This is a genomic window from Pseudomonas sp. B21-017 (assembly GCF_024749245.1).
GTDB lineage: Bacteria > Pseudomonadota > Gammaproteobacteria > Pseudomonadales > Pseudomonadaceae > Aquipseudomonas.
Genome location: NZ_CP087194.1, coordinates 516,325 through 573,224 on the forward strand (window position 1 = coordinate 516,325; position 56,900 = coordinate 573,224).

The window sequence follows — 56,900 nt, forward strand, 5'->3', positions numbered from 1 at the left end:
GCCTGGCCTCGTTCGAAAACGGCGAACTGGTGATCAACACCGACTACGCCAACGTCATCGGCCTGCGTCGTTATAAAGAGAAGGGCAAGGGTTTCTACTTCTCGCCGAAGCTGATCGAGTGGCTGGGTCCGAAACGTGAAGGCGACATCGCCGACGAACCCTACATTCACTACGCCGCGAGCATGCAAGCGCTGTTCGAGAAACTGGCGCTGCAGATGATCGACCACTACCTGGGCGATGTGCTCATGGAAACCGGCAAGCTGGCCTTCGCCGGTGGTTGTGCGTTGAACGTCAAGCTGAACCAGAAAATCATCGCCCGCGATGACATCAAAGAACTGTTCGTCCAGCCTGCGTCCGGCGATGCCGGTACCGCGGTGGGTGCGGCGGCTTATGTGTCTCATGCCCGTGGTGTACCGGTCGAGAAGATGGAACACGTCTACCTCGGCCCGTCCTACAGCAATGAAGACGTGATCGCGGCCTGCGCCCGTCACGCCGACAAGCCCAAGTGGCGCAAGCTCGACAATATGCCGGAGCAGATCGCCAAAATCATGGTCGATGGCAACCCGGTGGCCTGGTTCCAGGGTCGCATGGAGTTCGGTCCGCGTGCCTTGGGCGGTCGTTCGATCATTGGCTGCCCGAGCGTGGCCGGCGTGGCGGACCGTATCAACCATCAGATCAAGTTCCGCGAGCGCTGGAGGCCTTTCTGCCCGTCGATGCTCGACACCGTTGCGCCGCAAATGATCAAGATCGATCACCCTGCACCGTTCATGACCTTCACCTTCGAAGTGGCTGAAGAGTGGAAAACCCGCGTGCCGGAAGTCGTCCATGAAGACGGCACGTCCCGGGCCCAGGTGCTCAAGCGCGAATACAACCCGCGCTACTACGACATGATGAAGGCGTTGGAAGTACTGACCGGCAACGGTGTGTCGCTGAATACTTCGCTCAACCGTCGTGGCGAGCCGATGATCTGCTCGCCGACCGACGCCTTGAACATGTTCTTCGGTTCCGACCTGCAGTACCTGATCATGGAAGACATTCTGGTGGTCAAAGAAGGCGCGGACGCTTATGACTCGCTCGGCTGAACGCCATGTGCTGCAGTTCTGTCACGGCTATGACGGGCCGTTTCTGGACTGCGCCCGGCAGTACGCCAGCCTGTTCGCGGGGACCGGTTATCGCGTGACCACGGTGTTCCTGACCGGGGCTGCCGATAGCCAAGTCGCCGCGAACTGTGCGTCCGACGAGGTGCTGTTCATGGAGTACAGCTCCAAGGCCATTCGTGGCCTGAAGCTGGGCGCCATCGGCGATCTGCGCAAGATCGCCGCATCGCGCAACTTCAGTTTCTGCATCGCTCATCGTTTCAAACCGATCTACATCGCCCTGCTCGGCACTTCGTTGCCGGTGATTGGCGTGCATCACGCGTTTGGTGATTACCAGCGCCGCACCCGCAAACTGTTCGCGCATATTTTCCGCAAACGCCTGAGCCTGCTCGGCGTCTCCGATGCGGTGCGTGACGACATGCGCCGTTGCTTGCCGAAATGGCCGCAGGCGCGGATTCAGACGCTCTATAACCGGATTGATGTACAGGCGTTACAGGCCAGTCAGGTGTCGGTTCGCGAGGCCCGGGAAACCCTCGGTCTGTCGATGGATGCCTGGATTGTCGGCAACGTCGGGCGCCTGCATCCGGACAAGGATCAGACTACGTTGTTGCATGGTTTTGCCACGGCATTGCCGGGGTTGCCGGCCAACAGTCAGCTGGTGATTCTGGGCAGCGGTCGGCTGGAGCAGGACCTCAAGGCCCTGGCGCGTGAACTGGGTATCGGCGATCGCGTGCTGTTCCTCGGTCAGGTGCCCGAGGCGCGTCGCTATTTCCGCGCTTTCGATGTGTTTGCCTTGAGTTCCGATCATGAACCGTTCGGCATGGTATTGCTGGAGGCCATGGCCGCCGGTGTGCCGTTGCTCGCCACCGCGTGTGGTGGCGCCAGGGAAGTGGTCGAAGGTGTGGGCATTCTATTTCCGCTGGGCGATGCCGGGCACCTGGCTCAAGGGCTGCAACATCTGGCCGCGATGGACGAGCAGCAACGCCGCCAGTGCGCCGAGCTGATGTTCGACCGCTTGCGTGAGCGCTTCTCCGATCGCGCGGTGCGCGATGCTTTCTGGCATTTGCCGCACGTTACCGAACTGGCACCGAGGGGCTGATGCTCAACCGATTTCAAGGCTGGCGCGAGCGTGGCTGGGTGCAGGTCGACGCCTCGACTTATGCACAAACCTGGCAGCGTTTTGGCGGCAGCGTCGCGACCCATCCCCTGGTAGTCGAACGTCTGGCACAGTTGGCCGACATTCCGGTGCGCTACCTGGCTTGGGAGCAGGACGGCGAAGTGAAAGCCGCCATCCCAACCTGGGGGCGCGACTTGGCGCTGTCCAAGGACGTGCTCAAGCGCACAGGTAAAAAGGGCCTGTTCGACCTCGGCAATGCCGAACTGATCCTCCCGGCCGCCGCCGATGCCCAGGCACCGCTGCGCCATCGGGGGCGTTACCTGTCGGCGCTGAGCGAAGGTCGTTTTACCGGTATCAAGCTGCAGACAGAACAACTGGCGCTGGCCCGCACGCCTGAAGAATTGTCGAAAAAGTTTCGCTACAACCAGCGCCGCGAGTTGCGTCTGCTGGAAGAGGCGGGCGGCGTGGTGCGGCCGGTTACCGAGTTTTCCAGCAGTGAACTGGCTGCGATCTATTGCGACCTGTTCCAGCGTCGCTGGGGCTTTCCGGCCACCGGTGCCGAGCGCATGGGCGAGGTGATCGAGTTGTTGCGCGAGTTGCTGATCGGCTCGGTGATTTTCCTCAACGACGCACCGATAGCGACTCAACTGGTGTACCGCGTCGAGGCGCCGGAATGGATCAGCGTCGAATACGTCAACGGTGGTGTCGATCCCGAGACCCGTGAATTCAGCCCCGGCAGCGTGCTGAGCTTCCTCAACACCCAAAGCGCCTGGGAACATGCTCGTGCGTTGGATAAGCCCCTGCGGTTTTCCTTTGGTCGAACCGACCGTGAGTACAAGGACCGTTGGTGCAATTCTGTGCCGGTCTTCACGGTATGAGCCAACCCATGAGCCGCAAACAGCAACTGCTCAAGCGCCATCGGCGCAACAAACGCATCGGCCTGTTGATTGCGTTGATGTTGCTGATCGCGATCGGCGGGCTGGTGGCCTGGTGGCTGCCGCTGGTGCTTGCGGTGCTGGGCTGGATCGCCCATGAGGCGTGGTTTGCCGACCATCTGTTTTATTCCCCCCAAGACGATTACCAATACAGCTTCCCGCCGTATACCCCGCAACCCAAGATTCATCTGGACGGTGAACGGCTACGGCTGGATGAGGGCGTCATGCTGGTCGATGACGCCACGCTGATACTGGCGCTGCGGGTGAAAAGTACTTGGCTGGGGCGCTTTATCGATCCGGTGGTCGAGTTGCTGGGGGGCGATAATCCCGACCGGCAAACTTTCGAGCGCGGTGTAAACGGGCTGCGTTATCTCAATCTCAGTGGTCAGGCAAGCGTGTTGTCGCAAGGTGAGTTGCGTCTACGTGGGCGTTTCTGCCGATTGCTCGGCGAGCCCGTGCTATGGGCGTTCGAGCAGCCGGACTACCGCCGTCAGCGAGTGATGGTGATTGCTCCCCATGCCGACGATGCAGAGCTGGCCGCCTACGGTCTGTACAGCCAGGCCGACGAAGCCTGGATCGTCACCCTGACCGCCGGTGAAATCGAAGCCGAACATTATCGACAGATGGGTCTGAGCACGGTCGAGGCAGCTCGTCTCAAAGGCCGTTTGCGAGCCTGGGATAGCATCGCCGTACCGCGTTGGGCCGGGGTGCCTGAAGCCCATTGCGTGCAGTTGGGGTATTTTTGCCTGCAACTGGCGGCGATGCAGGCGGCGCCGGCCACGCCGGTGGGTTCGCGCGAAGCGGATTTGAGTGACACCCGGTTGTTTCGTCAGTTGAATCCATTTGCCCTGCCGGGCGATGTCGACGGCGCGCCGACCTGGAACAATTTGCTGGCCGATCTGCGTGAACTGTTGCTGAGGGCGCGTCCGCAAGTGATCGTATTGCCGCACCCGACCCTCGACCCGCACCCGGATCACATCTGTGCCCAGGCAGCGGTTCTCGAAGCGTTGAGCGGGCTGGAGTGGCAGCCGACCACCGTGCTTGGCTATGCCAACCATCTGCATGACAATGATCGTTGGCCGATGGGTGATGCGGGTCATGGCATCGCCCTGCCGCCGACGTTCGATTTGGCAACGGCGATGCAGCCCTGTTGCCTGCCGATGCCTTTGGCGCGTCAGCGTGATAAAGCGATGGCGTTGGGCATGATGCACGACCTGCAACCGCCCATGCCGTTCAAGCGACGTTTGCGGCGGTTGATACAGTGGCTGCTGGCCAGTAGAGTGCCACCCGTCTATGGCGAGAACGAGTTCTTTCGCAAGGCGGTCAGGCGGCATGAGTTGTTCTGGGTTCTGAAGCATGGTGAAACATCTGTGAGGCAGAAATGAAGTATCGCGGCCCCTAGCATGGCGGCGTATCCAAGCAGTAGTGAGTATTTCTGTGATCAATCCATGCCCGCGTATCCTGTTCCTGATTCCGTATTTCGGTCATTGGCCGTTCTGGATGCCGTTTTTCCTCGAGAGTTGCCGACGCAACGCCGATATCGACTGGCTGCTGTTCAGTGATTGCGGCACTCCCGAGAACCTGCCGCCCAACGTGACTGTTGAAGCCATGAGTTTCAGCGAGTACTGCGCGCTGGTGTCACGGCGGTTGAATATCGACTTTGTGCCGGACGCGCCTTACAAGCTCTGCGACATCAAGCCGGCCCTGGGGCATATCCATGTCGACCGCCTGCAAGGCTATGATTTCTGGGCGTTCGGCGATATTGATCTGGTATTTGGTGATCTGCGACGTTATTTCACCGCTGATCGGTTGGCCAGTTATGACTTGTTCTCCACCCACGAGCGGCGGGTGGCAGGCCATCTCTGTTTGATGCGCAACACTGCCCGCAAACGTGAGTTGTTCATGCAGATCAAGGACTGGCAAACACGCTTTACCGATCAGGTGCATCACGCGCTGGATGAAGGCGCATTCAGTCGGATCTTCCTCTGGCGCAAGAATTTCCCCGAGCCACTGTTCTCCCTGGTGGGCAAGCTCAATCCGTGGCGTCGCCGCAGCGAATTCACCGAGGCGTTCAGTACCCCGGGCGGTTGCATCAAGTGGCACGACGGCACGGATGATTTTCCGCATCGCTGGTATTGGCGCGATGGTTGTTTGAGTAACGATCGTGATGGCGATCGTCGGTTTCCGTATTTCCACTTTGTCTGCTGGAAACGCAACGAGTGGTCACGGTTGTCCCCACCCGATCCGGCCGAGATCAGGCGCCTTGCCGCCGAGCCGGCCTGGGTCATCGATGCGACTGGTTTTCACCGGGGAGAGTTATGAGTCAACGGTCAAAGGTTCTGCAGTTGCAGCCTGACTACAACGTCAAAGCCCATGATTTTGCCGACCTCGCGGAGCAGATCGTCAAGGCCCTGCCGAGTGATCGCTATGAAGTGACCGCGGCGTTCCTGCGCGGCAAGCCAGGGCCTGGCGAGGCAGTGAGTCGCGCCGATCGTTCGGTATATTTCGAGTTTTCCGACAAGTCCCTCAAGGGCATGCGCCTGCGCGCCATGTGGCAGCTGTACAAGTTCTGCCGCACAGAAAAATTCGACGTGGTGATTTGCAATCGCTTCAAACCGGTGAACATGATGCTGGCGCTCAACCGTTGGTTGAAAGTACCGCTGTGCATCGGCATCTCCCACGGTTTTGGCGAGTACGACCGGTTTTACCGGCGCCGCCAGACCCAGCGCCTGATCGATCGCCATTGGCGCTTTGTCGGTGTGTCGCCAGCGGTCAAACAGTACCTGCTCGATTGCGACTGCGGCTTTACCGACCAGAATACCTACGCAATCACCAACGCCATCGACATCGAGCAGGCTGAAGGTTTGCAGCACCGCCGCGAGCGTGCCCGCGAGTTGTTGGGCATCGATCCCTCGGTGCGCTTGATCGGCGCATTGGGCCGACTGGTGCCGGTCAAGGGCCACACCTATCTGCTGCAGGCCTTTGCCACCCTCAAGGACAAATACCCGAACACCCAACTGGCAATCATTGGTGCGGGGCGTGAAGAGTCGCGCCTGGCCGCCGAGATCGAGCGCCTTGGGCTGACCGGTCGCGCGCACTTGCTGGGTTTCAAGGAAAACGCCTTGCAGTATGTTCGGGCGTTCGACATCTGGACCATGCCGTCCTTGGCTGAAGGCCTGGGGCTGGCATTGCTCGAGGGCATGAGCGGGCACCTGCCGGTGATTGCCTCGAACGTGCCGGCCATGTTGCCGCTGATTCAGGGCGCGGGCGGTCTGGCAATTACCCCGGCGGACGTGCCGACGCTGGTCGCAGCGCTGGAGAACTACCTGGGGCTGTCGGATGACGAGCTCAAGGCCAAGGGTGAACAGGCCTACCGCTATCTCCTGGAGCAACACGACATCGAGGTATTCCGCCAGGAGTACCTGAACCTGATCGACTCCGGCTTGAGTCAAGCCCGCAGGGAGCAACCATGAACGACGTGCAACCTCTCGTCACGGTCATCATCGCGTCGTACAACCACGGTCGCTATATCGAGGAAAGCATCCTCAGCGTCCTCACCCAGACCTACAAGAATATCGAGTTGCTGGTCATCGATGACGGCTCCAGCGATGACAGCGTCGAGCGCATCAATGCCTTGCAGGCGCAGCACGATTTCGATTTCCGGGTCCAGCAGAACCAGGGGCTGACCAACACCCTCAACGGCGCCATTGCGCGCTCAAAGGGCAGTTTGATCGTGCCGTTCGGGTCCGATGACATCATGTTGCCGGAGCGCATCGCCACCCAGGTGGCGTATATGGATGGCAAGCCCGAGGTCGGGATCTGCGCCGGCAACATCGAACTGATCGACGCCGACGGCAATCTCTATCCGGAGAAACGTCAGCGTCGAGATGTGCCGTTCCGTCGTCTGGACTTCGATGACATGTTCCTGGAGCGCAAGCCTTATCCGCCGGCGCCGACCCTGATGATCCGCCGTGAAGCGCTGGACAAGGTAGGCGGCTTCGATCCGAACATTCGCCTGGAGGACTTGCTAATCGAGTTGAAGGTGACCCGCGCCGGCTACTTCATCGATGGCCTGAATGTGCTGATGGCGCGCTATCGTAAGCACGCCACCAACTCCTACAAGAATAACCGCTTCATGATCGACAACATCCTGCGCTCCTACGCACTGTTCAGCGATCATCCGCTGTACGACGAGGTGCGCTACAAATTCCTCAGCTCGATGTTCCTGAAAACCTCCAATCGCGACCGCAAGCTGGCGCGCGAACTGCTGGCGCAGATACCGTTCAAGGCCTGGAACAAGAAGACCTGGCGCGGCCTGGGGCGGCTGTATTTCTCACCGCTGGAAAAAGACTGAGCCCACCCTGAGACGCGCAGCCATCGATGCCGGTATAGCGGCCCTCACCGGCATGCCTGAGGTGTCGGGAACAGGGCGGCGGTCACGATGGCCAGCAGGTAGGCCGCCAGCGCAATGAACGGGTTGGTTTCGACTATTAATGAGCCCGGGCGGGATGACTCCCGGTCAGTACTTGCCTGTGTAGGTTATCCACTGCAGATTTCGACGCCATCACGGCGTAGCCCTGAAGTAGCGCGCCAAAGTGGTCTTCGAACAGCCAGCGTCGATCCACGGCGTAACGCTGCATATGGCGCAGATTGCGCTTGCGCAGGGACAGGCTCAGCGATGACGGATAGATGCGCATGTCCGCCAGATCGATCAGGCCGAACTCACCGTCATCCAGTACCAGTACATTGCCCAGGTGCAGTGACCGGAAATAGACACCTTGTTCATGCAGTTGCGCCATGAACTTGCCGAAACGCTCAACCAGCGCCTGACGCACCGCGGGCGCGGTGATGCCTTGAAGAACCTGACGCAAAGTGCTGCCCGGCAGCGGTGAATAGTGTACGGCACTGCTACCGTCCTTGAGTCGATACAGGTCCAGAATTTGCGGGGTCGGGATACCCAGGTTGCGCAATTGCTCGCTGTTGGCGGCAAACCGTTCGGAATAGGGGTTGAAGCTACCCGAGGTGTACCAGCGACGGCGGCGGAACAACTTGAGGAAGCTGCCATCGACCAGGCGCAGGACTTTTGGCCCCAGCCCGTCTTCCTCGATCACCAGGGCACTGGCGGTCAACTGTTGCAGGGCGGCCGGCGTCAAGGTCCTGATCGGCATTGCCAATAGGCGCCTGGCCCGTTGGTTGATGCTTAATGCGGCGATCAGCGCCAGCGGAATCCACAGCAAAAACCAGTGCTCCTTGGGCCGGGAAATGATACCGCCGCCTTCGGTCAGGCCGGCGCCGATGCCGAATACCAGCCAGGTCGAGGCGATGATGAACAACGGCTGCAGGCGATACCGCCAGCTATTCAGCAAGCACCGGACCTGGAAGAACAGCCACGGCATCAAGCCGAAAATACCAACGTAATAGAGCACCCCCAAGGCGAAGCTATGAGGCTCCTGCAAGGTGTAGCCGATACCGGGGTCGAGAGTCAGGGTGGCGTTGTAGCCATGACCGATCCACGGGTGCTCGGCAATTTTTTGCAGGGCCAGCTGCCAGATTTCAAAGCGATAGGAGTCGCCGCGCTCGACGATCATCTGCGAAAACAGTACGGCAACCGCTGCGCCACCGATCAACAGGGTACCCAGCAATATGAAAGAACGACGGTTCCAGCTGATGAAACTCAGCCATAACGCAGCCAGTGTCAAAGCAACCAGCGGGGTTCTGGAGCCGGTGGCGATCACCGTGGCGAACATGATCGCCATCGCCGGGATGCTCAGCCAGAGCATCTGGCGACGCTTGCAGGTCATGCTTACGCTCAGCCAGTAGGTACAAAAAAAGCCGAATACGTGGGAGCTGAGCAGTGGGTTGTCGAATGCGCCGCTCCCGATCAGGCGCATGCCCGGCTCGTAGTGGCGGGTAAACATGAACAGGTTGTAGGCCGACGCGATCAGCCCGACCATTGCGGCACTGAACAGCAGGGGCTGGATGATCTCGCTTCGGTAGCGCACCAGCAGGTAGCAGCCAGCGAACAACAGCAGGGTGTGCAAAGCGGGTTTGAACTGACCGGTGACGCTTTGATCCATCGGCGGCCCCCAGCTCAGGCTGAGCAAGGCCCAGGCGGCGAACAACAGCACCGCGACGAAGATCGGTTCGCGCAGCAACTCTTTGAGTTCGCGGGGGCGCAGGCACAGGACAATAAACGATGGGATGCTGAACAGGCCATAAAACATCTTGTGATGCAGGCTGCGACCAGGCAGAAAGAACATCGCGCACAGCAGCAGGAAGTAGCCGAGTGGAAGAATCCAGAGGCAAATGAAATCGAAGACTCGATTGGATGTGTTGTTGAAGCCACTGAGTTGCATGCTGAGAGATTCAATCCTGAAGTTGATCGGCCATTTGGGGTGATGGCTATTTGATGTTGAATTCTGACGCTTAACAATAACAGCCTTTATGCGATTGCCAGAACCCTGAAGAAGCTGTGCTAAAGTCAGCGTCCTTTTTATCGACATTCGCGTGATATGACCGACTCCAGTCTCTCCGCAAGCCCATCGAGCTTGAAAATTTACTTCCGCCTGCTCAGCTATGTCCGGCCGTACATCAGCCTGTTCCTGATCAGCATTGTCGGTTTTCTGATTTTCGCTTCGACTCAGCCAATGCTCGGGTACATCCTCAAGTATTTCGTCGACGGCCTGTCCAATCCCGAAGCGGCGCTGTTTCCAACCGTACCGTACCTGCGTGATCTGCAACTGCTGCAGGCCGTGCCTTTGCTGATCATCCTGATTGCAGCGTGGCAGGGGCTCGGATCTTATCTGGGCAACTACTTTCTGGCCAAGGTTTCCCTCGGACTTGTCCACGACTTGCGTGTGCAGTTGTTCAACAATCTGCTGGTCTTGCCCAACCGTTATTTCGACAAGCATAACTCGGGTCATCTGATTTCGCGCATCACCTTCAACGTAACCATGGTCACGGGGGCGGCTACAGATGCGATCAAGGTCGTAATCCGTGAAGGCATGACGGTGGCGTTCCTGTTCGCCTCGCTGCTGTTCATGAACTGGCGCCTGACGCTGGTCATGGTCGCGATCCTGCCGTTGATCGCCTTGATGGTGCGCACCGCCAGCAAGAAATTCCGTAAACAGAGCAAGAAGATCCAGGCCGCCATGGGCGACGTGACGCACGTGGCCTCGGAAACGATCCAGGGCTATCGTGTGGTGCGCAGCTTCGGCGGCGAAGTCTATGAAGAAAGGCGTTTCTTCAATGCCAGCCAGGGCAACACCGACAAGCAACTGCGCATGACTCGCACCGGCGCCATCTATACGCCGCTGTTGCAGCTGGTGATCTACACCGCCATGGCGGTGCTGATGTTCCTGGTGTTGTTCCTGCGCGGAGATGCGTCCGCCGGTGACATGGTGGCCTACATCACTCTGGCAGGCCTGCTGCCGAAGCCGATCCGCCAATTGTCTGAAGTCAGCTCGACCATCCAGAAAGGTGTGGCCGGCGCCGAGAGTATCTTCGAGCAACTGGACGTCGAACCCGAAGTCGATAACGGCACCATCGAGCGCGATGCCGTCAGCGGTCGTCTGGATGTGCGTCACTTGAGCTTCACTTACCCGGGCACCGATCGCCAGGTACTCGATGACATCAGTTTCTCGGTCGAGCCGGGGCAAATGGTGGCATTGGTGGGGCGTTCGGGCAGCGGCAAGTCGACATTGGCCAACCTGATTCCGCGCTTCTATCACCACGACAAGGGCGAGATCCTGATCGATGGCGTTGAAGTGGAACAGTACAAGCTGCTGAACCTGCGCAGGCACATCGCCCAGGTGACCCAGCATGTGACGCTGTTCAGCGACACCGTGGCCAACAACATTGCGTATGGCGATCTGGCTGGGGCTCCCCGCGAAGACATCGAGAAAGCGGCAAGAGACGCCTACGCGATGGACTTCATTGCGCAGTTGCCCGAAGGCCTGGACACCCAGGTCGGAGAGAACGGCGTGCTGCTGTCCGGCGGTCAACGTCAGCGTCTGGCAATTGCCCGGGCCTTGCTGAAGAATGCACCGTTGCTGATTCTCGACGAAGCCACTTCGGCCCTCGATACCGAATCCGAGCGGCATATTCAGGCTGCACTGGATCAGGTCATGAAAGGTCGAACGACGCTGGTCATCGCTCACCGGTTGTCGACCATCGAGAAGGCTGACCTGATTCTGGTCATGGATCAGGGCCGGATCGTCGAGCGCGGCACCCATGCCGAGCTTCTGGCGCAGAATGGCTACTACGCCCGCCTGAACGCCATGGGCCTCGACGCCCCGGCTGAAGACATCGCCTGATTCGATGCAAGGGTGAGCCCTGCTCACCCTTGCGTTCACCGGCGTGCAACGCGTCCGGTGGATTGTATCCAGACCTTTACGCTTCTTGACCAAACCGGAATAAATCTCGGCAACGCGCTTGTTAAGGTTCCTGAACGAACTTTGACTTCAATCGAGGGGGCAACCCTTTCGCGCGGGTACTGCCATGCTGCAACGTTATCTCTGGAAGCTCTTGCCCAAGCCGCAGCGGGCTTTCCTGCTGGGACGCCTGTCGGTCGTGGACCGTCAGGTGATCAACAAGTCGATGTCGGCCAGCCTGAGCTTCCCACGGGCCTTCGAGCAGCGTTCCTGTCTATTCATTCATGTTCCCAAGTGTGCCGGGAGCAGCATATGTGCGGCGATGTTCGATGGGTGGAGCCCCGGGCACTTGCCGTTGTACTGGTACGAGCAGCAATTTCCCGAGCAGTTTGCCGCCAGTTTCAAGTTCGCCTTCGTTCGTGATCCGCTGGAAAGGGCCTACTCGGCTTATGCTTTTTTGCGCGGCAATGAGTTGGGCCGGCGCGATCAGGCGGCGCAGAGGCTGGTCTGCCACTACCGCGACTTCGATGATTTCGTCGCTCGCTGGCTGCATTCGGAGACCATCAGCCGACAAATGCATTTTGCCGCGCAAACGGATTTTCTGACCGACTCCCTGGGGCATCTGGCCCTGGACTTCATTGGCTACCAGGAGCATCTGGAGCGGGATTTTCGCCTGGTCTGCGAACAGGTGGGTCACTGGGCGGTGTTGCCTCACGTCAACGGCTCGCAACAGCGGCGTCCGATGCTTGCCCGCGATTTCTGCTCGGTGCGTACCCGTCGGCTGGTGCGGCGGGTGTACCAGCGCGATTACGAAATGCTCGGTTATGAATGAGCCCCTGTCGATACCTGTTCCAGAGATCAGGCCTTACGATCTGTCACTGTCGAACCGCGACCGCGCCGCAATCAAATTCCAGCACCCGCGTTGCCTGTGGTTGACGGGCCTGTCGGGCGCGGGCAAGTCGACCCTGGCCAATGCACTGGAGTTGCAACTCAATCGGCGCGGGCTGCACACGTTCCTGCTCGATGGCGACAACCTGCGCAATGGCCTGTGTCGTGACTTGGGAATGAGTGCTGAGTGTCGCCGGGAAAACATCCGGCGCATGGCCGAGGTGGCACGGCTGATGGTCGACGCCGGTTTGATTGTGATTGTTGCGGCGATCTCGCCGTTTCGCGCAGAGCGTGATGCCGCTCGTCGGTTGTTCGCTGAGGGCGATTTCATCGAGGTATATGTGAGCACGCCCTTCGCGGTGTGCGCGCAACGGGACCCCAAAGGTTTGTATCAAGCGGCCCGCCAAGGGCGGATCAAGAACTTCACTGGCATCGACAGCCCTTATGAGGCACCGCTGACGGCGGAGTGCGAGATCGACACCCAGGTGCTGCAGCGTGAGGACGCTTGCCATCGTTTATCGCAATTTCTGCTCAATAAATGAACAGAATTCCCTGCCGATTCATCCGGTTGCAGCCGCCCCGCAAGCCAGCGCCAACCCTGTGTTAATATCGCGCCCCTGTTCATTTTGTATGTGGGTTGCTCCATGAAGTTGTCCATGCCGCGATTCAATCAAGCCCCTGTCTTGGTGGTCGGCGATGTCATGCTCGACCGTTACTGGCATGGTGGTACCTCACGGATCTCCCCTGAGGCGCCGGTACCGGTCGTCAAGGTCGAGCACATCGAGGACCGCCCGGGCGGTGCCGCCAACGTTGCCTTGAACATTGCCGCGCTCGGTGCGCCGGCCTCGCTGGTCGGTGTGACCGGCGACGACGAAGCCGCCGACAGCCTGGTCAATAGCCTCAAGGGTGCCGGCGTGCGGGCATTGTTCCAGCGCATTGCGCACCAGCCGACCATCGTCAAGCTGCGGGTCATGAGCCGTCACCAGCAATTGCTGCGTATCGACTTCGAAGAGCCTTTCGCAACTGACGCCCTGGCGCTGGGCGAGCAAGTCGACGAATTGCTCGAAGGCATCAAGGTGTTGGTGCTGTCCGACTATGGCAAAGGCGCGCTGAAAAACCATCAGGTGCTGATCCAGGCCGCCCGTGCCCGTGGCATTCCGGTGCTGGCCGATCCCAAGGGCAAGGATTTCTCGATCTACCGTGGCGCGAGCCTGATCACCCCGAACCTCAGCGAGTTCGAAACCATCGTCGGCGGTTGCGCCGATGAGCACGAACTGGTGAGCAAGGGCGCGCAGCTGATGCACGACCTCGACCTCGGTGCATTGCTGGTAACCCGTGGCGAGCACGGCATGACCTTGCTGCGCCCGGATCATCCGGCGCTGCACCTGCCGGCCCGTGCCCGTGAAGTGTTCGACGTGACCGGCGCCGGCGACACGGTGATTTCTACCCTGGCGGCGGCGATCGCCGCTGGCGAAGAGCTGCCCCACGCGGTGGCCCTGGCCAACCTGGCGGCGGGCATCGTGGTCGGCAAGCTCGGTACCGCGGCCATCAGCGCACCGGAACTGCGTCGTGCGATCCAGCGTGAGGAAGGCTCCGAGCGCGGTGTACTGGGCCTCGAACAGTTGCTGCTGGCGGTCGATGACGCGCGAGCACACAAAGAGAAGATCGTGTTCACAAACGGTTGCTTCGACATCCTGCATGCCGGCCACGTGACTTACCTCGAACAGGCGCGCGCCCAGGGTGATCGCCTGATCGTGGCGGTCAATGACGATGCGTCGGTGAGCCGCTTGAAAGGGCCGGGTCGGCCGATCAACAGCGTCGACCGTCGCATGGCGGTACTGGCAGGTTTAGGCGCCGTCGATTGGGTGATCAGTTTCTCTGAAGGCACCCCGGAAAACTTGCTGCGTGCGGTCAAGCCGGATGTACTGGTCAAGGGCGGTGATTACGGGGTCGACCAAGTGGTTGGCGCGGACATCGTCAACGCTTACGGCGGGACGGTGAAAGTACTGGGGTTGGTGGAAAACAGCTCGACCACTGCTATCGTCGAGAAGATACGCAGCCGTTGAGGTGGGCGTCTCTCGTTTTGTAATGTACGTGAACGGTCTTACCTTGGAGGTATAACCGTTTCCGTTGACGTTGGCCGGTACAAATCCGCGCTTACCTGCTGTTGTCTTGTGGTAATTATTTTATGAAAGTCATGCTCCTGGTGATGGATGAGCAGCGTGTCATATTGGACCGCTTGTATGAAATCGTGCAGCAGAACTGCGCCGATTGTGTTGTCTATCGCCTGAGCAAACTGCAACAGATGAAACTCGGCCCGTTTCTGGCTTCGGTCAATTATCAGAACTTTGACCGGGTCGTGATTTTCTCCAGAGTCAAGCGCCTCGCGCCGCAGGTCAGTGTTCTAAAGTGTATTCCCGGGCTGATTTTTCTCGAACATGACGCCTATCAGAACTACATGCCCGACAGTAAGTACCGGAGGGTTTATTCGCGTCTGTATCGCCGTCTCCCAAGCTCTCGCGTGCTGGTGTCTGGCGCTGTTGTTGCGCGTAGGATGCAAGCTGAAAATATTGATGCAGTGTTCGTTTCAAAAGGATATGACGAACAGATGCTGCATAACATGGACGGTGTTCGAGACATTCCGATCGGGTTTCTGGGCAGTTTGAAAAGTACCGAATATGCGCAGCGCAAGGCCGTCCTTGAGTCGCTGGCTCGGCGTACCGGCATGTTGGTAACCCGGACCCAGTCTGGCGCCGAATATCTTGAAACACTCAATCGCATCAAGATCTTTGTCAGTGCCGATATTGGCATGGGCGAATTCATGATCAAAAACTTTGAAGCCATGGCCTGTGGTTGTGTACTGCTGGCCTGGAGTCAAGGTGAAGAAGATGAGTTGTTGGGCTTTCAGGATATGCACAACACCGTGTTCTATCGCTCCGAAGAGGAGGCAGTGGAAAAACTCAAGCTGTTGGAGAGTGACCCTGCGTTAGCGTCTCGTATCGCCAGTAACGGGCAGGCGTTCGCTGAGAGCCAGTATTCCTTTGCACGTGTGGGACGTACCCTCGCTGTTGAAATCCAGCGTGAAATGCGTCCATGGCGACCGCCTTCGGCATTCACTCGCCTGTGGGTCAAGTTACGTCATGGGATGAAGGTTCCGGAGTAGCTTATGGACGGTCAAAAGCCTCAGACTTGTGAACAAGTAGCGCTGGATGGGCTGCCTGGTGGGCACCAGTCCGTTATGGATGGACTGCCGGAAGCGTTAAAAGAGTGCTTGCGCACGGCTGCTCGTGTTGTGCTTATAGCCAATAATCCGGCTATTACGTCGGCCGATTTCCAGGCGCTGAATATTGGCATCGATGACGTCGTGGTCAGCTTCAATACCTGTGTTAAAGCAGCATTGCTTGGCCCGCAGAGCGTGAATGTATTCGTGCATGGTTTCAATGCGCCGGACGCCTACTTCTTCGGCCTTCCCTATGGAGCTGAAGTGCAGCGACTTTTCCAACACGCTGGCGAGCGTTGCTTCACGATGCTGGTGGGAAGTACGCAGGCGATGTGCCCTCTGCCGCGAGTAGCTCTTTTTTGGGAGCGTATTCCGTTACCGGCGCTGTGGAACTACCCGGTCGATCGACCGGGAGGCAAACGTTATGTTGGACCTTCCACCGGCTTCAATGCGCTGGTGTTGTTCGATTGGCTGCGCAGCCACACCGGTTATACCTATCAACTGATGACGCTGGGTTTTTCCAACGAGGCAGGGAAGCTCTGGAGCGGGCATGCCTGGGACTATGAGCGGGACTGGTTGCAGAAGTTGGACGTCATCGTCGTGCCTCTGCGGCGTCGTAGTTGGTGGCAAGTATTGCTTCGTCGCAAATGAATGATTGTTGGTAACCGGTCACCAGCAGGGCGCCGAAAAGCGGGCTCGTTTTCTTTCAGGGGTGTTGTCGAGTGTTAAATGTTGCGGTGGCTTTTTTTGGTATCCCAAGAAATTCGGAAATCTGCTTTCCCTCCATTCAAGAAAACGTTCTTGCGCAGTTGCCCCCGAACAGCAACGTAAAATGCTTTTATCATCTGTATAAAGTCGACGAAGTCCAGAACGCGCGCTCAGGCGAAAGGGGAGAGCTGAAGGCGGATAACTATAAGGCCTTCGAGGTTATGACGGGCCAGCTCACTTCAACGGAAGGTGTTCTTGAGCGTTGGAACTTTGAACAAGTCAAGGCACTCGGCGATACCTGGGCTGACGAGTACGCATCACTTCGGAACCTGATCTATCAGCTGAATTCGCTGCACACAGTCACCGCCATGATGGAGTCCTTCAATCCTGATTTCGTAGTATTCGTTCGTCCGGACAATTTCTATCACACACCGCTTCCCGCCTATGTGTTCGATCACCCTGAAGCCAGGCGATTGAATAGCTATATCCCTGATTGGCAGTGGTGGGGGGGGCTGAACGATCGTTTTGCCATTTGTGGGCGTGATACCTATATGGCTTATGGGAAAAGGATCGAGCACATCTTCGACTTCTGCAAGGCGACAGGAAGGCAGTTACATTCCGAACGACTGCTCAAATACGTATTGCAACAGGCAGGAGCCCGGATTTGCACCATGGATACCAAAGCTTCCCGTGTTCGTATCACCGGTGCATTTGCAGATGAATCGTTCTCTCCCAAGCGCGGCATGGGCAAGCGGGAGAATCGCTACTTTCATTTGTTTGCGCAGTTCCGCACATTCATGGACAAGCAACGATCAAGCTAAGCGCAAGCCATTATTTACTCAGTGTTCCCCGCATCAGCTTCACCAGTCGGAGAGCCTTCACGCTCAGTTGCTTCAACCCTGGTCGCTGAGCTTTCGGTACTCCCAGCCCTTGTTGTGCTATCCAGTCCTTCCAGCGAATACGTTCTTCATGGACCACCCAACCTTGTTGGATAGCGAAGCTCTCCGCCAGATACAGTCCACGGGTACTGGCCGGTAAAAGCTTGTCGCGCTTGAGCGTATACAGCTCGGGGACGGGCACCCCATCATCAAGTGGCATCAGGTACAAATCGGGACGTTTACGATCGAGCCGGGCCACCAGTTGATCGCCCTCCAGCCGCTCGTCGACATGGAACAGGCTCAGGGATTTGGCTTCCTTGGGCACGTCCAGGCGCAAATCGTAGATCAATTGCAGCGAGGCTGTCGGCAAGTGCACGTAGGCCCGGGGACGTTCGATCAGCGGCATGTTCGCGCAGCGCACCGGCCGCGCCGAGCCGGAGAGTGGTGTCAGGCGAAACGGCAGGGCTTCGCGGTAGTGCAGGGCAGCCGAGTAGGGCGCTGGCAGCCAGGTTTCGTTGAAGCGCCCGCTGAGCCAGCCCTCCGGGGTTTCCAGCAGGCACTCTTCGGCAATTTCCTGGGTCGCCGTGTGCAGCGGCAGGTTCAGCTCATGGGCCGGCACGTAGCCGGAGATCAGCTTGAGCACCACGTCGCCGCGATCCTGCCGACGCTGACGCACCAACACCCAGTAATCGCGATTCTGCCAATGCAGGGTCAGGCGCACCGAGACCCCAAGGTTCGCCAGCTCCAGGGCAAACCGCTCGCTGTCGGCCACCGTCACCGGACGGCGGCGTTGCAGGGTCTGGGAAAAATTCAACGGCATCCCGACGCTCTGATAACTCAAACCTTCGGGTGTGGCTTCGACGAACAGCGGCAGGGTCTTGAAGTTGCTCGGGTTCTTTCTGATCAGCGTACGCGGCATGTCGGCTCCTGCTTAAGGCCGCGTGGGCGGCATCAATGGCTACGAAGGACCTGGGCAACGGTCGCGACGTTATGGGCGAGGTGCAGCGGATTGATGGTCCCGACAATAGCACTGGCCACCCCCGGGTGTTCAAACAACAATTCGAAGCTGGCACGCACCGGATCAACGCCCGGGCTCAGGCACACATGGCCGCTGGCCAGGGCCTTTTTGACCAGGATCGCTTTGCCGTGAGCAGCAGCATAGTCAATGACTGGCTTCTCGTTCTGTTCGTTCAGATTGTAGGTGACCATTGCGCAATCACCTTGTTCCAGAGCCTTCAAGCCGCCTTCGACGGTTTTACCGGAAAAACCGAAACCGCGAATCTTGCCTTCGCGCTTGAGCTCGGCAAGGGTCGCATAGACCTCACTGTCGTTGAGGATCGCCAGGTCGTTGCCGTCGGAATGCACCAGCACCAGATCGATAAAGTCCGTTTCCAGGCGTTGCAGGCTGCGCTCCACTGAGAGCCGGGTATGCGCGGCGCTGAAATCATGGCGGGACTGACCGTCGGCGAACTCTTCACCGACCTTGCTGACGATTACCCAGTCCTGACGCTGACCACGCAGCAACGGGCCGAGACGCTCTTCGCTGCGGCCATAGGCCGGGGCGGTGTCGATCAGGTTGATGCCCAGGTCGCGCGCGAGTTTGAGCAGCATGCGGGCTTCGTCGTCGCCGGGGATCTGAAAGCCGTTGGGGTATTTCACCCCTTGATCGCGGCCAAGTTTCACTGTGCCCAGGCCCAGGGGCGATACCAGCAGGCCGGTGCTGCCCAGCGGACGATGCAGGTCATGCAGGGTCGGTTGGCTCATGGCAGCAGTTGCTCCCAGGCAGGGGTGCCTATCGGCGGTTTCGGCAGTTCCGGCAGCGGGGCCGGATGGCTCGGCTGAATACCGTCGCGTTGCAGTGTGGCGAAGACGCGGTCGGCGAAGTCCGGTGCCAGGGCCAGTTTGGTCGGCCAGCCCACCAGCAGACGATTCTGCTCGGCGAGGAAGGCGTTGTCCGGGCGGGTCAAGCCCGATTGCAGCGGCTCGGCGCGTTCGACCCGCAAGGTCGCCCACTGTGCGGTGCTCAGGTCGATCCACGGCAGAAGTTGGCCCAGTTCTTTCTGGGCGGCGGCAATTTGCGCGGCTGGCTCGCGGGCCACGCCTTCGGCTTCGGCGATGTCGCCGCCCACGTACCAGACCCACTGGCCATCGGCGGCCGGGTGAGTGGTCACGGTGACGCGTGGCTTCGGCCCGCCGCCCAGACAGTGGGCGTACAGCGGTTTGAGGCTCGGGCCTTTGACGATGATCATGTGCAGGGGCGGCGCTGCATGGCCGGTTGGCTCAGGCCCAGCGCGGTCAGCAGGTCAGCGGTGCCGGCACCGGCACTGAGAACGATGCGCTGGGCGCGGATTTCGCGTTCGTCGACTTTCAAACCGACCAGTTCACCATTCTCCAGCAGCGGTTCGATGTGCTGACCGGCCAGCAGGCCGTCGCCAGCCAGGTCGGCCAGGCGCTGGATCAGGCTCGGCACGTCGACCACCAGTTCCGTCAGGCGATAGACCTTGCCCTTGAAGCGCTTGTCTTGCAGCGCCGGCGGCAATTGATCGCCTTTGACCTGATCGACCCGCCCGCGCACGGCTTTGCTGGCGAAAAAGCTGGTGAGGTTGCCAGCGAGGGTGCCGGGGGACCAGAGGTAATGGGCATCGGACAATACGCGCACGCCGGACAGGTCCAGTTCGCCGTCGCCGGCCAGTGCTTCACGCCAGCGACGCGGCATGTCGGCAATGGCTTCCGAGGCGCCGGTCAGGGCGCCGTGCAACGCGTATTTGGCACCGCCGTGGATGATGCCCTGGGACTTCAGGCTTTGCCCGCCACCGAGGCTGGCGTTTTCCACCAGCACGGTCGAGAAACCCTGGCGGCGCAGGCGTGCATTCAGCCAGAGGCCGGCGACACCAGCGCCGACAATCAGAACGTCGGTGGAAATAACGGATGGCATGCAGCGACCTCAGTGTTCAAGACGAGGGCGCAGTATACAGACTCGATGCGCAGGAGATTTGTTGGTGATCAATAGAGCGGATGCAAAACCTGTGGGAGCGGCGGTGCGGTGCTCCCACAGTAAGATAGTGCTTCGGGTTTTAATGTCCCGCGGTCTTGGAGAACAGCTGAATAACCACGACGCCCAGCACAATCAGCGCCATCCCCAGCATTGCCGGCACATCCAGTTTCTGCCCGTAGATAAACAGCGCCGCGACGCTGACCATCACGATGCCCATGCCGGCCCACACCGCGTAGGCCACGCCGACCGGAACGCTGCGCACCACCAGGGTCAGCATCCCGAAAGCAATGCCGTAACCGACGATGACCAGCAGCAGCGGCAGTGGCGTGCTGATACCCTTGACCGCTTTCATCGAAACGGTGGCGATCACTTCGGCGCAGATGGCAATGGCGAGGTAGTAGTAAGCGGTCATGGGTCAATCCTCGTATGAAGTGTTACTTTCTGAGGTCGGCATTCTAGAGATCCGCCAGATGCGGTAAAGTCATTACCTATCTGTTCTGGAGATGGGTTGAGCCATGAATATGCAATGGAGTCTGGAACAGCTGCACTTGTTTGTCAGTGTCGCGGAACAACGTTCCTTTTCCGCGGTGGCGCGGGATCAGCGCAAGGCGCAGTCGGCGGTCAGCAGTTCGATTGCGCTGCTGGAAGAAGACCTGGGCGTCAGCCTGTTCGATCGCAGCAGTGGTCGCCAGCCGAAACTCACCGAAGCCGGCACCGCGCTGCTTGAAGAGGCGCGGGAAGTGCTGCGCCAATGTGAGCGCCTCAATGGCCGGGCACTGGCGATGATGCGCGGTCAGGAAGCGAGTTTGCGGGTGGCTCAGGACGAGGCAATGCCTTATCAGGCAGTGGTTGAAAGCTTCGAAGCCCTGGCCGAACAATTTCCGAGCCTCGAAGTGCAACTGACCAGCGCTGCCCAGGGTGATGTCGCGCGCAAACTGGTGGAGCGTCGGGCCGACCTGGGCTTGCTGTTTTATCACGAGCAGATTCCCGAAGCCCTTGAGCGCCGAGTGCTGGGCAGCGTTGAAATGGTCACGGTGTGCGGCGTGGGGCATCCATTGGCGCAGCAGACGCAGGTCAATTGCCAGCAACTGGCGCAGCATCGACAGCTGCTGATGTCCACGCAATCCAGCGTCTATCCCGGCAGTGAGCCGGCCAGCCCGCAGGTCTGGCGGGCCGACAGTTTCTATGTGATGGCCGAATGGGTGATGCGCGGCCTCGGCTGGGCCTGGTTGCCGCGCCATGTGGTGCAGTACCCGGCGTATCAGAATCTGATGGTCGAACTGACCAGCGAATGGACGCCGCCGGCATTGATTGTGGAGCTGGTCTGGCGCCGCGACGAGCCCCTCGGCCCGGCAGCCCGTTGGCTGGCGGAACGTTTTGCCGTGCACTTGCAGGCGATTGGCTAAAAAACCGATAAACTCCGCCGCCATGAATAGAACCCTCTACACCGCGCTGTTTTACCTGGGGCTGCCATTGGTAGCGATTCGGCTTTGGCTGCGGGCGCGCAAGGCGCCGGCGTACGCCAAACGCATTGGCGAGCGTTTCTCCCTCGCGCTACCGGCGATGAAGCCGGACGGCCTTTGGGTGCACGCGGTGTCGGTAGGCGAAAGCATCGCCGCGGCGCCGATGATCCGTGCCTTGCTGCAGCGATATCCGACGCTGCCGATCACCGTCACCTGCATGACCCCGACCGGGTCTGAGCGCATCCAGGCGCTGTTTGCCAACGAGCCGCGCATCCAGCACTGCTATTTGCCTTATGACTTGCCTTGCGCTGCGGCGCGATTCCTTGATCGGGTCCGGCCGAAACTGGCAGTGATCATGGAAACCGAACTCTGGCCCAACCATATCCATCAGTGCGCCAAGCGTGGAATTCCCGTGGCCCTGGCTAATGCGCGACTGTCTGAGCGCTCGGCCAAAGGTTATGGCCGCTTCCATAAACTGACCCGGCCGATGCTCGCCGAGATGAGCCTGTTCGCAGTGCAGACCGAAGCCGAGGCGCAGCGTTTCCGCGATTTGGGCGCGCGCCCGGAAACGGTTGAAGTGACCGGTTCGATCAAGTTCGACCTGACTATCGATCCGCAACTGCTGCAGCGTGCTGCCGAGCTGCGCGGGCAATGGCAGGCGCAGGATCGCCCGGTGTGGATCGCCGCGAGCACCCATGAAGGTGAAGACGAAGTGGTGCTCGATGCCCATCGTCGGCTGTTGGCCAATCATCCCGATGCCTTGTTGATTCTGGTACCGCGTCATCCGGAGCGCTTCAACCCGGTGTTTGAGTTGTGCCGGCAAAAAGGTTTCACCACGGTGCGGCGTTCGACGGGCGAGCCGGTGACCGCAGATACTTCGGTGTTGCTGGGCGACACCATGGGCGAGTTGCTGTTTCTTTACGCCTTGGCCGACAGCGCTTTCGTCGGCGGCAGCCTGGTGCCCAATGGTGGCCATAACCTGCTGGAACCGGCGGCCTTGGCCAAACCGGTGCTCAGTGGGCCGCACCTGTTCAACTTCCTCGAAATCGCCGCGCAGTTGCGCAGCGCTGGGGCGCTGGCCGAGGTCGATGATGCTGAAGGTCTGGCACTGGCGGTGCAGCGGCTGTTCGAACTGCCGCGCGATGCACAGCGGATGGCGGAGGCGGGGCTGAAGGTAATGCGCACCAATCAGGGTGCGTTGCAGCGGTTGCTGGACGGGTTGGGCAGGTTGATCGAGCGGTAGACCGAGTCGCGCGAACAAAAAAGATCGTCCGAACGCGGCCCGAGCCTTCGGACGATCTTTTGCTGTTTAAGGCCTCGCTTTCAACTGCTCCGCCGCAGCCTTCGCCAGATCTGGTGGCAAGAAGTCCTTGTCCGGGTTGTAGTCGGCTTTGAGATAACGGGTCAGGTCCTGCAAATCCCCCGGGTTCAAGGTGCCGGCGGCCTGCTTCAGGCGCAGGTTGTCGAGGATGTAGTCGTAGCGCGTGTTGTTGTAGTTGCGCACCGAGGTGTACAGCTGACGCTGGGCATCGAGCACGTCGACGATGTTGCGTGTCCCCACCTGATAACCGATTTCGGTCGCTTCCACCGCGCTCTGGTTGGAAATGATCGACTGTCGACGTGCCTGCACCTGCTCGACGTCGGTGTTCACGGCGCGGTGCAGGTTACGGGTGTTTTCCACGACCTGGCGACGCAGGGCTTCGCGTTGTTGTTCCGTTTGATCCAGCCGTGAATAAGACTCTCGCACCTGGGAGCTGGTCAACCCGCCGCTGTAGATCGGGATGCTCAATTGCAGGCCGACGGTGCGTTGTTCCACATCGCCACCGTAATGCACGCCGGTCGGGCTCGGGTTGGTAAAACCGAGGGCGTCGTTGTCACCTTTCCTGTATTGCGCGACCGCATCCAGGGTGGGGGCATGCCCGGCCTTGCGCTGCTTGAGGGTTTCCTCGGCGGCGCTCACCGCGTAGTTGCTGGCCAGCAGATTGAGGTTCTGCTTGGCGGCGGTGTCGACCCAAGCCTTGGCGTCGTTCGGTGCCGGCGGCAGGATCGGCAAGGTGTGGACGATGCCCTGGATCGAGTTGTACTGGCGGTTGGTCAGGGTGATCAGCGCTTCGAACGCGTCATCCACCTGACGCTGGGCGACAATCCGGTTGGCCCGCGCGGTGTCGTAACTGGCCTGGGATTGCAACACATCGGTCTTGTCCGACAGGCCGACGTCGAAGCGCTCGTTGGACTGGTCGAGCTGGCGTTTGAAGGCTGCTTCTTCGGCCTTGGTCGAGGCCAGGTTGTCCTGGCTGCGCAGTACGTTGAAGTAGCTTTCGGCGCTTTGCAGGATCAAGTTTTGTTCAGTGGCCGAGAGTTGCAAGGCGGCCTGTTCGTTGACGTCCTTGGCGGCCTGGAACTGGAACCAGCGGTCGGCGCGGAAAATCGGTTGCGACAAGGTCGCCTGATACACCGTGCCGCTGCGGTTCGAGGTCACCGATGGTTGATCGAGCGCGGTGCGGGTGTCGTTCATGTTGGCACCGGCCGACAGGTTGGGCAGCAACCCGGCGCGGGCCTGGGGCACGACTTCCTTCTGGGCGCCGTACTGGGCGCGGGCGGCGGCGATATCGGCGTTGTTGTCCACCGCTTCTTGATAGACGCTGACCAGGTCGGTCTTGGTCGATAAGGGCGCTTCTGCTGCCCAGGCCATTCCATTGGACGCACAAGACACGGCAAGGGCCAGTGAGAGTTTGCGCAGCATGAGGCCATCCCTAAAAAATTATGCTGATAATTTGAACGCCAAGGCTACGGCGCGGCGCCCTGCAGCGTCAAGGCAGAGCGTCAAGGCGCGGCACGGCGTAGCGAGTGTAGATGCACGCAGGCATCGCAACAATCCGCTGATTGCGCCATTCATCATGGTGTTTACCGTGGTGTTGGCGTTCTTTGCCGGTTATGTCTAGACTGGCCGGGTTCTTGTCGGGGTGCCTTGCTATGAGGCTGAGATCGAATAATTTCGGATCCCGTTGAACCTGATCAGGTTAGCGCCTGCGTAGGGAACAAGATTTCTCGTCACCCGGCGAGTCCTCTTGTGCTTCGTCCGGGATGTTGTTCGACAATCGAACACCCCTCGAGCATCGAGCACAGCACCTGCTGGATTTTTCAGCGCCCGTGCGTCCATTCGTTTACAGGTTCGCTCCGACAAAAATCCACTGCCTGGATGTGTGTCTGGAGAGCCCGTGATGACTACAAAATCAAAAATCGCAACCAACCTGAGTGACTCGGCCAAGGTCGATCAGCAATCGGTTCAGCCGTTTACCCGCTCGCAAAAAATCTATGTTCAGGGCACACGCCCCGACATCATCGTGCCGATGCGCGAAATCAGCCTGGATGTGACCCCGACCGACTTCGGCGGCGAAATCAACGCGCCGGTGGTGGTGTATGACACCTCGGGCCCGTACACCGACCCCAATGTCACCATCGATGTGCGCAAAGGCCTGGGCGATGTGCGGTCGCCGTGGATCGAATCCCGTGGCGACACCGAGCGCCTGTCCGGCCTGAGCTCCAACTTCGGCCAGGAACGCCTCGCCGATCCGGAACTGACCAAGCTGCGTTTCGCCCACGTCAACAACCCGCGCCGCGCCAAGCCGGGTGCCAACGTCAGCCAGATGCACTACGCCCGTAAAGGCATCATCACCGCCGAGATGGAATACGTTGCCATCCGCGAAAACATGAAACTCGAAGTGGCCCGCGCCGCCGGCCTGCTGGACCAGCAACACGCCGGCCACAGCTTCGGCGCCAGCGTGCCGAAAATCATCACCCCGGAATTCGTCCGTGAAGAGATCGCCCGCGGTCGCGCGATCATTCCGGCCAACATCAACCACACCGAACTGGAACCGATGATCATCGGCCGTAACTTCCTGGTGAAGATCAACGGCAACATCGGCAACAGTGCCTTGGGTTCGTCCATCGAAGAAGAAGTGGCGAAGCTGACCTGGGGCATTCGTTGGGGGTCGGACACGGTCATGGACCTGTCCACCGGCAAACACATTCACGAAACCCGCGAATGGATCATCCGTAACTCGCCGGTGCCGATCGGTACCGTGCCGATCTATCAGGCACTGGAGAAGGTCAATGGCGTCGCCGAAGACCTGACCTGGGAGTTGTTCCGCGACACACTGATCGAACAGGCCGAGCAGGGCGTCGACTACTTCACCATCCACGCCGGCGTGTTGCTGCGCTACGTGCCGCTGACTGCCAAGCGCGTGACCGGCATCGTCTCCCGTGGCGGTTCGATCATGGCCAAGTGGTGCCTGGCGCACCACAAGGAAAACTTCCTCTACACCCATTTCGAAGACATCTGCGAAATCATGAAGGCCTACGACGTCAGCTTCTCGCTGGGCGATGGCCTGCGTCCGGGCTCGATTGCCGACGCCAACGACGAAGCGCAATTCGGTGAACTGGAAACCCTCGGCGAGCTGACCAAAATCGCCTGGAAGCATGACGTGCAGTGCATGATCGAAGGCCCGGGCCACGTGCCGATGCAGTTGATCAAAGAGAACATGGACAAGCAGCTGGAGTGCTGCGACGAGGCGCCGTTCTACACCCTCGGCCCACTGACCACCGACATCGCCCCAGGCTACGACCACATCACTTCCGGTATCGGTGCGGCGATGATCGGCTGGTTCGGTTGCGCCATGCTCTGCTACGTGACGCCGAAGGAGCACTTGGGCCTGCCGAACAAGGATGACGTGAAGACCGGGATCATCACCTACAAGATCGCCGCTCACGCCGCCGACCTGGCCAAAGGGCATCCGGGGGCACAGATTCGCGACAACGCCTTGAGCAAGGCGCGTTTCGAATTCCGCTGGGAAGACCAGTTCAACCTGGGCCTCGATCCAGACACCGCGCGCTCGTACCACGATGAAACCCTGCCGAAGGATTCGGCCAAGGTCGCGCACTTCTGCTCCATGTGCGGGCCGAAATTCTGCTCGATGAAAATCACCCAGGAAGTCCGTGAATATGCGGCCAACCAGCGGATCGAAACCGTCGATGCCGAAGTCGCCAAGGGACTGGCGGAACAGGCTGAGCGGTTCAAGCAGGAAGGCAGTCAGCTGTACAAGAAGGTTTGATCTGACCGGCGCACTCGGGTGCGCCGCTTACCCTTGTGGCGAGGGAGCTTGCTCCCGCTCGGCTGTGAAGCAGTCGTGAAATCGATAATCGCAACCTGACTGTCAGACCGCGGTGACTTGTTTTGGGTCTGCTTCGCAGACCAGCGGGAGCAAGCTCCCTCGCCACAAAGGGTGGTCAACACCACAACACATGTTCCTCTGAGATAACACCCTTTGAGCATTCAACCCAGCACTTACTCCCCGGACATCGCCGTGCCGACCGACAAGCGCGTCTTCGGCGGTCGGGATCTGTTTTCCCTGTGGTTCTCCCTCGGCATCGGCCTGATGGTATTGCAGACCGGCGCGTTGCTCGCGCCGGGTCTGGGCCTGTCCGGTTCATTGCTGGCGATTTTTCTCGGCACGCTGGTCGGCGTGCTGTTGCTGGCCGCTGTCGGCGTGATCGGCAGTGACACCGGCCTGTCATCGATGGCCGCGCTCAAACTCAGCCTTGGTAAAAAAGGCGCAAGCCTTCCGGCGGTGCTGAACCTGCTGCAACTGATTGGTTGGGGTTCGTTCGAAATCATCGTGATGCGCGACGCCGCCAGCCTGCTCGGTGCCCGTGCATTCAGCGAGGGCAGCCTGTGGTCGAACCCATTGCTGTGGACGCTGTTCTTCGGTGCGCTGGCCACCTTGCTGGCGGTCAGCGGTCCGCTGACCTTCGTGCGCAAGATCCTGCGCAAGTGGGGCATCTGGCTGTTGCTGGCCGCGTGCATCTGGCTGACCTGGAACCTGTTCGCCAAGGCCGACCTGGCGGCGTTGTGGGCGCAGGCCGGTGATGGTTCGATGCCGTTCGCCGTGGGCTTCGACATTGCGATCGCGATGCCGCTGTCCTGGCTGCCGCTGATTGCCGACTACTCGCGCTTCGGCAAGCGTGCGAAGAATGTGTTCGGCGGTACGGCGTTGGGTTTCTTTATCGGTAACTTCTGGCTGATGAGCCTGGGCGTGGCGTATACCCTGGCGTTCGCGCCGAGTGGTGAAGTGAATGCCTTGCTGCTGGCGCTGGCCGGTGCTGGCCTGGGGATTCCGTTGCTGCTGATTCTGTTGGATGAATCAGAAAATGCCTTTGCCGATATTCATTCGGCGGCGGTGTCCAGCGGGATTCTGCTGCGCTTGAAAGTCGAGCATCTGGCCTTGGCCATCGGCGTGATCTGCACACTGATCGCTTGCCTGGCGCCATTGGCCCAGTACCAGAATTTCCTGCTGTTGATCGGTTCGGTGTTTGCGCCGCTGTTCGGCGTGGTGCTGGTGGATCACTTCATCCTGCGCAAGCGCAGTGCCCGTGTGGCATCGGCTGCCTTGCGCTGGCCGGCGTTGCTCGCCTGGCTGGGCGGGGTGAGCACTTATCACTTGCTGGCCAATCTCTATCCGGACATCGGCGCAACCCTGCCGTCGCTGGTACTGGCAGGGCTGCTGCAACTGGTGCTTGGTCGAGCCTTCAGCTACGGCCGGGAAACAGCTCAGGCTTGAGAATGCCGTTCAGGCGTGGGTAGGGGATCTTCAGTTCGACGTGGCCCAATGCGTAAGGCGCAAGGGTGCTCACTTCGTACTTGAGGATCACCCCGCCGTACGTCAACGCTACGTTCTGGGTTTTCACGAAGGGCCAGCTCTTGACGAACTCTGGCTCCTGATCGAGTTTGGTGCTGATCAGCCAGCTGTTGTGCGCCACCTGGGCCGCTTTCCAGAACGCTTCTTCCTGCCCCGGAATCACCATATCCGACAGCGTCAGCACTTTATGCTGCTGACGCGAGTAGTTGATGAAACCGCGGCCCGGCGTGCCATGCGCACCGCCATTGTCCAGATAGCTGGACAATTCAATGATCACCAAGCCGTCATGCTGCTCACGTACCTTGGCTTGCAAGTAGCTGCTGTAGCGCGGCTCGGCACTGCTCAAAAATTGCTCGCGATAGGCCGCCAGTGTCGGCGCTACAGGGGCGTCGGGTGAGGTGCGGGTCATTTGCAGCAAACGTTTTTCGATGATGCCGTCAAGCGCAGGCTCAGCCGGGAAGTGCAGCGTATCGATGTTCACCAGCGGGCAGTCAGGGTTGGCGCAACCCGGTTTCAGCTGTTCGGAAGCGTCGCGGGTGGTTTCCAGCGGCGCTCGGTAATTGGGCTGGAAAAGACTCTGGCACGCACCCAGGGTCAGGGCGATGGCGGCCACGGAGGCGATCTTGAAAAGCGACATGGGCGTCCTTAATGAAACAGGGGAAGGCGAAAAGTTACCCGCTTCGACTCTCAACGAGGCAGTCAGTTCGCCACTAAGCTAATTAGAGTTGGTTTCGCCCTCACCGTCTATCCCGCTGACTGTAAAGGGGCTGCATCAAACATCGCGGGCGCGTTAGGATGGCGCGAAGTCGAGGTTGCAAGTAACCAAAAGGAGCCTCGTAACGGATTTGCAGTAAACGAGGATTGTCATGACTGATTTTGCCAACGCCATTCCGACCGCCGTTGATATCGTTCGGCGCGAAAAGTGCTACGAGGGCTTCTACAAGCTCGACCGCGTGCACTTGCGCCACGAATTGTTCGACGGCGGCATGAGTCGCGAGATCAATCGTGAAGTGTTCTTGCGCCACGATGCGGTGTGTGTGCTGCCTTATGATCCACAGCGCGACGAAGTGGTGCTGATCGAGCAGTTTCGCGTCGGCGCCATGGGCAAGACCGACAATCCGTGGCTGATCGAACTGGTCGCCGGTCTGATCGACAAGGATGAAATACCGGAAGAAGTTGCTCACCGCGAAGCGCAGGAGGAAGCTGGACTTGTATTCGGGGCGCTCTGGCCGATGACCAAGTATTTTCCATCGCCGGGTGGCAGTAACGAGTTTGTGCACTTGTACCTGGGGCGTTGTGACAGTGCCGGGGTTGGCGGCCTGCATGGGCTGGAGGAAGAGGCTGAAGATATTCGCGTCACGGTCTGGGCTTTCGAAGATGCCCTGCAAGCCGTGCGTGACGGACGTATTGCCAACGCAGCGAGCATCATTGCCTTGCAGTGGTTGGCTTTGAACCGCGTGGAAGTGAGGGGGTTATGGTCGTAAACAAGCTGCGCGATCGCTATCGGGTTGATCTCGTGGGGCTGCAAGCTTCCTGCGAGGCCAACTACGCGCGCCTGATGCGACTGTTGCCGGACATGCGCAACGATCCGGCGGCCCGGCGCATTGCCGTGACCCAGGGTGACCAGATGCTGGGCGTGCTGGCCCTGGAAGTGCTGCAAGCCTGTCCATACACCACCACCCTGCAAGTGCGTCAGGAACACAGCCTGCCCTGGTTGCCGGTGCCGCAACTGGAAGTGCAGGTGTATCACGACGCGCGCATGGCTGAAGTTATCAGTGCCGAACATGCACGACGCTTTCGCGGCATCTATCCTTACCCGAACGCCGCGATGCATCAGCCGGACGAAAAGGCTCAACTCAATCTGTTCCTGGGGGAATGGCTGAGTCATTGCCTGGCTTGCGGACACGAGTACGCCGTTGTGCGCTAAGAGTGCTGTGTAGTTGTGAACTGCTTCCGGTTCACAGGTTTCCTCTTTTGATCGTCCCCCAGCATAATTGCGGCACTTTCCAATCCCGTGATCACGCCCTGGGAGAACGCCTTGCCGAGCGTATCCACTTTGACCACCGCCGATCCGGCGTTGCTGGTGCAACTCTCCGACAGTCATCTGTTTGCCGAGGCGGACGCGACGTTGCTGGGCATGAATACCCGCGACAGCCTGCAACAGGTGATCGAGCTGGTATTGAAGCAGCAACCGCAGATCGATCTGATGATTGCCACTGGCGATCTGTCCCAGGACGGGACGCTGGAGTCGTACCAGCTGTTTCGCGACCTGACCCGGCAGATCGATGCCCCGGCGCGCTGGATCCCCGGTAATCACGACGAGCCGCGGATCATGGCCGAGGCGGCGGTGCACAGTGCATTGCTGGAGTCGGTGGTGGACATCGGCAACTGGCGGGTGACGTTGCTCGATTCGGCGGTGCCGGGTTCGGTGCCGGGGTATTTACAGGATGAGCAGTTGCAATTGCTCGTGCGCTCGTTGAGCGAGGCGCCGCAGCGGCATCATCTGGTGTGTTTCCATCATCATCCGGTGTCGATCGGGTGTGCGTGGATGGAGCCCATTGGATTGCGCAATCCAGAGGCGTTGTTCGCGGTGCTGGATCGATTTGCGCAGGTGCGTGCGGTGCTTTGGGGGCATGTTCATCAGGAGATTGATCAAGTGCGCAACGGTGTTCGCCTGATCGCATCGCCCTCGACCTGCATCCAGTTCGAGCCGGGCAGCGACGATTTCAAGGTGAGTGAGCAGGCGCCGGGGTATCGGTGGTTGCGGCTGTTGCCCGATGGTCAGCTTGAAACTGGCGTTGAGCGCGTCACCGGGTTCGATTTCCAGATTGATTACGGCTCCAACGGCTACTGATTTCTTTGTCATTTTCAAAGACCGAGGCGTGGCCATCGCGAGCTTTCCCGCGATGGCATTCGCTCAGGCGACATGAATCCCACGCATGTCCCCGATTCCCCCCGAGTCCCTGTAAACTCCGCCTTCTTTACCCGACGCACAGGGAGCTCAAATGTCTGGTTCGATCCTTTATATCCATGGTTTCAACAGCGCGCCGGCGTCGAAAAAGGCCTGTCAGTTGATGAATGTGATGGAGCGGCTGGGCTTGAGCGATCAGTTGCGTGTACCGGCCCTGCATCACCATCCCCGCGAGGCCATCGCTCAGCTGGAACAGGCGATTGTGGAGCTGGGGCGGCCACTGCTGGTCGGCAGCTCACTCGGCGGCTACTATGCGACTCACTTGGCCGAGCGCCATGGCTTGAAAGCCCTGTTGATCAACCCTGCCGTCAGCCCACACCGGATGTTCGACGGGTTTCTGGGGACGCAGAAAAACCTGTATACCGATGAGACCTGGGAAATGACCCACGACCACGTGACGGCCCTGGCCGAGCTGGAAGTGCCGGCGCCCCAGGATCCGCAGCGGTTTCAGGTATGGTTGCAAACTGGCGATGAAACACTGGACTATCGCCTCGCCCAGCAATATTACCGGGCCTGTGCCTTGCGCATTCAGGCCGGCGGCGACCATAGTTTCCAGGGTTTTGCCGCGCAACTGCCGGCAATATTGAGTTTTGCCGGCATCGGCGCAGATTTGTATCAGGCAATCGATTTCACAGCACTGTGATCATTGCCCCCTATTTTCACTGAACACTGACGACGAGACCCCATGGCCACTCCCAGCGCTAGCTCTTATAACGCAGACGCCATCGAAGTCCTCTCGGGCCTCGACCCGGTGCGCAAACGCCCCGGCATGTACACCGACACCAGTCGGCCGAACCACCTCGCCCAGGAAGTCATCGACAACAGCGTCGACGAAGCCTTGGCCGGGCACGCGACGTCGGTGCAGGTCATCCTGCACGCCGATCACTCCCTGGAAGTCAGCGATGACGGCCGTGGCATGCCGGTGGACATTCACCCGGAAGAAGGTGTTTCGGGCGTCGAGCTGATCCTCACCAAACTCCATGCGGGCGGCAAGTTTTCCAACAAGAACTACCAGTTCTCCGGCGGTTTGCACGGGGTGGGTATTTCCGTGGTCAATGCCTTGTCGACCGAAGTCCGGGTGCGTGTAAAACGCGACGGCAACGAATACCAGATGACCTTCGCCGACGGTTACAAGAAAACCGAGCTGGAAGTAGTCGGCACCGTCGGCAAGCGCAATACCGGCACCAGTGTGTTCTTCGCGCCGGACCCGAAGTATTTCGATTCGCCGAAATTTTCCATCAGCCGTCTCAAGCACGTGCTCAAGGCCAAGGCTGTTCTGTGCCCGGGGCTGCTGGTCAGTTTTGAAGACAAGGCCACCGGCGAGAAAGTCGAATGGCATTACGAAGACGGCCTGCGCTCCTACCTGGTAGACGCCGTCAGCGAATTCGAACGCCTGCCGGACGAGCCGTTCTGCGGCAGCCTGGCCGGTAACAAGGAAGCCGTCGATTGGGCGTTGCTGTGGTTGCCCGAGGGTGGCGACAGCGTTCAGGAAAGCTACGTCAACCTGATCCCGACAGCCCAGGGCGGTACCCACGTCAACGGTCTGCGTCAGGGCTTGCTCGACGCCATGCGCGAGTTCTGCGAGTTCCGCAGCCTGTTGCCGCGTGGTGTGAAGCTGGCGCCGGAAGACGTCTGGGAGCGTATCGCTTTCGTCCTGTCGATGAAGATGCAGGAACCACAATTCTCCGGCCAGACCAAGGAGCGCCTGTCATCCCGTGAAGCGGCCGCCTTCGTTTCCGGCGTGGTCAAGGATGCTTTCAGCCTGTGGCTCAACGCCAACCCGGAAACCGGCATGTTGCTGGCCGAGCTGGCGATCAACAACGCCGGCCGTCGTCTGAAGGCCAGCAAGAAGGTCGAGCGCAAACGCATTACCCAAGGGCCGGCATTGCCGGGCAAGCTCGCCGACTGCGCCGGGCAGGACCCGATGCGTTCCGAGCTGTTCCTGGTGGAAGGTGACTCCGCAGGCGGTTCGGCCAAGCAAGCGCGGGACAAAGAATTTCAGGCGATCCTGCCGTTGCGCGGCAAGATCCTGAACACCTGGGAAGTCGACGGCAGTGAAGTACTGGCCAGCCAGGAAGTGCACAACATCGCCGTGGCGATTGGTGTCGACCCGGGCGCGGCGGACATGAGCCAGTTGCGTTACGGCAAGATCTGCATCCTCGCCGACGCCGACTCCGACGGTCTGCACATCGCCACCTTGCTCTGCGCCTTGTTCGTCCAGCATTTCCGCCCACTGGTGGAGGCTGGTCACGTCTACGTCGCCATGCCGCCGCTGTACCGTATCGACCTGGGCAAAGAAATCTACTACGCCCTCGACGAGGCCGAGCGCGACGGCATCCTCGATCGCCTGGTGGCCGAGAAGAAACGTGGCAAGCCGCAGGTCACCCGATTCAAGGGGCTGGGTGAAATGAACCCGCCACAGTTGCGCGAAACCACCATGGACCCGAACACGCGGCGCCTGGTGCAACTGACGCTGGGTGAAGATTTCGCCGAGACCTCGGAAATGATGGACATGCTGCTGGCGAAAAAACGCGCGGGCGATCGCAAGACCTGGCTGGAATCCAAAGGCAACCTGGCCGAGGTTCTGGGCTGATGCGCCTTGGCTGGGCCCTGGCGTGTGCGTTGCTGCTGACTTCGGTGACGATTTGCGCGGAACCCGCGCCAGAGCTGCGCCTGTTGTCCGAACATGCCGTCGACGGCATGCGCGGCGGCAATCTGTCGGGGCTGGCCCAGTGTGGCAAGGAGCTGTGGACCGTTTCGGATCGCGACGATGATCAAATCTATCGCCTCGACACCCGCAATTCCACCTGGCAAGCCGAAACCGTGCACATTGACGTACCCCTGGTGCCCGACACCGGTTTGCCTTGGGGCTTGCGTGCGCGGACTTGGGCGGCATCGTTCGTGCGGGGCGGGGATCTGGATTTCGAAGGCATCACCTGTGACAGCGCGGGCAATCGTTACATCGTCAGCGAAGGCCACGCCGCGGTGTTGCAAGTACCGCCAACCGGGCCTGCGTCCTGGCTGAAAATCTCGCCGATGCTGGTGCGCGAAGCGCGGGCCAGCGGCATGTTGTTGCACTTCAATGCGTTGTTCGAAGGCCTGGCGATCAATCCGGCCGGTGACACGCTGTGGCTGGCCGCCGAACGTGAGCGCCGCGGTTTGTTGCTGATCAAGCGCCAGCAAACAGTGTGGGACTGCGACGGTAGCTGTGTGCTGCTGAGTGAAGGCGGGGTGGAAATGCAGCCAGCACAATTTCCCCACGCCAGAGCGCGCCCTCGGGATTTTGCTGATCTGTCATTGTTCGACGGCAAGCTGTTTACCCTTGAGCGCAACGCCTTTCAGATCTGTCGCCGTGATGCGGTAACGACCAAGGTCGAGCGCTGCTGGTCGTTTGCTGCCGAGGCCTTGCAGGAAAATCGTCGTTATTCACAGCCCTTTGGGCTGGCGGAAGCGCTGATCATCGACGTCGACGGTGCCTGGATCGGTATCGACAACAACAACGGTGCACGTGCCGACGGCGAGGTGCGCCCGATTGTGTGGCGCTTTGCCGCGCCTGAAGGTGGCTGGAGTGCCAAGCCATGAGTCAGCAACCGCCGGGCAAACGCGCCGGTCGGGTGTTGATGGTGCTGGCCTGGGGCGCCGCGCTGTTTCTGGCAACGCGGTTCTTCGGTCAATGGGAGGAGCGTCAACAGAATCCCAACACCGTCGTCAGCTCTGAGCAGGGCCAGGGTTTTATCGAGGTGAAGCTGATCGGTAACAGCCAGGGGCATTTTGTCGCCACCGGCCAGATCAACGGCCAGCCCGTGGAGTTCATGCTCGATACCGGCGCAACCGATGTGTCGATCCCGGCCGAAATGGCTGAACGATTGAAACTGGAAAAAGGCTTCGGGGTGACCCTGAGCACGGCCAATGGCTTGAGTGAGGGTTATCGGACCCGCCTCGACCGGCTGCAACTGGGCGCCATCGTGCTGCGTGACGTTCGCGCGCTGGTGGCGCCCGGTTTGCACGGCAATCAAGTGCTGCTCGGCATGAGCGCACTGAACAAACTTGAATTTACCCAGCGCGGTGGCACCATGCTGCTGCGCCAGACCACGAAATAATGAGGCCCGCATGAGCGACTCCCTTGATCTCAGCCTGGACGGTGTAGAACGCCGGTCACTGGCTGACTTCACCGAAAATGCCTACCTCAACTACTCCATGTACGTGATCATGGACCGTGCCTTGCCGCATATCGGCGACGGCCTGAAACCGGTACAGCGACGCATCGTCTATGCGATGAGCGAGTTGGGGCTGGACGCCGATTCCAAGCACAAGAAGTCGGCGCGTACCGTCGGTGACGTGCTCGGTAAATTCCACCCCCACGGCGACTCGGCGTGCTACGAAGCCATGGTGCTGATGGCCCAGCCGTTCAGCTACCGCTACACGCTGGTCGACGGCCAGGGTAACTGGGGTGCGCCGGATGATCCCAAGTCCTTCGCGGCCATGCGTTACACCGAAGCGCGGCTGTCGCGTTATTCCGAAGTGCTGCTCAGCGAACTGGGCCAGGGCACGGCGGACTGGGGCCCGAACTTCGACGGCACCCTGGAAGAACCTCTGGTGTTGCCGGCCCGTTTGCCGAACATCCTGCTCAACGGCACCACCGGTATCGCCGTGGGCATGGCCACCGACGTCCCGCCGCATAACCTGCGCGAAGTCGCGACCGCTTGCGTGCGCTTGCTGGATGAACCGAAAGCCACGGTCGAGCAGCTCTGCGAACACATTCAGGGGCCGGATTATCCGACCGAAGCGGAAATCATCACGCCGCGCGCCGACCTGCTGAAAATCTACGAAACCGGTCGCGGTTCGGTGCGCATGCGCGCTGTTTACCACGTCGAAGACGGCGACATCGTCGTGACGGCGCTGCCGCACCAGGTCTCTGGTGCCAAAGTGCTCGAGCAGATTGCCGCGATGATGCAGGCCAAACCGTCGAAAGCCCCGCAGATCGCGGACTTGCGCGACGAGTCGGACCACGAGAACCCTTGCCGCATCGTGATTATTCCGGTGAACAGCCGGGTCGATCACGAAGCGCTGATGCAGCACCTGTTCGCGACCACCGAGCTGGAATCCAGCTACCGGGTCAACATCAATATCATTGGCCTCGACGGCAAGCCGCAGCTCAAGAACCTGCGTGCATTGCTGGTGGAATGGCTGGAATTCCGCGTGCGGACCGTGCGTCGACGCCTGCAATTCCGTCTGGACAAGGTCGAGCGTCGCCTGCACCTGTTGGACGGCTTGCTGATTGCCTACCTCAACCTGGATGAAGTGATCCACATCATCCGTACCGAGGAGCATCCGAAGGCCAGTCTGATCGAGCGTTTCGCCCTGAGCGAGATCCAGGCCGATTACATTCTCGACACCCGTTTGCGTCAGTTGGCGCGGCTGGAAGAAATGAAGCTGCGTGCCGAGCAGGATGAACTGCTCAAGGAGCAGGCCAAGCTGCAAGCCCTGCTGGGCAGCGAAGCCAAGCTGAAGAAACTGGTACGCAGCGAGCTGATCAAAGACGCCGAAACCTATGGCGACGACCGTCGTTCGCCAATCGTCGAGCGCGCCGAAGCCAAAGCGATGACCGAGCACGATCTGCTGCCGAACGAGAAAGTGACGGTCGTGTTGTCGGAAAAAGGCTGGGTTCGCTCCGCCAAAGGTCACGACATCGATGCTACCGGGCTGTCCTACAAGGCCGGGGATGGCTTCAAGACCTCGGCGGCCGGGCGTTCCAACCAGTTTGCGGTGTTTATCGACTCCACCGGCCGCAGTTATTCGGTTGCATCCCACACACTGCCATCGGCCCGTGGTCAGGGTGAACCGCTGACCGGTCGTCTGACGCCGCCACCAGGGGCGAGCTTCGAATGCGTGCTGATGCCTGAAGACGATGCGCTGTACGTGATCGCATCCGACGCCGGTTACGGTTTCGTGGTCAAGGGCGAAGACCTGCAAGCCAAGAACAAGGCGGGCAAGGCCCTGTTGAGCCTGCCGAACAACGCCAAGGTCATCCTGCCGCGTCCGGTGGCCGACCGTGAACACAACTGGCTGGCCTCGGTGACCACCGAGGGTCGCCTGCTGATCTTCAAAATCAGCGATCTGCCACAATTAGGTAAAGGTAAAGGGAATAAGATCATCGGGATTCCCGGTGAGCGTGTTGCCAGTCGCGAAGAATATGTCACGGACATCGCTGTTTTGCCGGAGGGCGCCACTTTGGTGCTGCAGGCCGGCAAACGTACCTTGTCACTGAAGGCGGACGACCTTGAACACTATAAAGGTGAGCGTGGGCGTCGCGGTAACAAACTGCCACGGGGCTTCCAGAGGGTGGATGCGCTGTTCGTCGAAAACCTCAATTAAGCGTCCTAGAGCGCTCGATCTACGATTTGACGCGTAGATCGACGCTTTGGCGCTGGAGTCGGAACGCATATTCACGGATGATATGGCCTTTCAAGCGCCGGCGTAGCCGAGTGTTCTTCATATTTTTTGAGTATTTTCACTGTGGTGAGCCTTGTGGCAGCCACCTGGATGGGACGATGACTGCTCTGCGCCTTCCTTTTATTTTGATGCTCGCTGGCGTTCTTGGCCTGGCGGGTTGCAGCGTGCACCAGCCGGTGTCGCTGTATCAGCTGGACAGCGGAAGTCCGGCTCAGCCTGCGCAAAGCGCGGGCATGGCGGTATTGTTGGGCCCGGTAACGGTTGCTGATTACCTGCAACGCGAAACCTTGTTGCAGCGTCAGCCGGATGGCAGCCTTCAAGCATCGGCCGACGGTCGTTGGGCGGGCAGCCTGTCGTCGGACATCGATCAGCTGTTGCTGCGTCAGGTCGCTGGTCATCTGGACAGCCAACGCGTTGTCCTGGCACCTGCGACAGTGGGCTTCACGCCGGATGTTCAGGTTCTGCTGACCATCACCCGTCTGGACTCGGGTGTGTCGCAACCGGCGATCCTGGACGCGCAATGGCGCCTGATCGATCGTCGTGGTCAGGTGCGTGATAACCGTATCGTTCATCTGCAGGAGCAGCACTCCGGCGGCACGGCGTCTCAGGTTCAGGCCCAGGGTGTGTTGCTGCAGCGTCTGGCCGAGCAACTGTCCACAGCGCTCAAGCCACTGGCCAACCAGCCACCGATCGCTGAAGCGCCGCGCAAACCGGCTGCCAAACCGGCAGCACCGGCAGCAGAGCCCGAGAAACAGCCAAAGATCCCGATGGCCTCGCCGATTCGTACGGATATGGAAGTGTTCAGGTTCTGAGCCTGGATTGAGTCCAGAACAAAGCCCGCCTTGTGCGGGCTTTGTTGTTTTTGCGGGTTGGTTGTAGCAGCTCGGCAGCTGCTACAAGAGTTAAGGGACAACAAAAAGCCCGCAGACGATCACTCATCTGCGGGCTTCTCTATAGCGGGCACAAGGTTACGGGTTATGCCCGGCGTTCGTGCATCCGCGCCAGTTGCCGCTCCAGCATCGATGGATAAGGCTCCATCAGGCGTTCTACGCAGCACGCACCCTCAGGGCTTGCAATCGGGCGGATCCGCGCACGCTGGCGAATCAGCGCGTCGTCGCTGATCTTGCGCTCCACCAGCAGCAGGTTGCGGCTGTGTTGCGACAGGGCCAGCGCATCCTGAGCGGTTTCGGTCAGCAGCAGGTCGATCTGGCTCAAGCCGAACAGTTCGTCGCCCAAGGTCAGGCCCAACTGCAATTGCAGGGTGATGCCGCTGTCGGCGACTTCGATCTGCAATTGATGGCCCAGGGCGCGCAGCAACTCACCGCAGCAGATGGCGTTGGTCAGGTAGTCATCGCCGCTGTCTTCGGTATGGAACAGCATCAGCGTGCTGCCATCGTTCAGGGTGTGCAGTTCGCTCTGGTAGAGCGACGCCGCCTGATCGAGGCAATCGCGGTAGCGTTTGAGCAGCTCTTCCAGACGTGCGCGGGGCAGGCGACGGAGTTGATCCTGTGCGCCCAGTTGTACCGCCAGTACCGCGCTGTGTTGAGGCACGTTCGATACCTGCGGCTTTGCGACGGATTTCGGCGCACTGTCTGTCGAGTCGTCACGCAGGTCGGCAAACGGATCTTCGTCGTCCTCGTCGTCTTCGACCGTGCTGACAATGCGCCGCGGCGCAGGCTTGAGACCTGCCACCGGTCGGGTTTCATCGAAGCTCGGATCACGCAAGTTGCGAACTTCGAAGGCCGGATCGGCCTCTTCGTCGTCATCGCTGTCGTCGAACTCGGGCTCTGGAACGGGCTCGGGTTCGGCCGGCTCCGGCGCGAAATTGGCGTGCAGCTGACGAGCCAGATCGCCGACTTCATCCTGACGCTCGGTGGCCGGTGTGTATTCGTCGATATTGCGCAGCCACACCCTCAGCTGCAGCAACGGCGTGGAGATATTGCGGCCCAGGCGCAGGCTCAAGGCCAGGGACAGCGCCAGCAGAATCGCGCTCAGAATGCCCATGCTTTGCAGGCTGATGGTCATCGGCTGCTGAAACTGATCCATGTCCAGACTGATGCGCAGTTGCCCGGCGGTCACGTCCTGGAAGGTGATCTTGCTCTGGTACATGCCTTCGGCTTCGCCCAGCAGGCCGTGCTTGGGACGCTGACCGGCTTCGGCGAGGATGCGGTTATCCACGCTGTAGATGGCAGCGTGGGCCACCAGCTTGTTCTTGGTCAGGTTGTTGAGCAGCACATTCAGGCTGAGGATGTCGTTGGACACCAACAGCTCCGTGGCCGACGTAGCCGTCTGGGTAGTCAGGCTTTCGCCCAGGGCATCCGCCTGCTCGTGCATGGCCTGCTTGAACTGCAAACCCATCACGCAGGCATAGATCACCAGGGCCAGAGCGACCAGGATCACGTTATGGCTGGCAATGCGTAATGCGATCGGTACACGGCGATGACGCAGTGCCCGGAAGATCAGCAGAAAGAAGTTATCGGTTTTTACTGGCGTGGGCCGGTTCACTTGAGCTCGGCTCTTTGTCCGTGAAGTTGACGCGCAGTATAGCGACAGGCCCTAGGCCGTCAAAGCGCTCGCGGTGCCCGATGGTCACTGAAAATGGGTAGAATGCGGTTTTTTTCCACCTGCGGGGGTGCGCCTTGCGCGAAATCGTCCTGATAAACATCACGGGAGTCGACCGTCCGGGTCTGACTGCGGCCATAACCGGCGTTCTGGCCCAGGGTGGTGTGAACATTCTCGACATCGGTCAGGCGGTGATCCACGACACCCTGTCGTTCGGCATCCTGGTTGAAATTCCTGACACCGAGCAAGGCAACTCGGTGCTCAAAGACATCCTGTTCAAAGGCTATGAGCTTGAGCAACAAGTGCGTTTCACGCCGGTGTCCGAAGAGGATTACCAGCAGTGGGTCGGCAACCAGGGCAAGAAACGCCACATCGTCACCCTGTTGACCCGCAAAGTGACCGCCGAGCAGTTGCAGCGTGTGAGTTCGATCACCGCCAAATACGGTCTGAACATCGACCATATCGACCGTCTGTCCGGGCGCATGCCGCTGGACACCCCGGCCGACAAGGGCAAGGGTTGCATCGAGTTTTCCGTGCGTGGCGAAGCGGCTGACCCGCAAGCGCTGCGGGCTGAATTCCTCAGCGTTGCGCAAGAGCTGAACGTCGACATCGCCTTCCAGGAAGATTCGCTGTTCCGCCGTAACCGTCGTCTGGCGGTGTTCGACATGGACTCGACGCTGATTGAAGCCGAGGTCATCGACGAACTGGCCAAGGCCGCCGGCGTTGGCGACCAGGTGTCCGCGATTACTGAGCGGGCGATGGCCGGCGAGCTGGACTTCCGCGCCAGCTTCAAGGAGCGCCTGGCCTTGCTGCAAGGGCTGGACGTCAGCGTGCTGGACTCCATCGGCGCTTCCCTGCGCCTGACCGAGGGCGCCGAAACCCTGTTCGCGGAACTCAAGCGGCTGGGCTACAAGACCGCGATTCTGTCGGGCGGCTTCACCTACTTCGCCAAGCAACTGCAGGCCAAGCTGGGCATCGACTATGTGTTCGCCAACGAACTGGAAGTGGTCGACGGCAAGGTCACCGGCGTGGCGGTCGAGCCGATTGTCGATGCGCAACGCAAGGCGGATTTGCTGCGTGAGCTGGCGCATAAAGAAGGTTTGCGTCTGGAGCAGACGATTGCCGTCGGTGACGGTGCCAACGACCTGCCGATGCTGGCAATTGCCGGGCTGGGCGTAGCGTTCCGCGCCAAACCATTGGTCAAACAATCGGCGAAGCAGGCGATTTCCACCCTTGGGCTGGATGGCGTGCTGTATCTGCTGGGCTTCCGGGATCGCGACGGGCAGCTCTGAGTTTTCGACCGTCCGGGCGCCCCCATCGCGATCTTGCTCGCGATGGGGGCGCCTCGGTCTCTGGGCCCCGCCGCTATAGCGACTTCCACAACGAATCAAACTCTTGCGCTACCCCGATCACGCCGCCTTCCGCGGCGTTTTCGTTTCTGGCTACCTCCAGGGAGCGGTAGGCAAACTGATTGAAGCTGTTGGTGCTCGTCATCCGTCGCTCCAGCTCGGCCGGGCGTTCCTGGCCATTGGTGTTGATCAGCACCTTATTCCCTTCCTGGAACGGCAGGCGCGGGGTGAGCAGGGTGGCCGGCAGGTCGATGGCGCTGATGGCGGGCAGTAACAGCCCGCGCAAGTACTGGCTGTGTTCGTCGTCGGAGCGAATCAGTTGCAGGCCGCAGGGCTCGGCGTAAGGCGCAACCTGCTCGATACCCATCTGCGTGCCACCGCCCCGTACCTGGCGGATCCAGCGCACCACGGCAACGCTCCAGCCTTGACCGGCCGTATCCTCGATACCGACCATTTCGCCAGCCTGCAGTTCGGCAGGCACTGCGCCGGGCCAGGCCAGGCAATAACCGCCAGGGCTGTGATTGATCACCGGTAGCGCGTAGGTCGGGAAATGCTGTTGGCCGGACGCCTCGTGGTTGTCATGTTTCTGAAGGTGTGGATATTCGATCTCTTCGTAGGGCAGCAGCGTGTCTGCCGTGCCATGGGGGGCGGCGTCGAAGGCCTGTTTCCATTGGTCCTTGGCGCGTCCTGTCGGCTCGGTTGCCGAGAACTGCGCGGGACGGGCGCCGGGTTTTTTCAGGATGTCGTTGAACGGGCGTTTGCCACCGAGATAAAAGTGCAGGGCGCTCATGCCCACGCACAGGGTCAACGTGCCGTGGCCGACGGTGCGCTGGAAGCCGCGCTCGGAGGCCTGCCCCCAGGCGGCATGCAGGTGTTGCAGCGTATCCAGATTGAGGCCCATCGGAACCGGCAGCGGCGATGCCTTGTCGGCCGATTGTTGCAGATGGGTTTCGATGGCGGCGACCAGGGGCTGCGGGTCGATCCCCAACAAGCGCTCCTGTTGTTCGGCCGGGAACTTGGTGCGATAACGCGGGCCGCTGTCGAGGTCCGAGGCGACGGCAAACAGCCCGCTGTCCGGTTTGGCTGGTTGCAGTTTGATCCATTGGCTCCAGGGTTCCAGCACCTCGGCGAGCCGGGCGATCTGGTTCTGGCGCAGTTGATTGCAGCGTGAAGCGCCCAGCAGGAGGGCGACGACGTAGGTCTGCTCGATACTCAGGCTTTGCGTCTGGCTGGCCAGTTCATCGCGCACGCTCTGATGTTGCAGCTGATGTTCGCAGCCGATCCGGTACAGCTGATGCAGTTCCAGCCACAGCCCTTCGGGCGCCGGGCAATAGAGCTCAGTTGCGCGGATCAACGTACCGTTCAAGCAATGGACGGCACGTTGCAATGACTGGGTCAGCAGAGGCGCACGGTCTTTACTGAAGCGCGGTGCGATGCGGACGACGATCTGCTTGTAGCCGATCGCCAAGTGGCTCTGCAGCGCCTGGCAAAGGTTGGCGATTTTGCGCGAACGCTCGTCGAGCACAATGGCCTGATGCAGGAAATGCCGCTCCAGGTGCTTGCAGACGTAATACACCTCGGGCCGCAGCAATTCGAGCAATTGCAGGCGATTGTCGCTGGGTGTGAGCAACTGGTTGAGTTCGCTCAGGCCTTGATACAACTGGCGAGCGGTTTCACCGATGTTGGCTTTGGGCAGGTTGGCGATCCAGCGCTTGAGGTCGCGTGGCGTGGCTTCGCAGAAAGACAGGCGCGACTGCGTCGGGATCGGTGCGCGTAGCAGCAGGGCAGGATTGGTCTCATTCATGCCGTGGACAAACTCCGACCGTGAAATGGGCAACGAATGACTTTGACTGTAGCAGCTATGAACGCTGGAGGAGGGGGCGCAGCGGGAGGAAATGTCCGATCCCACGAAAGGCGTTCGTGGGATCGGATCGAGGGATCAGGCGGTTGGCAGGCCGATGCCCTGGCCCATCTGCACTGGCGAAAGGGCGCCCAGCCCTTCAGCCCATTTCACTTGATCCGGCCCGAACAGCACGACCGCCGTAGAACCGAGCTTGAAACGACCCAGTTCCGCACCTTTTTCCAAGTGAATCGGCGCACGGGCCGCTTCGTCGTAGCGGAAGGTTTTCAGCTCGCGTTTTGGCGGTGTGACCAAGCCAGCCCAAACGGTTTCGATCGACGCCACAATCATCGCGCCCACCAGTACCACGGCCATCGGGCCGCGTTCAGTGTCGAAAATGCACGCTACACGCTCGTTGCGGGCGAACAGTTCCGGAACGTTTTCAGCGGTGGTCTGGTTGACCGAGAAGATGCGGCCGGGGATGTAGACCATCTCGCGCAGGGTGCCGGCCAGCGGCATGTGCACACGGTGATAGTCTTTCGGCGACAGGTAAATGGTGGCGAAATCGCCGCCCATGAAGGGCGCTGCGTTGGCCGCGTCGCCACCCAGCAGTTCCAGCACGCTGAAGCTGTGGCCCTTGGCCTGGAAAACGCGACCGTGTTCGATCGGGCCGAGCTGGCTGACGGCACCGTCGGCCGGGCTGAGGATCGCGCCCGGGGTTTGATCCAGCGGGCGAGCGCCGTCTTTCAAGGCGCGGGTGAAGAACGCATTGAAGTGCTCGTAAGCGGTCAGGTCTTCGACCAGCGCCTGGGACATGTCCACTTGATAACGCTTGGCGAACCAGGCAGTAAAGGCATTCTTGAACCAGCGCACGCGGCATTCGGCAATGCAGCCGGCCAGTCGCGAGAGCAAGTGATGGGGCAGCAGGTATTGGCTGAGGATAAACAAACGCTTATTCATTAACTGTCCTTGAAAAACTTAAATCTCTACGGGCGTGTCAGGGTGGTTGCCCCATTCGCCCCAGGAGCCGGCGTAGCCTTTGACCCGCGGATAACCGAGCGCCTTGGCCACCAGATAGGTGAAGCCAGAACGATGGTGTGTCTGGCAGTGGGTAATGACTTCTTTGTCTTTGGTAATGCCGAGTTGTTCCAGGATTTTCGGCATGTCGGTGCGGATACGCAGGTTGCGCGCCTGATCCATGCCAGCGGTCCACTCGAAATTGACCGCGCCGGGAATGTGCCCGCCCTTGGCCGCCAGCACTTTCTCGCCGGAGTATTCCAGCGGGCCGCGTGCGTCCCAGATCGCCAGGTCAGCGGCGCCGAGGCGGCTTTGCAGGTATTCGCGGGTGGCGACAGGTTCGTCGTGCAGGGTCAGGGCGACCGGGCCGCCGACTGCCGGCGGGATCTGGATCGACATGGGCAAGCCTTCCGCCAGCCAGGCCGGCAGGCCGCCGTCGACATAGTGATATTTGCTGTGGCCGATGACATCCAGCAGCCAGATAAAGCGCCCGGCCCAACCGCCGCCTTCGTCGTCATAGACGACATAGACTGCATCGGGGTTGTGCCCCAGTTCGCCGAACAATGCTTCAAGCGCGGCGTGGGTCGGCAACAGGCCCGGCGCAGGCGCCTGACCCAGTTGAGTGCGTTTTGGATCGACAAAGCGTGCACCGGGGATATGCCCTTCGGCATAGCGGGCGCTGCTGGTCAGGTCCACCAGAATCAGTTCGCGGGAGTCGAGACGCGAGAGCAGGTCGCTCGGTTCGATCACCAGCGCCAAGCCAGAGAAGTCAGACATGTGAGGTCTCCAGAGCACAAAGGGGAGGATTGTAGCGCAGCGTCATGAGGGCCTGTTATCAGTTATTTTGGGGCAGGAAATAACTGATAACAGGCCCTAGCGGTGGCTAAAGCTGTGCAGGGCCTTTTCGATGCATTGAGCGGTTTTGCCGAACGCTTGCACGGTGATTTCCGAGAACGGTCCGCCGCCCTGATCCGCTACCACGATCATGATCACCCGGCCGTTGTTGACCAGTGAGCGCAGCAGCAGGTGTTCGCCGCTGAACTGTGAGCGCAGGCTGGCTGGCAGCAGGGCCGAGAATTGTGCGTTGTTAGCCGGCGTCAGGCGCACCTGGGCCTGTTGCGCGAGCAGGCGTTGCAGCACGGTGCTCTGACTGACCACCAGGTTCAGGCCGGCCACTTCCTTGGGCAGCCCGGCGGTCTGGTGCACACGCAAATTGGCGTGCGTGCGATCGGCCATCAGAATCATCACCCGGCGCATGCCACACGCCACCAGGGCGTCCCGGGCCGATGTGGTCAAGTGCATGGCATTGGTAAAGCGGCTCGGCTCCACCAGCAATTCGGCGCATTGCTTGCGCCACTTCGCCAGGTCTTCGGTGGTCGGTGCCGGTGCGGGCAACAAACCGGCATGCACGCGGTGCGCACCCGGTGGCCAGATCAGCGATTCGGCCGGGTGCCAGAGGTCCGGCATGGCGTGTTGACGAGCGCTGTTGGCGGCCTGCTGGTGCAATTGTTGTTGCACCTCATCCATCGGCATTTGCAGGTAAAGACTGGTCAGGTACTGCCAGCGCTCGCAGTGGGGGCTGTCCCAGGCCTGTTGTGCCGCCAACGCCAGACCGTTGGCCAGCAGCACGGTATTGGCAGGCTGATTGAGCCAGCGGCGTAACGTCGGGTCGTCATCCAGGCGGTTCTGTTGGCGCAATGGGTGGTCGCTGTCGCGCGCGATGCGCAGAACTTTCACCAGCTCACGTTGTTCGCTGCGCAGCAGCCGATAACCTTGCTGTACCCAGATCGGCAGGCGCCAGACGTCCACCAGTGCCAGACAGATGTCCAGCAGGCGCACGCCGAACAATTGCTTTTCGACTTTGCGTGCCGACTCGCCTTTATGGATGACCCGCAACTCCCACTCTTCAAGCAACTGCGGATGGGTCAGCGCCATGGGCCAGAGTGGCGAAAGAAACAGCAGGCTGCCCCAGTGGATGTCCTGCCACAGTCGCGCCAGGCGACTGGCGAAAAAGCCGTTGGCCTGTTGAGTGGCGTGCTGGCTGATCAGTTGAAGCTGGCGCAGGGCGACGGGGATTTGCAATTGGGGTTCGGCGGGCAGGCGGTCGAGCAGTTCTTCGGTGCGTTTCAAACCGAGGCGATTGATCGCCACCTCAAGGTTTTCAGCAGGCTCGGTCATGCTGCCATGGGTGTGACGGTTGGCTTCGCGAATCACGCTCAAGGCCAGGGCCGGGCTTTCCTGCATCAGGTCGGCGATGTCGCGCAGCGAGCTGCGGTTATCGCGGATCGCTTTGCAGACCCGGTCGTGGCTGGCTTGCGGAACCGGCAGGCGTACGCCATCGAGAAGCTTGACCCAGCCTTCAAGCGTGGTTGGTTTGGGCGTTGGGACGTTCGTTTCGTTAGCCATGTCTGGACGCGATCATCGTCTGCTTTACCTATGCCCTGAACGGGTCAAATTAGCTTTTCGCCTTAACTGGCTATAGTCTGGCGCAGTTTTGCCGATAAGTAGAAGAAGAGATTTTTTAACTTCCGAATATGACCTTGAACCCGACTCAGTAAGTGCTCTCCTACCTATGGCTAAAATTATCGGCATCATCGTCGTATTCGCGAGCGTGCTCGGCGGATACGTGCTTTCCCACGGCAAGATTGCCGCTCTCATCCAGCCTTTCGAGGTGATGATTATCGGTGGCGCGGCCCTTGGCGCCTTCCTGCAGGCCAACCCCGGCCACATGACAATGCACGTGCTCAAGAAGTCCTTGGGCATGTTCAGTTCGCGTTTCAACCACACCTTCTACCTGGAAGTGCTGGGGCTGATTTACGAGATCCTCAACAAGAGCCGTCGCGAAGGCATGATGGCGATCGAAGGCGACATCGAAGATGCCGCCGCGAGCCCGATCTTCGCCAAGTACCCGGCGGTGCTCAAAGACGAACGCATGACCGCGTTCATCTGCGATTACCTGCGCATCATGTCCTCCGGCAACATGGCTCCCCATGAGCTGGAAGGCCTGTTCGACATGGAACTCTACAGCCTCAAGGAAGACCTCGAGCACCCGTCCCACGCGGTGAACGGCATTGCCGACGCCATGCCCGGTTTCGGTATCGTCGCGGCGGTATTGGGGATCGTGGTGACCATGGCATCCCTGGGCGAAGGCGACCAGAAGTCCATCGGTCTGCACGTGGGTGCGGCACTGGTCGGTACCTTCTTCGGTATTCTCGCGGCCTACGGTTTCTTTGGCCCGCTGGCCCACTCCCTGGCTCACGATGCCAAGGAAGAACTGAACACCTACGAAGCCATCAAGGCTTCGCTGGTGGCTTCGGCTTCCGGGATGCCGCCGTCGCTGGCGGTGGAGTTCGGTCGCAAGGTTCTGTACCCGGCGCACCGTCCTAGCTTCGCTGAGCTGGAACAAGCGGTTCGCGGTCGTTAAGTCATGGAAAATAACCAGCCGATAATCATCAAGCGCGTCAAGCGCATCGCCGGAGGGCATCACGGGGGCGCCTGGAAAATCGCCTTCGCGGACTTCGCGACGGCGATGATGGCGTTCTTCCTGGTGTTGTGGCTGCTGTCCACCGCGACGCCTGAACAGAAGATCGCCATCGCCGGTTACTTCAAGGACCCGGTCGGGTTTTCCGAAAGCGGTACGCCGTACATCATCGACCTGGGCGGCACGCCGACCCTGGCGCCGGAGAACACCCTCAACCCGGAGGTGAAATCTCAGCCGCAGCCAGACAAGGTGACCATCGACGCCGAGCAGGTTGAAGGCATGGCCGAGCAAGTCGAGAAGGAACGCCTGGAGTTGTTACTGCAAGAGTTGCAGAACAAGGTCAATGAAAACCCGCAATTGCAGAAATTCAAGGACCAGATCCTCTTCGAGATCACCCAGGACGGTTTGCGCATCCAGATCATGGACGCCGAAAACCGCCCGATGTTCGACTCCGGCAGTGCGCGCCTGAAGCCGTACTTCGAAGACATTCTGCTGGCCATGGCCGACACCATCAAAGCGGTGCCGAACAAAATCAGCATCAGCGGCCACACCGATGCCAAGCCGTACTCGGGAACTGGCGATTTCGGCAACTGGGAACTCTCGGCCAACCGCGCCAACGCGGCTCGTCGTGCATTGGTCGCCGGCAGTTATCCGGACGCCCAGGTCGCGCGAGTCGTCGGTTATGCCTCGTCGGCGCTGTTCGACAGGGAGAACCCGTTCAATCCGGTCAACCGCCGGATCGACATCGTGGTGCTGACCAAGAAAGCCCAGCGCGCCATCGAAGGTGAACAAGGTGCCGAACCGGCGCCAGCGCCGACGCAAGGGCAGGGTGGCCCGGGCGAAGTGCATGCGCCGCCAGCCGATCCGAACGCATTGCCGGCGGATAAGGAACCGCTGCCGGCACACGAACTTCGTGAGCGTTTGAATCTGTTTGATAATCCGGCGCCGAAGCCGGGCGAACCGCCCAAACCCGCTGTACCGCCCAAGCAATAACCTGCAGAAAAGCCACCATGAGTGGCTTTTCTGTTTCTGGCTGCGTCACTGCAGCGTCGCACTGACTCGACTCACTGCAAGTTTGTTTTCGGAATCATGGAAGATCAGTAATGGAAAGACTCAAGTCCTATTTTCAGCAGCATGGCAATGCACCCTTCAAGTTTGGTGAAGGGCGGGTCAGTGGCTACATCTCAGCCACGCTCGGGCTATTGAGCCTGCTGGCGGTATTGTGCTTTCTCTTTCCCGAATGGCTGACCACCGCCGAACTGCGCAAGGTGTACGACGAACAGTTTGCGCGCACCACGCTATTGCTTGGGCTGGTACTGTCTTTCAGCCTGGGCACCCTGAATATCCTGCTCAACAAGCGAAAGCGCTTGGGGATTACCGGACTTGTCGCCTCGGGGCTGGCAGTGTTTCTCGGCGGCACCAATGTGCAGATCAGCTCGATTGGGCAGACACCGTACTCGCTGGGGCTGGACTGGTTCGTCCTGGCTCTGCTGGTGTCGGCCATCGTCTTTATCCCCCTGGAAAAACTCTATTCCAAGGACCCTGAGCAAAACATTCTGCGTCCGCACTGGCGAACTGACCTGACCTACTTTTTTGTCAGTCATATGCTGGTGCAGTTCATCCTGATTTTCATCACTGCCTCGTCGAGCTTTATGGCTGGCTGGGCCGTGTCGGCGGATTTGCAGGCCAGCGTACAAAGCCTGCCGATCGTTGTGCAGTTCTTGCTGGCGGTACTGGTGGCTGACCTCGGTCAGTACTGGCTGCATCGGCTGTATCACGTCGTGCCGTGGTTATGGCGCATGCATGCCGTACATCACTCAAGCACGCACATGGATTGGCTCGCCGGTTCGCGTGTCCACTTCATCGAGATTCTGCTCACCCGTACCGGCGTGCTGGTGCCTTTGATGCTGCTGGGTTTTGCGCCCCAGGCGTTGAACGCCTACGTGATTCTGGTCGGGGTGCAGGCAGTGCTGGCCCACGCCAATGTACGGATCAACGGCGGCTGGCTGAATTATGTGCTGGTCCTGCCGCGCTATCACCATTGGCATCATGCCCGGCACAAGGATTACATCTACAAGAACTATGCGATCCATACGCCGCTGGTGGATATGCTGTTTGGCACCTTCAAGTTGCCACCCAAGGAGTGGCCGACGCGCTACGGGGTTTTTGGCAAGGACTTGCCGGGCGGTATCCTGCGCCAGCACTTGTACCCGTTTCAGAAGCCTGGGCTGAAAAGCGTCGAACCGAAACCGCCGGCAGCGGTTTCCTGAGGCCAAAAAAAGCCGCGATGAACGCGGCTTTTTTGCACCTCTCAGAAACCCCGTCGGATGCGACTCTTGAGCTGGTCGTGGAACAGTTCCGCATTGCGTCTGTAGCTGCCGCAAAGGGATTCGCTGATTGAATCCAGTGTCATTGAACGCTTGGTCGCCACTTCTTCACGGTAGGCCTCAATGAAAAAATCCAGGTCCTTGTCAGTGCTGAGCTTCGGCCATTTATCGAAGTACAGCGGCAGTTCCGCCGGTTCGGTCTGGAATGAGCAAATCCGCCGGTTGCTGATTGTCGCTTCGCCGATTTCGAACGGTACCCACCATGGCGGCACGGTCTTGCCCGAGACAACGGCTATCAGATGCGTGCTCGCGCTGATGTAGCGGGTGATGACCCCGGTGATGTCGTCAGTGGTCTGGGATTCCGGATCCAGCACGTCGAAGTAGGTCTTGATGTTGGCCTGTATCAGACGGCTGCTGATGGCGATCGCGTAGGGGCGATCCGCGTGACGATAGCTGATGAATACAGGCATCAGAAGTGTCCCTTGAGGGCGAGTTCGCGGTAATGGGCGCCTGAACGGTTCCACGAGTGAACGATGAACAAGTGATAGGTTGGCATGGCTGTCCCTCAGTATCGCTAATATGCGAAGAGGGCTTGAATGTATGCAGTTGAAGGGCTGGAACAAGGCCTTTACGGTTAAAGAGAAGTACCCTTCAAACAGGCGTGCGGATGCCCTACAGAAATATCTGATGTTTAAGTCGATGGGTGGTTTTTGTAGGCTGCTGCGAGCAGCCAGCCGTCCCATTGATGTCGGGGCGGCTGGCGCGTCTGTTTAATAGCTGTTTTCAGGCAAGCTGGCGATGATCGACCGGTAGCTGTTCATCCGTTGCTGCTGCACGCGGCCATCTTCCAGGGCCTTGAGCAGGGCGCAGCCCGGTTCGCGGTCGTGTTTGCAGTCGCGGAAGCGGCAGGTGCCGAGCAGGTCGTTGAACTCGATGAAGCCGGCTTCGACGTCGGCACGGCTGACGTGACCCAGGCCGAACTCGCGGATACCCGGAGAGTCGATCAGCTCACCGCCACCGGGGAAGTGGAACAACCGCGCGGTGGTGGTGGTGTGGGTGCCCTGGCCCGACAGCTCGGACAGCGGGCCGACGCGGGTTTCGACTTCCGGCAACAGGCTGTTGACCAAAGATGATTTACCGACACCGGACTGGCCGACGAACACACTGATGTGCCCGTCCAACAGTTTTTGAAGTTGTTCCATGCCGTTGCCGTGGTGCGCCGACACTTCCAGCACCGGGTAGCCCAGCGTGCGGTAAACCGCCAGCAAGGCATTCAGCGCCGGGGCGTTCTGCTCGTCGATCAGGTCGAATTTGTTCAGCAGCAACAACGGACGGATACCCGCATGTTCCGCGGCAACCAGGTAGCGGTCGATCAGGTTGGCATGAGGCTCTGGCAGCGGTGCGAAGACGATGACGATCATGTCGACGTTGGCCGCCACCGGCTTGAGCTGTCCACGACTGTCCGGGCGGCAGAGCTCGGTTTTGCGCGGCAGTTGCGCCACGATCACGCCGATGCCCTGGTTGCCGGCACGCCATACGACCTGATCGCCGGTCACCAGCGCCGGCAGGTTGGCGCGCAAGTGGCAGCGGAATACCTGGCCGGCCAGCTCGCCATCGAGGGCTTCGACTTCAACCTGTACACCGAAGTGCGCGATCACCAGGCCCGTCTGTTCCGGACCCAGGTCGCCACCCTCAAGTGCCTCGACAGCCGAGGACTCGCGTTTGGCGGCGCGGGCAGCGCGCTCGCCCTGAATCTTTTCGATGCGCCAGTTTTGACGACGATTGAGTTGGCGTTTGGCCATGGGTGTTCCGTATCGAGAATGCAGCGATTAGGTAAAACGGTCGCGAGTTTAGCACGCCCGGCCGCCTCCCTAGGCTAAACTGCGAACCTACGCCGAGGAGCCGACATATGCAGAACCCGCAGAACCTGATCTGGATCGACCTGGAAATGACCGGGCTGAACCCTGATACCGACGTCATCATCGAGATGGCCACCATCGTCACCGACAGTAATTTGAACACCTTGGCTGAAGGTCCGGTGATCGCCATTCATCACAGCGACGAGATCCTCGCCGGTATGGACGAGTGGAATACCCGTCAACACGGCGGCTCCGGACTGACCCAACGGGTTCGCGACAGCCGCATCAGCATGGCCGAAGCGGAAGCCCAGACCATCGCCTTCCTGGAGAAATGGGTGCCGAAGGGCAAGTCGCCGATCTGTGGCAACAGCATCTGCCAGGACCGTCGCTTCCTTTATACCCACATGAAGTCGCTGGAAAGCTATTTCCACTACCGCAACCTCGACGTGTCGACCCTCAAGGAGTTGGCCGCGCGTTGGGCACCGGATGTGCGCGACAGCTTCAAAAAGGGCAGCACCCACTTGGCCCTGGACGACATCCGCGAATCGATCGCCGAGCTGCAGCACTACCGCAAGAATTTCATCAAGTTCTGATTGGGCATAGGGAGGTTTTTGTGGCGAGGGAGCTTGTCGGAACGCCGCACCGCCCCGTTCGGCTGCGTAGCAGTCGCAAACCGGTCGGCGCGGTACGCCTGGAAGAACAGGGTGTCTGGTTTTGGGGCCGCTACGCGACCCAACGGGGGCAAGCCCCCTCGCCACAGGTGTGAATGCTTCGCCCTCTTTTGGTGCTTCGGTGAAGTGAGTAGACTGCGCGCCTTCTCGTAAGGACCGCCACCATGTTGCTGATGCTCTACCTGATCGCCATTACTGCCGAAGCCATGACTGGCGCCCTGTCTGCGGGCCGTCGCGGCATGGACTGGTTTGGCGTGGTACTGATTGCATGCGTCACGGCGTTGGGCGGCGGTTCGGTGCGCGACGTGTTGCTTGGCCATTACCCGCTGACCTGGGTCAAACACCCGGAATACCTGGTGCTGACGTCGATCGCTGCGATGTTCACCGTCTTCGCTGCGCGCTGGATGCGCCATCTGCGCTCGCTGTTTCTGGTGCTCGACGCCGCGGGCCTGGTCGCTTTCACCCTGATCGGCTGCATGACCGCCCTGGAAATGGGCCACGGCATGCTGGTGGCCTCGGTCAGCGGCGTGATCACCGGGGTATTCGGTGGCATTCTGCGGGACATCTTCTGCAACGACATCCCGCTGATTTTCCGCCGCGAACTCTACGCCAGCGTCTCGTTTGCTGCGGCGTGGTGCTATTTATTCTGTATCTATCTGCAATTGCCGGGTGAACAGGCGATCCTGATCACGCTATTCGGCGGCTTCCTGCTGCGCTTGCTGGCGATCCGTTTCCACTGGGAAATGCCCAAGTTCGTTTATAACGACGAAGCCTGATTTACACGCAGTCCCTGTAGCAGCTGCCGAAGGCTGCGTTCGAGGCCGAAGGGCTCGCTTCGCAGTCGCGCCGAACGCAGTCTTCGGCAGCTACTACATAAACCCGTGTTGTTTTAGCGCCCATTCGACATGCTCGCGCACCAGTTCCGACGGATAGTCCCGCCGTGCCTTCAACGCTTCCAGCACCGGAATGCTCGACGGCGCATTGCCCAGGCCGACCGCCAGATTGCGCAACCAACGCTCGTAACCGGCCCGACGCAACGGTGAACCTTCGGTGCTGCTGAGGAATTTTTCTTCGTCCCACATGAACAGTTCGGCCAGTTCGGCGTTGTCCAGGTTGTGCCGGGGTTTGAAGTCGCTTTCCCCGGAAGGCCGGGCGAAGCGGTTCCATGGGCAGACAATCTGGCAGTCATCGCAACCGAACACCCGATTGCCGATCAGCGGTCGTAAATCTTCAGGAATCGCGCTTTTCAGTTCGATGGTCAGGTACGAAATGCAGCGACGGGCGTCCAGCACATAGGGGCCGACGAAGGCATTGGTCGGGCAAATGTCCAGGCAGGCCGTGCAGCGACCGCAGTGCTCGGTGGCGTGGGGTGGGTCCACCGGCAGCGGCAGGTCGACGAACAGTTCGCTGAGGAAGAAGTAACTGCCGGCCTTGCGATTCAAGACCAGCGTGTTTTTGCCGATCCAGCCCAGGCCAGCCTGTTCGGCGATGGCCTTTTCCAGCACCGGGGCGCTGTCGACGAAGGCGCGGTAGCCGAACGGGCCGATCACTGCCTGGATTTTTTCCGCCAGTTGTTGCACGCGTTTACGAATTAATTTGTGGTAATCGCGGCCCAAGGCATAACGCGAGACGTAGGCTTTTTCCGGTTGGGCCAGCCGTTGCGCCATGTGCGTGTCGCCCGGCAGGTAGTCCATGCGCAGGGAAACCACGCGCAGGGTGCCCGGCACCAGTTCTTCCGGGTGCGAGCGTTTGCTGCCATGGGCGCCCATGTAATCCATTTCGCCGTGATAGCCAGCGGCGAGCCAGCGCTCCAGGTGCTGCTCATGCTCGGCCAGATCGAGGCCGCTGATGCCGACTTGCTGAAAGCCCAGCTCGCGGCCCCAGTCCTTGATGGATTGGGCGAGGGCGGGCAGGTCTGTGGTAATAGCGGGCATGAGGCGAGAGAAACCGGAGCTGAGATGCGTATAATTCTGCCAGACATCGGAGCCTGAAGACGCATGCCGCACACTAAAGATGAATTACCCGACGCGCTGTATAGCGCCGCGCAAGTCCGAGGGCTCGATGCGAGCGTGATCGCGGCCGGTACACCGGGCTTCGAATTGATGCAGCGTGCGGCACGGGCGACCTGGCGTGCGCTGGTCCGCCATTGGCCGACCGGGCACGAATTGAGTGCGGTGGCCGGCCATGGCAATAACGCGGGCGACGGTTATCTGGTGGCCGTGCTGGCCCGACGTGCCGGCTGGCATGTGCGGGTGCTGGCCGCCGGTGACCCCGGGCGTTTGCAGGGCGATGCCGCGTCGGCGCATGCCGAGGCGGTGGCCGAAGGCGTGGCCATTCAAGGCTGGACCCCGCACTCCGAGTTGCGCGGCATTGTGCTGGATGCCTTGCTCGGCACCGGCCTGACCGGTGAAGTACGCGAGCCGTTCGCCAGCGTCATCGCCGCGATCAATGCCAGTGGGCTCCCGGTTGCGGCGGTGGATATCCCCTCGGGGCTGTGCGCCGATACGGGTCGCCAGCTCGGCATTGCGGTTCGAGCAGACCTGACGGTGACGTTCATCGGTTTGAAGGTGGGGCTGTTTACCGGTGACGCGGCGGATGTGGTGGGCGATTTGGTATTCAACGATCTGCACGTCGCCCCCGAGACATTTATTGGGGCCGAGATCAGTGCGCGTCGCCTGACGGCCGGTAATGTACCGCGTCTGGCCGGCCGCGCTCCAACTGCCCACAAAGGCAAATTTGGTCACGTATTGCTCGTTGGCGGTGATCGCGGTTTTGGCGGCGCCATCCTGCTTAGTGCACAAAGTGCCCTGCGCAGCGGTGCCGGCATGGTGTCCGTGGCCACCCGCAGCGAGCACGTTCCGGCCGCCCTGGCGCGTTTGCCGGAAGCCATGGTGCTCGGTACGTCGTCGGCCAATCAATTGATGGGCTTGCTGGAGAAGGCCACGGTACTGGTCGTCGGCCCGGGGCTGGGGCAGGCCGCCTGGGGGCGCAGCCTGTTGTCGGCAGCGGCCAACGCGTCGCAGCCACAAGTCTGGGATGCCGATGCATTGAACCTGTTGGCCGAAGGTGGCGTGAGCTTGCCCGCAGGTAGTGTCATCACACCGCATCCGGGCGAAGCGGCACGATTGCTGGGGATATCGACAGCCGCCGTACAGGTTGACCGCCCGGCCGCGGCCCATGCGTTGAGCAAAAAATATACAGCGGTGGTAGTGCTCAAGGGCGCTGGCAGTCTGATTGCCAGCCCCGATGGGCGTCTGGCGCTGTGTCATCAGGGCCATCCGGCCATGGCGTCGGCCGGGTTGGGTGATGTGCTGGCCGGTCTGGTGGGCGCCTTGCTCGCTCAGGGCCTGGACGCGTATGACGCGGCCTGCCTGGCGGTCTGGCTGCACGCCAATGCCGGTGCGCAACAAGGTAAATTAGGCCGCGGGCTGGCGGCCAGTGATCTGATTCCAGCCATTCGTCAGTTGTTGGAGGAGCAAGCACCGTGTCTGAAGTAACCCTGTACCTGGCTGATGAGCAGGCCATGAGCGATTTTGGCGCACGTATCGCCAAAACCACCGGAGGGCACGGTCTGATCTTTCTTGAAGGGGATCTGGGCGCGGGGAAAACCACACTGTCCCGGGGCATCATCCGTGGCCTGGGGCATACCGGCGCGGTAAAAAGTCCGACCTTTACCCTGGTCGAGCCTTACGAGATCGGCGCCGTCCGCGCCTTCCATTTCGACTTATATCGATTGGTCGACCCCGAGGAGCTGGAGTACCTCGGCATCCGCGACTATTTCGATGACGACGCATTATGTCTTATTGAATGGCCCCAGAAGGGTGCAGGCTTTTTGCCAAAGCCCGACCTGACCATTACCATTAGCCCGCAAGACAGCGGGCGTTCGCTGAGAATTTTGCCCCAAGGCTCGCGTGGCGAGTCGTGGTGTGCCGTTTTGGCATTGGAATCCAAATAAATGATGGGGTTAGGTATGCGCTTTCGCGCGTTGGTTGCTGCCGTAGG

General features: G+C 60.3%; 50 protein-coding genes, 1 pseudogene and 1 riboswitch (2 of these 52 only partly in view). Of the genes and pseudogenes, 36 read left to right on the top strand and 15 right to left on the bottom strand.

The features are described from left to right. The 7 genes in view from LOY28_RS02275 to LOY28_RS02305 are tightly spaced (at most 52 nt apart) and all read left to right on the top strand, a layout consistent with a single transcriptional unit that may run on beyond the window. Positions 1-1,082: the 3' portion of a carbamoyltransferase gene (locus LOY28_RS02275; RefSeq protein ID WP_258613004.1), read on the top strand. Its footprint begins 676 nt before the window's first position; 1,082 of the gene's 1,758 nt are visible here — the last part of the coding sequence; the start codon falls outside the window, past its left edge; it ends in the stop codon at positions 1,080-1,082. Beyond that, a complete protein-coding gene (locus LOY28_RS02280) occupies positions 1,066-2,196 on the top strand; it encodes a glycosyltransferase (RefSeq protein WP_018928551.1) in 1,131 nt (376 codons plus the stop codon). The genes LOY28_RS02275 and LOY28_RS02280 overlap by 17 nt, the downstream gene beginning before the upstream one ends. Continuing rightward, entirely contained in the window at positions 2,196-3,092 is an 897-nt protein-coding gene (locus LOY28_RS02285) for an antimicrobial resistance protein Mig-14 (RefSeq protein ID WP_018928550.1), read from the top strand. The genes LOY28_RS02280 and LOY28_RS02285 overlap by 1 nt, the downstream gene beginning before the upstream one ends. Before the next feature lie 8 nt (positions 3,093-3,100). Further along, positions 3,101-4,534 (top strand): PIG-L deacetylase family protein, encoded by a 1,434-nt coding sequence (locus LOY28_RS02290; protein WP_018928549.1) that lies wholly within the window; start codon positions 3,101-3,103, stop codon positions 4,532-4,534. A 52-nt stretch (positions 4,535-4,586) separates the two neighbouring features. Further along, complete coding sequence (locus tag LOY28_RS02295; RefSeq protein ID WP_018928548.1) at positions 4,587-5,471, top strand: DUF6625 family protein; 885 nt, start codon at positions 4,587-4,589, stop codon at positions 5,469-5,471. Then, on the top strand, positions 5,468-6,622 hold the full coding sequence (locus LOY28_RS02300; protein ID WP_018928547.1) for a glycosyltransferase family 4 protein: 1,155 nt from the start codon (positions 5,468-5,470) through the stop codon (positions 6,620-6,622). The genes LOY28_RS02295 and LOY28_RS02300 overlap by 4 nt, the downstream gene beginning before the upstream one ends. Further along, positions 6,619-7,503: a glycosyltransferase gene (locus LOY28_RS02305; RefSeq protein WP_018928546.1), complete on the top strand. Its 885-nt coding sequence runs from the start codon at positions 6,619-6,621 to the stop codon at positions 7,501-7,503. Before LOY28_RS02300 ends, LOY28_RS02305 begins: the two co-directional genes overlap by 4 nt. Before the next feature lie 136 nt (positions 7,504-7,639). Here the strand turns inward: LOY28_RS02305 and LOY28_RS02310 are convergent, their stop codons facing one another. Then, the gene (locus LOY28_RS02310; protein WP_258613005.1) at positions 7,640-9,505 is read right to left on the bottom strand and encodes an O-antigen ligase family protein; all 1,866 of its coding nucleotides are present in this window, start codon (positions 9,503-9,505) and stop codon (positions 7,640-7,642) included. Positions 9,506-9,661: 156 nt separating this feature from the next. Here LOY28_RS02310 and msbA point away from each other — a divergent pair, with 156 nt between their 5' ends. The 7 genes from msbA (at position 9,662) to LOY28_RS02345 (ending at position 17,158) form a co-directional block, all read left to right on the top strand. Continuing rightward, entirely contained in the window at positions 9,662-11,464 is a 1,803-nt protein-coding gene (msbA, locus tag LOY28_RS02315; protein ID WP_019020918.1) for a lipid A export permease/ATP-binding protein MsbA, read from the top strand. A gap of 184 nt (positions 11,465-11,648) precedes the next feature. Further along, the gene (locus LOY28_RS02320; RefSeq protein ID WP_258613006.1) at positions 11,649-12,353 is read left to right on the top strand and encodes a sulfotransferase family protein; all 705 of its coding nucleotides are present in this window, start codon (positions 11,649-11,651) and stop codon (positions 12,351-12,353) included. Then, positions 12,346-12,951: an adenylyl-sulfate kinase gene (gene cysC / locus LOY28_RS02325; RefSeq protein WP_018928542.1), complete on the top strand. Its 606-nt coding sequence runs from the start codon at positions 12,346-12,348 to the stop codon at positions 12,949-12,951. Before LOY28_RS02320 ends, cysC begins: the two co-directional genes overlap by 8 nt. Before the next feature lie 102 nt (positions 12,952-13,053). After that, positions 13,054-14,475: a bifunctional D-glycero-beta-D-manno-heptose-7-phosphate kinase/D-glycero-beta-D-manno-heptose 1-phosphate adenylyltransferase HldE gene (gene hldE / locus LOY28_RS02330; RefSeq protein WP_026286608.1), complete on the top strand. Its 1,422-nt coding sequence runs from the start codon at positions 13,054-13,056 to the stop codon at positions 14,473-14,475. A 122-nt stretch (positions 14,476-14,597) separates the two neighbouring features. Further along, positions 14,598-15,572, top strand: coding sequence for a glycosyltransferase (locus tag LOY28_RS02335; RefSeq protein WP_258613007.1), 975 nt, complete (start codon positions 14,598-14,600; stop codon positions 15,570-15,572). A gap of 3 nt (positions 15,573-15,575) precedes the next feature. Then, positions 15,576-16,280 (top strand): hypothetical protein, encoded by a 705-nt coding sequence (locus tag LOY28_RS02340; RefSeq protein ID WP_258613008.1) that lies wholly within the window; start codon positions 15,576-15,578, stop codon positions 16,278-16,280. Positions 16,281-16,351: 71 nt separating this feature from the next. Continuing rightward, positions 16,352-17,158 carry a hypothetical protein gene (locus LOY28_RS02345; protein WP_018928538.1) on the top strand — a complete coding sequence of 269 codons (807 nt, stop codon included), beginning with the start codon at positions 16,352-16,354 and terminating at the stop codon, positions 17,156-17,158. Between the two features lie 10 nt (positions 17,159-17,168). Here the strand turns inward: LOY28_RS02345 and LOY28_RS02350 are convergent, their stop codons facing one another. The 4 genes and pseudogenes from LOY28_RS02350 to LOY28_RS02365 all read right to left on the bottom strand — a co-directional run bounded on the left by LOY28_RS02350 (position 17,169) and on the right by LOY28_RS02365 (position 20,622). Beyond that, positions 17,169-18,134 carry a hypothetical protein gene (locus LOY28_RS02350; RefSeq protein ID WP_018928537.1) on the bottom strand — a complete coding sequence of 322 codons (966 nt, stop codon included), beginning with the start codon at positions 18,132-18,134 and terminating at the stop codon, positions 17,169-17,171. Between the two features lie 32 nt (positions 18,135-18,166). Continuing rightward, on the bottom strand, positions 18,167-18,979 hold the full coding sequence (locus LOY28_RS02355) for an aldo/keto reductase (protein WP_086944090.1): 813 nt from the start codon (positions 18,977-18,979) through the stop codon (positions 18,167-18,169). After that, a pseudogene (locus LOY28_RS02360) lies at positions 18,976-20,150 on the bottom strand (NAD(P)/FAD-dependent oxidoreductase). The gene LOY28_RS02355 and the pseudogene LOY28_RS02360 overlap by 4 nt, the downstream one beginning before the upstream one ends. Positions 20,151-20,289: 139 nt before the next feature. Continuing rightward, positions 20,290-20,622 (bottom strand): multidrug efflux SMR transporter, encoded by a 333-nt coding sequence (locus LOY28_RS02365; RefSeq protein WP_007939639.1) that lies wholly within the window; start codon positions 20,620-20,622, stop codon positions 20,290-20,292. Positions 20,623-20,725: 103 nt separating this feature from the next. On the opposite strand from LOY28_RS02365, the gene LOY28_RS02370 reads away from it, so the two are divergent. Both LOY28_RS02370 and waaA read left to right on the top strand, forming a co-directional pair. Next, a complete protein-coding gene (locus LOY28_RS02370) occupies positions 20,726-21,616 on the top strand; it encodes a LysR family transcriptional regulator (RefSeq protein WP_018928534.1) in 891 nt (296 codons plus the stop codon). A 22-nt stretch (positions 21,617-21,638) separates the two neighbouring features. Further along, positions 21,639-22,916, top strand: coding sequence for a lipid IV(A) 3-deoxy-D-manno-octulosonic acid transferase (gene waaA, locus LOY28_RS02375; RefSeq protein ID WP_018928533.1), 1,278 nt, complete (start codon positions 21,639-21,641; stop codon positions 22,914-22,916). Between the two features lie 66 nt (positions 22,917-22,982). Here the strand turns inward: waaA and LOY28_RS02380 are convergent, their stop codons facing one another. Next, a complete protein-coding gene (locus LOY28_RS02380) occupies positions 22,983-24,416 on the bottom strand; it encodes a TolC family outer membrane protein (RefSeq protein WP_018928532.1) in 1,434 nt (477 codons plus the stop codon). Positions 24,417-24,622: 206 nt separating this feature from the next. After that, a riboswitch (TPP riboswitch) is annotated at positions 24,623-24,728 on the top strand. A 166-nt stretch (positions 24,729-24,894) separates the two neighbouring features. Between LOY28_RS02380 and thiC the strand changes: the two genes are divergently transcribed. After that, complete coding sequence (gene thiC / locus LOY28_RS02385; protein WP_258613009.1) at positions 24,895-26,784, top strand: phosphomethylpyrimidine synthase ThiC; 1,890 nt, start codon at positions 24,895-24,897, stop codon at positions 26,782-26,784. 213 nt (positions 26,785-26,997) lie between these two features. Further along, positions 26,998-28,290 (top strand): putative hydroxymethylpyrimidine transporter CytX, encoded by a 1,293-nt coding sequence (gene cytX, locus LOY28_RS02390; protein ID WP_019650713.1) that lies wholly within the window; start codon positions 26,998-27,000, stop codon positions 28,288-28,290. Here the strand turns inward: cytX and LOY28_RS02395 are convergent. Then, positions 28,259-29,005 carry an RsiV family protein gene (locus LOY28_RS02395; RefSeq protein WP_018928529.1) on the bottom strand — a complete coding sequence of 249 codons (747 nt, stop codon included), beginning with the start codon at positions 29,003-29,005 and terminating at the stop codon, positions 28,259-28,261. The two genes, cytX and LOY28_RS02395, sit on opposite strands and share 32 nt — an antisense overlap. A gap of 229 nt (positions 29,006-29,234) precedes the next feature. Between LOY28_RS02395 and LOY28_RS02400 the strand changes: the two genes are divergently transcribed. From LOY28_RS02400 to LOY28_RS02440, 9 genes are all read left to right on the top strand, one after another. Further along, the gene (locus LOY28_RS02400; protein ID WP_007939630.1) at positions 29,235-29,852 is read left to right on the top strand and encodes an NUDIX domain-containing protein; all 618 of its coding nucleotides are present in this window, start codon (positions 29,235-29,237) and stop codon (positions 29,850-29,852) included. Further along, positions 29,843-30,295: a DUF1249 domain-containing protein gene (locus LOY28_RS02405; protein WP_007939629.1), complete on the top strand. Its 453-nt coding sequence runs from the start codon at positions 29,843-29,845 to the stop codon at positions 30,293-30,295. Before LOY28_RS02400 ends, LOY28_RS02405 begins: the two co-directional genes overlap by 10 nt. Positions 30,296-30,406: 111 nt before the next feature. Beyond that, on the top strand, positions 30,407-31,222 hold the full coding sequence (cpdA, locus tag LOY28_RS02410) for a 3',5'-cyclic-AMP phosphodiesterase (protein ID WP_026286607.1): 816 nt from the start codon (positions 30,407-30,409) through the stop codon (positions 31,220-31,222). A 151-nt stretch (positions 31,223-31,373) separates the two neighbouring features. Beyond that, positions 31,374-31,982: a YqiA/YcfP family alpha/beta fold hydrolase gene (locus tag LOY28_RS02415; RefSeq protein WP_018928525.1), complete on the top strand. Its 609-nt coding sequence runs from the start codon at positions 31,374-31,376 to the stop codon at positions 31,980-31,982. A 42-nt stretch (positions 31,983-32,024) separates the two neighbouring features. Continuing rightward, positions 32,025-33,932, top strand: a complete 1,908-nt coding sequence (gene parE / locus LOY28_RS02420) for a DNA topoisomerase IV subunit B (protein ID WP_018928524.1) — start codon at positions 32,025-32,027, stop codon at positions 33,930-33,932. Continuing rightward, positions 33,932-34,921, top strand: coding sequence for an esterase-like activity of phytase family protein (locus LOY28_RS02425; protein ID WP_258613010.1), 990 nt, complete (start codon positions 33,932-33,934; stop codon positions 34,919-34,921). Before parE ends, LOY28_RS02425 begins: the two co-directional genes overlap by 1 nt. Further along, on the top strand, positions 34,918-35,439 hold the full coding sequence (locus LOY28_RS02430) for a TIGR02281 family clan AA aspartic protease (RefSeq protein ID WP_018928522.1): 522 nt from the start codon (positions 34,918-34,920) through the stop codon (positions 35,437-35,439). The genes LOY28_RS02425 and LOY28_RS02430 overlap by 4 nt, the downstream gene beginning before the upstream one ends. Before the next feature lie 10 nt (positions 35,440-35,449). Then, positions 35,450-37,714 carry a DNA topoisomerase IV subunit A gene (gene parC, locus LOY28_RS02435; RefSeq protein WP_064616004.1) on the top strand — a complete coding sequence of 755 codons (2,265 nt, stop codon included), beginning with the start codon at positions 35,450-35,452 and terminating at the stop codon, positions 37,712-37,714. A 176-nt stretch (positions 37,715-37,890) separates the two neighbouring features. After that, a complete protein-coding gene (locus LOY28_RS02440) occupies positions 37,891-38,604 on the top strand; it encodes a membrane integrity-associated transporter subunit PqiC (protein ID WP_018928520.1) in 714 nt (237 codons plus the stop codon). Positions 38,605-38,767: 163 nt separating this feature from the next. On the opposite strand, the gene LOY28_RS02445 is transcribed toward LOY28_RS02440, so the two are convergent. Then, positions 38,768-40,297 carry an AhpA/YtjB family protein gene (locus LOY28_RS02445; RefSeq protein ID WP_111453894.1) on the bottom strand — a complete coding sequence of 510 codons (1,530 nt, stop codon included), beginning with the start codon at positions 40,295-40,297 and terminating at the stop codon, positions 38,768-38,770. A 134-nt stretch (positions 40,298-40,431) separates the two neighbouring features. On the opposite strand from LOY28_RS02445, the gene serB reads away from it, so the two are divergent. Then, positions 40,432-41,646 (top strand): phosphoserine phosphatase SerB, encoded by a 1,215-nt coding sequence (gene serB, locus LOY28_RS02450; RefSeq protein WP_007939616.1) that lies wholly within the window; start codon positions 40,432-40,434, stop codon positions 41,644-41,646. 73 nt (positions 41,647-41,719) lie between these two features. Here serB and LOY28_RS02455 read toward each other — a convergent pair whose 3' ends face one another. From LOY28_RS02455 to LOY28_RS02470, 4 genes are all read right to left on the bottom strand, one after another. Next, the gene (locus tag LOY28_RS02455) at positions 41,720-43,507 is read right to left on the bottom strand and encodes a molecular chaperone (RefSeq protein ID WP_258613011.1); all 1,788 of its coding nucleotides are present in this window, start codon (positions 43,505-43,507) and stop codon (positions 41,720-41,722) included. Positions 43,508-43,642: 135 nt separating this feature from the next. Further along, a complete protein-coding gene (gene asd / locus LOY28_RS02460) occupies positions 43,643-44,503 on the bottom strand; it encodes an archaetidylserine decarboxylase (protein ID WP_007939614.1) in 861 nt (286 codons plus the stop codon). Positions 44,504-44,521: 18 nt separating this feature from the next. Further along, the gene (locus tag LOY28_RS02465; RefSeq protein WP_064616008.1) at positions 44,522-45,337 is read right to left on the bottom strand and encodes a rhodanese-like domain-containing protein; all 816 of its coding nucleotides are present in this window, start codon (positions 45,335-45,337) and stop codon (positions 44,522-44,524) included. A gap of 96 nt (positions 45,338-45,433) precedes the next feature. After that, positions 45,434-46,966 (bottom strand): HDOD domain-containing protein, encoded by a 1,533-nt coding sequence (locus tag LOY28_RS02470; RefSeq protein ID WP_258613012.1) that lies wholly within the window; start codon positions 46,964-46,966, stop codon positions 45,434-45,436. 166 nt (positions 46,967-47,132) lie between these two features. Here LOY28_RS02470 and motA point away from each other — a divergent pair, with 166 nt between their 5' ends. The 3 genes from motA (at position 47,133) to LOY28_RS02485 (ending at position 50,311) form a co-directional block, all read left to right on the top strand. Further along, the gene (gene motA / locus LOY28_RS02475) at positions 47,133-47,984 is read left to right on the top strand and encodes a flagellar motor stator protein MotA (protein WP_018928515.1); all 852 of its coding nucleotides are present in this window, start codon (positions 47,133-47,135) and stop codon (positions 47,982-47,984) included. Positions 47,985-47,987: 3 nt separating this feature from the next. Then, positions 47,988-49,034, top strand: coding sequence for a flagellar motor protein MotB (motB, locus tag LOY28_RS02480; protein WP_018928514.1), 1,047 nt, complete (start codon positions 47,988-47,990; stop codon positions 49,032-49,034). Between the two features lie 110 nt (positions 49,035-49,144). Further along, the gene (locus LOY28_RS02485) at positions 49,145-50,311 is read left to right on the top strand and encodes a sterol desaturase family protein (RefSeq protein WP_064616010.1); all 1,167 of its coding nucleotides are present in this window, start codon (positions 49,145-49,147) and stop codon (positions 50,309-50,311) included. Between the two features lie 41 nt (positions 50,312-50,352). Here LOY28_RS02485 and LOY28_RS02490 read toward each other — a convergent pair whose 3' ends face one another. Both LOY28_RS02490 and rsgA read right to left on the bottom strand, forming a co-directional pair. Further along, positions 50,353-50,838, bottom strand: a complete 486-nt coding sequence (locus LOY28_RS02490; RefSeq protein ID WP_086944084.1) for a toll/interleukin-1 receptor domain-containing protein — start codon at positions 50,836-50,838, stop codon at positions 50,353-50,355. 300 nt (positions 50,839-51,138) lie between these two features. Next, the gene (rsgA, locus tag LOY28_RS02495) at positions 51,139-52,170 is read right to left on the bottom strand and encodes a small ribosomal subunit biogenesis GTPase RsgA (protein WP_018928510.1); all 1,032 of its coding nucleotides are present in this window, start codon (positions 52,168-52,170) and stop codon (positions 51,139-51,141) included. A gap of 107 nt (positions 52,171-52,277) precedes the next feature. On the opposite strand from rsgA, the gene orn reads away from it, so the two are divergent. Both orn and LOY28_RS02505 read left to right on the top strand, forming a co-directional pair. Beyond that, positions 52,278-52,820 (top strand): oligoribonuclease, encoded by a 543-nt coding sequence (orn, locus tag LOY28_RS02500; RefSeq protein WP_018928509.1) that lies wholly within the window; start codon positions 52,278-52,280, stop codon positions 52,818-52,820. Positions 52,821-53,062: 242 nt separating this feature from the next. Beyond that, entirely contained in the window at positions 53,063-53,674 is a 612-nt protein-coding gene (locus LOY28_RS02505) for a trimeric intracellular cation channel family protein (protein ID WP_086944083.1), read from the top strand. 93 nt (positions 53,675-53,767) lie between these two features. Here the strand turns inward: LOY28_RS02505 and queG are convergent, their stop codons facing one another. Next, entirely contained in the window at positions 53,768-54,832 is a 1,065-nt protein-coding gene (gene queG / locus LOY28_RS02510; protein WP_258613013.1) for a tRNA epoxyqueuosine(34) reductase QueG, read from the bottom strand. Positions 54,833-54,895: 63 nt separating this feature from the next. On the opposite strand from queG, the gene LOY28_RS02515 reads away from it, so the two are divergent. The 3 genes in view from LOY28_RS02515 to LOY28_RS02525 are tightly spaced (each overlapping or abutting the next) and all read left to right on the top strand, a layout consistent with a single transcriptional unit that may run on beyond the window. Next, positions 54,896-56,395: an NAD(P)H-hydrate dehydratase gene (locus tag LOY28_RS02515; RefSeq protein WP_258613014.1), complete on the top strand. Its 1,500-nt coding sequence runs from the start codon at positions 54,896-54,898 to the stop codon at positions 56,393-56,395. Further along, the gene (tsaE, locus tag LOY28_RS02520) at positions 56,383-56,853 is read left to right on the top strand and encodes a tRNA (adenosine(37)-N6)-threonylcarbamoyltransferase complex ATPase subunit type 1 TsaE (RefSeq protein WP_018928505.1); all 471 of its coding nucleotides are present in this window, start codon (positions 56,383-56,385) and stop codon (positions 56,851-56,853) included. Before LOY28_RS02515 ends, tsaE begins: the two co-directional genes overlap by 13 nt. Then, a protein-coding gene (locus LOY28_RS02525; RefSeq protein ID WP_019582199.1) for an N-acetylmuramoyl-L-alanine amidase crosses the window boundary here: on the top strand, positions 56,854-56,900 show its 5' portion. Its footprint extends 1,384 nt past the window's final position; only the first 47 of its 1,431 coding nucleotides appear in the window; its start codon is at positions 56,854-56,856; the stop codon falls past the right edge of the window.

Excerpts from the sequence above, each read along its gene's own strand:
- LOY28_RS02280 (WP_018928551.1), top strand. The coding sequence starts at position 1,066 with ATGACTCGCTCGGCTGAACGCCATGTGCTGCAGTTCTGTCACGGCTAT.
- LOY28_RS02505 (WP_086944083.1), top strand. The coding sequence starts at position 53,063 with ATGTTGCTGATGCTCTACCTGATCGCCATTACTGCCGAAGCCATGACT.
- LOY28_RS02515 (WP_258613014.1), top strand. The coding sequence starts at position 54,896 with ATGCCGCACACTAAAGATGAATTACCCGACGCGCTGTATAGCGCCGCG.
- LOY28_RS02395 (WP_018928529.1), bottom strand. The coding sequence starts at position 29,005 with ATGTCGCTTTTCAAGATCGCCTCCGTGGCCGCCATCGCCCTGACCCTG.
- LOY28_RS02415 (WP_018928525.1), top strand. The coding sequence starts at position 31,374 with ATGTCTGGTTCGATCCTTTATATCCATGGTTTCAACAGCGCGCCGGCG.
- LOY28_RS02485 (WP_064616010.1), top strand. The coding sequence starts at position 49,145 with ATGGAAAGACTCAAGTCCTATTTTCAGCAGCATGGCAATGCACCCTTC.
- LOY28_RS02355 (WP_086944090.1), bottom strand. The coding sequence starts at position 18,979 with ATGAGCCAACCGACCCTGCATGACCTGCATCGTCCGCTGGGCAGCACC.
- parC (WP_064616004.1), top strand. The coding sequence starts at position 35,450 with ATGAGCGACTCCCTTGATCTCAGCCTGGACGGTGTAGAACGCCGGTCA.
- hldE (WP_026286608.1), top strand. The coding sequence starts at position 13,054 with ATGAAGTTGTCCATGCCGCGATTCAATCAAGCCCCTGTCTTGGTGGTC.
- rsgA (WP_018928510.1), bottom strand. The coding sequence starts at position 52,170 with ATGGCCAAACGCCAACTCAATCGTCGTCAAAACTGGCGCATCGAAAAG.
- msbA (WP_019020918.1), top strand. The coding sequence starts at position 9,662 with ATGACCGACTCCAGTCTCTCCGCAAGCCCATCGAGCTTGAAAATTTAC.
- LOY28_RS02370 (WP_018928534.1), top strand. The coding sequence starts at position 20,726 with ATGAATATGCAATGGAGTCTGGAACAGCTGCACTTGTTTGTCAGTGTC.
- queG (WP_258613013.1), bottom strand. The coding sequence starts at position 54,832 with ATGCCCGCTATTACCACAGACCTGCCCGCCCTCGCCCAATCCATCAAG.
- LOY28_RS02400 (WP_007939630.1), top strand. The coding sequence starts at position 29,235 with ATGACTGATTTTGCCAACGCCATTCCGACCGCCGTTGATATCGTTCGG.
- LOY28_RS02365 (WP_007939639.1), bottom strand. The coding sequence starts at position 20,622 with ATGACCGCTTACTACTACCTCGCCATTGCCATCTGCGCCGAAGTGATC.
- LOY28_RS02305 (WP_018928546.1), top strand. The coding sequence starts at position 6,619 with ATGAACGACGTGCAACCTCTCGTCACGGTCATCATCGCGTCGTACAAC.
- LOY28_RS02455 (WP_258613011.1), bottom strand. The coding sequence starts at position 43,507 with ATGAATGAGACCAATCCTGCCCTGCTGCTACGCGCACCGATCCCGACG.
- thiC (WP_258613009.1), top strand. The coding sequence starts at position 24,895 with ATGACTACAAAATCAAAAATCGCAACCAACCTGAGTGACTCGGCCAAG.
- LOY28_RS02465 (WP_064616008.1), bottom strand. The coding sequence starts at position 45,337 with ATGTCTGACTTCTCTGGCTTGGCGCTGGTGATCGAACCGAGCGACCTG.
- LOY28_RS02310 (WP_258613005.1), bottom strand. The coding sequence starts at position 9,505 with ATGCAACTCAGTGGCTTCAACAACACATCCAATCGAGTCTTCGATTTC.
- asd (WP_007939614.1), bottom strand. The coding sequence starts at position 44,503 with ATGAATAAGCGTTTGTTTATCCTCAGCCAATACCTGCTGCCCCATCAC.
- LOY28_RS02490 (WP_086944084.1), bottom strand. The coding sequence starts at position 50,838 with ATGCCTGTATTCATCAGCTATCGTCACGCGGATCGCCCCTACGCGATC.
- LOY28_RS02470 (WP_258613012.1), bottom strand. The coding sequence starts at position 46,966 with ATGGCTAACGAAACGAACGTCCCAACGCCCAAACCAACCACGCTTGAA.
- motA (WP_018928515.1), top strand. The coding sequence starts at position 47,133 with ATGGCTAAAATTATCGGCATCATCGTCGTATTCGCGAGCGTGCTCGGC.
- parE (WP_018928524.1), top strand. The coding sequence starts at position 32,025 with ATGGCCACTCCCAGCGCTAGCTCTTATAACGCAGACGCCATCGAAGTC.
- LOY28_RS02300 (WP_018928547.1), top strand. The coding sequence starts at position 5,468 with ATGAGTCAACGGTCAAAGGTTCTGCAGTTGCAGCCTGACTACAACGTC.
- LOY28_RS02340 (WP_258613008.1), top strand. The coding sequence starts at position 15,576 with ATGGACGGTCAAAAGCCTCAGACTTGTGAACAAGTAGCGCTGGATGGG.
- motB (WP_018928514.1), top strand. The coding sequence starts at position 47,988 with ATGGAAAATAACCAGCCGATAATCATCAAGCGCGTCAAGCGCATCGCC.
- LOY28_RS02320 (WP_258613006.1), top strand. The coding sequence starts at position 11,649 with ATGCTGCAACGTTATCTCTGGAAGCTCTTGCCCAAGCCGCAGCGGGCT.
- LOY28_RS02380 (WP_018928532.1), bottom strand. The coding sequence starts at position 24,416 with ATGCTGCGCAAACTCTCACTGGCCCTTGCCGTGTCTTGTGCGTCCAAT.
- LOY28_RS02290 (WP_018928549.1), top strand. The coding sequence starts at position 3,101 with ATGAGCCGCAAACAGCAACTGCTCAAGCGCCATCGGCGCAACAAACGC.
- LOY28_RS02440 (WP_018928520.1), top strand. The coding sequence starts at position 37,891 with ATGACTGCTCTGCGCCTTCCTTTTATTTTGATGCTCGCTGGCGTTCTT.
- LOY28_RS02350 (WP_018928537.1), bottom strand. The coding sequence starts at position 18,134 with ATGCCGCGTACGCTGATCAGAAAGAACCCGAGCAACTTCAAGACCCTG.
- LOY28_RS02285 (WP_018928550.1), top strand. The coding sequence starts at position 2,196 with ATGCTCAACCGATTTCAAGGCTGGCGCGAGCGTGGCTGGGTGCAGGTC.
- LOY28_RS02430 (WP_018928522.1), top strand. The coding sequence starts at position 34,918 with ATGAGTCAGCAACCGCCGGGCAAACGCGCCGGTCGGGTGTTGATGGTG.
- cysC (WP_018928542.1), top strand. The coding sequence starts at position 12,346 with ATGAATGAGCCCCTGTCGATACCTGTTCCAGAGATCAGGCCTTACGAT.
- LOY28_RS02405 (WP_007939629.1), top strand. The coding sequence starts at position 29,843 with ATGGTCGTAAACAAGCTGCGCGATCGCTATCGGGTTGATCTCGTGGGG.
- orn (WP_018928509.1), top strand. The coding sequence starts at position 52,278 with ATGCAGAACCCGCAGAACCTGATCTGGATCGACCTGGAAATGACCGGG.
- LOY28_RS02335 (WP_258613007.1), top strand. The coding sequence starts at position 14,598 with ATGAAAGTCATGCTCCTGGTGATGGATGAGCAGCGTGTCATATTGGAC.
- waaA (WP_018928533.1), top strand. The coding sequence starts at position 21,639 with ATGAATAGAACCCTCTACACCGCGCTGTTTTACCTGGGGCTGCCATTG.
- LOY28_RS02425 (WP_258613010.1), top strand. The coding sequence starts at position 33,932 with ATGCGCCTTGGCTGGGCCCTGGCGTGTGCGTTGCTGCTGACTTCGGTG.